This is a genomic window from [Clostridium] symbiosum (assembly GCA_036419695.1).
Lineage (GTDB): Bacteria > Bacillota > Clostridia > Lachnospirales > Lachnospiraceae > Otoolea > Otoolea symbiosa_A.
This window is the reverse complement of record CP143946.1, coordinates 288,357-346,027: the sequence shown is the minus strand read 5'-3', so window position 1 is coordinate 346,027 and position 57,671 is coordinate 288,357. Positions and strand designations below refer to the sequence as shown.

At 48.6% G+C, this 57,671-nt stretch carries 56 protein-coding genes, 2 tRNA genes, 1 other RNA gene and 3 pseudogenes (2 of these 62 cut by a window edge); 9 read left to right on the top strand and 53 right to left on the bottom strand.

From position 1 onward, the window contains the following. From V3C10_01620 to ffs, 11 genes are all read right to left on the bottom strand, one after another. On the bottom strand, positions 1-496 hold the beginning of the coding sequence (locus V3C10_01620; protein ID WVP62549.1) for a hypothetical protein. It extends 1,826 nt beyond the left edge of the window; 496 of the gene's 2,322 nt are visible here — the first part of the coding sequence; it begins with the start codon at positions 494-496; its stop codon lies off the left edge, out of view. A gap of 49 nt (positions 497-545) precedes the next feature. Further along, on the bottom strand, positions 546-1,145 hold the full coding sequence (recR, locus tag V3C10_01615) for a recombination mediator RecR (protein ID WVP62548.1): 600 nt from the start codon (positions 1,143-1,145) through the stop codon (positions 546-548). Between the two features lie 3 nt (positions 1,146-1,148). Further along, positions 1,149-1,502 (bottom strand): YbaB/EbfC family nucleoid-associated protein, encoded by a 354-nt coding sequence (locus tag V3C10_01610; protein WVP62547.1) that lies wholly within the window; start codon positions 1,500-1,502, stop codon positions 1,149-1,151. Between the two features lie 139 nt (positions 1,503-1,641). Further along, positions 1,642-3,252 (bottom strand): DNA polymerase III subunit gamma/tau, encoded by a 1,611-nt coding sequence (gene dnaX / locus V3C10_01605; protein ID WVP62546.1) that lies wholly within the window; start codon positions 3,250-3,252, stop codon positions 1,642-1,644. Positions 3,253-3,280: 28 nt separating this feature from the next. Beyond that, positions 3,281-4,360 carry an ATP-dependent 6-phosphofructokinase gene (locus V3C10_01600; GenBank protein WVP62545.1) on the bottom strand — a complete coding sequence of 360 codons (1,080 nt, stop codon included), beginning with the start codon at positions 4,358-4,360 and terminating at the stop codon, positions 3,281-3,283. A 273-nt stretch (positions 4,361-4,633) separates the two neighbouring features. Further along, a complete protein-coding gene (folK, locus tag V3C10_01595; protein WVP62544.1) occupies positions 4,634-5,464 on the bottom strand; it encodes a 2-amino-4-hydroxy-6-hydroxymethyldihydropteridine diphosphokinase in 831 nt (276 codons plus the stop codon). Between the two features lies 1 nt (position 5,465). Next, complete coding sequence (folP, locus tag V3C10_01590) at positions 5,466-6,281, bottom strand: dihydropteroate synthase (GenBank protein WVP64557.1); 816 nt, start codon at positions 6,279-6,281, stop codon at positions 5,466-5,468. A 21-nt stretch (positions 6,282-6,302) separates the two neighbouring features. Beyond that, positions 6,303-6,785 carry an HD domain-containing protein gene (locus V3C10_01585; protein WVP62543.1) on the bottom strand — a complete coding sequence of 161 codons (483 nt, stop codon included), beginning with the start codon at positions 6,783-6,785 and terminating at the stop codon, positions 6,303-6,305. Positions 6,786-6,795: 10 nt separating this feature from the next. Next, positions 6,796-7,353, bottom strand: a complete 558-nt coding sequence (gene folE / locus V3C10_01580; GenBank protein ID WVP62542.1) for a GTP cyclohydrolase I FolE — start codon at positions 7,351-7,353, stop codon at positions 6,796-6,798. Positions 7,354-7,400: 47 nt separating this feature from the next. After that, positions 7,401-7,871, bottom strand: a complete 471-nt coding sequence (locus tag V3C10_01575; protein ID WVP62541.1) for a dihydrofolate reductase — start codon at positions 7,869-7,871, stop codon at positions 7,401-7,403. 232 nt (positions 7,872-8,103) lie between these two features. Next, positions 8,104-8,367: signal recognition particle sRNA large type (gene ffs / locus V3C10_01570), an RNA gene on the bottom strand. Positions 8,368-8,694: 327 nt separating this feature from the next. Here ffs and V3C10_01565 point away from each other — a divergent pair. After that, positions 8,695-9,729, top strand: a pseudogene (locus tag V3C10_01565) (branched-chain amino acid aminotransferase). A gap of 123 nt (positions 9,730-9,852) precedes the next feature. On the opposite strand, the gene tadA reads toward V3C10_01565, so the two are convergent. Beyond that, positions 9,853-10,332 (bottom strand): tRNA adenosine(34) deaminase TadA, encoded by a 480-nt coding sequence (gene tadA, locus V3C10_01560; GenBank protein WVP64556.1) that lies wholly within the window; start codon positions 10,330-10,332, stop codon positions 9,853-9,855. Between the two features lie 194 nt (positions 10,333-10,526). On the opposite strand from tadA, the gene V3C10_01555 reads away from it, so the two are divergent. Then, on the top strand, positions 10,527-11,219 hold the full coding sequence (locus V3C10_01555) for an anaerobic ribonucleoside-triphosphate reductase activating protein (protein WVP62540.1): 693 nt from the start codon (positions 10,527-10,529) through the stop codon (positions 11,217-11,219). Positions 11,220-11,272: 53 nt separating this feature from the next. Here V3C10_01555 and V3C10_01550 read toward each other — a convergent pair whose 3' ends face one another. After that, positions 11,273-13,510, bottom strand: coding sequence for a DUF6128 domain-containing protein (locus V3C10_01550; protein ID WVP62539.1), 2,238 nt, complete (start codon positions 13,508-13,510; stop codon positions 11,273-11,275). A 109-nt stretch (positions 13,511-13,619) separates the two neighbouring features. On the opposite strand from V3C10_01550, the gene nagB reads away from it, so the two are divergent. Further along, on the top strand, positions 13,620-14,345 hold the full coding sequence (gene nagB, locus V3C10_01545; protein ID WVP62538.1) for a glucosamine-6-phosphate deaminase: 726 nt from the start codon (positions 13,620-13,622) through the stop codon (positions 14,343-14,345). Positions 14,346-14,641: 296 nt separating this feature from the next. On the opposite strand, the gene V3C10_01540 is transcribed toward nagB, so the two are convergent. The 3 genes from V3C10_01540 to V3C10_01530 all read right to left on the bottom strand — a co-directional run bounded on the left by V3C10_01540 (position 14,642) and on the right by V3C10_01530 (position 17,169). After that, positions 14,642-15,307 (bottom strand): phosphohydrolase, encoded by a 666-nt coding sequence (locus V3C10_01540; protein ID WVP62537.1) that lies wholly within the window; start codon positions 15,305-15,307, stop codon positions 14,642-14,644. A gap of 153 nt (positions 15,308-15,460) precedes the next feature. Continuing rightward, on the bottom strand, positions 15,461-16,084 hold the full coding sequence (locus tag V3C10_01535; GenBank protein WVP62536.1) for a DUF47 family protein: 624 nt from the start codon (positions 16,082-16,084) through the stop codon (positions 15,461-15,463). A gap of 32 nt (positions 16,085-16,116) precedes the next feature. After that, a complete protein-coding gene (locus tag V3C10_01530; protein ID WVP62535.1) occupies positions 16,117-17,169 on the bottom strand; it encodes an inorganic phosphate transporter in 1,053 nt (350 codons plus the stop codon). A 416-nt stretch (positions 17,170-17,585) separates the two neighbouring features. Between V3C10_01530 and V3C10_01525 the strand changes: the two genes are divergently transcribed. Beyond that, positions 17,586-18,725 (top strand): hypothetical protein, encoded by a 1,140-nt coding sequence (locus V3C10_01525; GenBank protein ID WVP62534.1) that lies wholly within the window; start codon positions 17,586-17,588, stop codon positions 18,723-18,725. Positions 18,726-19,170: 445 nt separating this feature from the next. Here the strand turns inward: V3C10_01525 and V3C10_01520 are convergent. The 36 genes and pseudogenes from V3C10_01520 to V3C10_01345 all read right to left on the bottom strand — a co-directional run bounded on the left by V3C10_01520 (position 19,171) and on the right by V3C10_01345 (position 52,352). Then, a tRNA-Leu gene (locus V3C10_01520) sits at positions 19,171-19,256 on the bottom strand. Between the two features lie 39 nt (positions 19,257-19,295). Next, positions 19,296-19,377 (bottom strand) — tRNA-Tyr (locus V3C10_01515). A 181-nt stretch (positions 19,378-19,558) separates the two neighbouring features. Further along, positions 19,559-21,637: a glycoside hydrolase family 13 protein gene (locus V3C10_01510; protein WVP62533.1), complete on the bottom strand. Its 2,079-nt coding sequence runs from the start codon at positions 21,635-21,637 to the stop codon at positions 19,559-19,561. 453 nt (positions 21,638-22,090) lie between these two features. Further along, on the bottom strand, positions 22,091-23,899 hold the full coding sequence (gene ftsH / locus V3C10_01505) for an ATP-dependent zinc metalloprotease FtsH (GenBank protein ID WVP62532.1): 1,809 nt from the start codon (positions 23,897-23,899) through the stop codon (positions 22,091-22,093). A 12-nt stretch (positions 23,900-23,911) separates the two neighbouring features. Continuing rightward, positions 23,912-24,436 (bottom strand): hypoxanthine phosphoribosyltransferase, encoded by a 525-nt coding sequence (gene hpt, locus V3C10_01500; GenBank protein ID WVP62531.1) that lies wholly within the window; start codon positions 24,434-24,436, stop codon positions 23,912-23,914. Continuing rightward, a complete protein-coding gene (gene tilS, locus V3C10_01495) occupies positions 24,426-25,838 on the bottom strand; it encodes a tRNA lysidine(34) synthetase TilS (GenBank protein WVP62530.1) in 1,413 nt (470 codons plus the stop codon). Before tilS ends, hpt begins: the two co-directional genes overlap by 11 nt. Positions 25,839-25,927: 89 nt before the next feature. Beyond that, positions 25,928-27,346, bottom strand: coding sequence for a SpoIIE family protein phosphatase (locus tag V3C10_01490; protein ID WVP64555.1), 1,419 nt, complete (start codon positions 27,344-27,346; stop codon positions 25,928-25,930). A 131-nt stretch (positions 27,347-27,477) separates the two neighbouring features. Continuing rightward, the gene (locus V3C10_01485) at positions 27,478-27,801 is read right to left on the bottom strand and encodes a septum formation initiator (protein WVP62529.1); all 324 of its coding nucleotides are present in this window, start codon (positions 27,799-27,801) and stop codon (positions 27,478-27,480) included. After that, a complete protein-coding gene (yabQ, locus tag V3C10_01480; protein WVP62528.1) occupies positions 27,752-28,408 on the bottom strand; it encodes a spore cortex biosynthesis protein YabQ in 657 nt (218 codons plus the stop codon). The genes V3C10_01485 and yabQ overlap by 50 nt, the downstream gene beginning before the upstream one ends. Before the next feature lie 24 nt (positions 28,409-28,432). Then, the gene (gene yabP, locus V3C10_01475) at positions 28,433-28,717 is read right to left on the bottom strand and encodes a sporulation protein YabP (protein WVP62527.1); all 285 of its coding nucleotides are present in this window, start codon (positions 28,715-28,717) and stop codon (positions 28,433-28,435) included. A 70-nt stretch (positions 28,718-28,787) separates the two neighbouring features. Continuing rightward, the gene (locus V3C10_01470) at positions 28,788-29,027 is read right to left on the bottom strand and encodes an RNA-binding S4 domain-containing protein (protein WVP62526.1); all 240 of its coding nucleotides are present in this window, start codon (positions 29,025-29,027) and stop codon (positions 28,788-28,790) included. A 4-nt stretch (positions 29,028-29,031) separates the two neighbouring features. Then, complete coding sequence (locus V3C10_01465) at positions 29,032-29,307, bottom strand: HU family DNA-binding protein (GenBank protein WVP62525.1); 276 nt, start codon at positions 29,305-29,307, stop codon at positions 29,032-29,034. Positions 29,308-29,391: 84 nt separating this feature from the next. Continuing rightward, positions 29,392-29,814: a MazG family protein gene (locus tag V3C10_01460; protein ID WVP62524.1), complete on the bottom strand. Its 423-nt coding sequence runs from the start codon at positions 29,812-29,814 to the stop codon at positions 29,392-29,394. A 136-nt stretch (positions 29,815-29,950) separates the two neighbouring features. Further along, positions 29,951-30,226, bottom strand: a complete 276-nt coding sequence (locus tag V3C10_01455; protein WVP62523.1) for a hypothetical protein — start codon at positions 30,224-30,226, stop codon at positions 29,951-29,953. Between the two features lie 4 nt (positions 30,227-30,230). After that, positions 30,231-31,346: an NADP-dependent phosphogluconate dehydrogenase gene (gndA, locus tag V3C10_01450; GenBank protein WVP62522.1), complete on the bottom strand. Its 1,116-nt coding sequence runs from the start codon at positions 31,344-31,346 to the stop codon at positions 30,231-30,233. Positions 31,347-31,455: 109 nt separating this feature from the next. Further along, positions 31,456-31,881, bottom strand: a complete 426-nt coding sequence (locus V3C10_01445) for an HIT family protein (GenBank protein ID WVP62521.1) — start codon at positions 31,879-31,881, stop codon at positions 31,456-31,458. A 47-nt stretch (positions 31,882-31,928) separates the two neighbouring features. Then, the gene (eda, locus tag V3C10_01440; GenBank protein WVP62520.1) at positions 31,929-32,555 is read right to left on the bottom strand and encodes a bifunctional 4-hydroxy-2-oxoglutarate aldolase/2-dehydro-3-deoxy-phosphogluconate aldolase; all 627 of its coding nucleotides are present in this window, start codon (positions 32,553-32,555) and stop codon (positions 31,929-31,931) included. Between the two features lie 39 nt (positions 32,556-32,594). Then, positions 32,595-33,365 (bottom strand): SDR family oxidoreductase, encoded by a 771-nt coding sequence (locus V3C10_01435; GenBank protein WVP62519.1) that lies wholly within the window; start codon positions 33,363-33,365, stop codon positions 32,595-32,597. Positions 33,366-33,395: 30 nt separating this feature from the next. Further along, the gene (locus tag V3C10_01430; protein ID WVP62518.1) at positions 33,396-34,355 is read right to left on the bottom strand and encodes a phosphoglycerate dehydrogenase; all 960 of its coding nucleotides are present in this window, start codon (positions 34,353-34,355) and stop codon (positions 33,396-33,398) included. Positions 34,356-34,396: 41 nt separating this feature from the next. Further along, a complete protein-coding gene (locus V3C10_01425; GenBank protein ID WVP62517.1) occupies positions 34,397-35,215 on the bottom strand; it encodes a 5-deoxy-glucuronate isomerase in 819 nt (272 codons plus the stop codon). Positions 35,216-35,278: 63 nt separating this feature from the next. Next, on the bottom strand, positions 35,279-36,556 hold the full coding sequence (locus V3C10_01420) for a TRAP transporter large permease (GenBank protein ID WVP62516.1): 1,278 nt from the start codon (positions 36,554-36,556) through the stop codon (positions 35,279-35,281). Next, complete coding sequence (locus tag V3C10_01415) at positions 36,553-37,137, bottom strand: TRAP transporter small permease (GenBank protein ID WVP62515.1); 585 nt, start codon at positions 37,135-37,137, stop codon at positions 36,553-36,555. The genes V3C10_01420 and V3C10_01415 overlap by 4 nt, the downstream gene beginning before the upstream one ends. Before the next feature lie 63 nt (positions 37,138-37,200). After that, complete coding sequence (gene dctP, locus V3C10_01410; protein WVP62514.1) at positions 37,201-38,280, bottom strand: TRAP transporter substrate-binding protein DctP; 1,080 nt, start codon at positions 38,278-38,280, stop codon at positions 37,201-37,203. Between the two features lie 50 nt (positions 38,281-38,330). Further along, positions 38,331-39,749 (bottom strand): FGGY family carbohydrate kinase, encoded by a 1,419-nt coding sequence (locus V3C10_01405; GenBank protein ID WVP62513.1) that lies wholly within the window; start codon positions 39,747-39,749, stop codon positions 38,331-38,333. Positions 39,750-39,991: 242 nt separating this feature from the next. Then, on the bottom strand, positions 39,992-40,741 hold the full coding sequence (locus V3C10_01400; protein ID WVP62512.1) for a GntR family transcriptional regulator: 750 nt from the start codon (positions 40,739-40,741) through the stop codon (positions 39,992-39,994). 285 nt (positions 40,742-41,026) lie between these two features. Beyond that, on the bottom strand, positions 41,027-41,575 hold the full coding sequence (gene spoVT, locus V3C10_01395; GenBank protein ID WVP62511.1) for a stage V sporulation protein T: 549 nt from the start codon (positions 41,573-41,575) through the stop codon (positions 41,027-41,029). 162 nt (positions 41,576-41,737) lie between these two features. After that, positions 41,738-43,234 (bottom strand): Na+/H+ antiporter NhaC family protein, encoded by a 1,497-nt coding sequence (locus V3C10_01390; GenBank protein WVP62510.1) that lies wholly within the window; start codon positions 43,232-43,234, stop codon positions 41,738-41,740. A 149-nt stretch (positions 43,235-43,383) separates the two neighbouring features. Beyond that, entirely contained in the window at positions 43,384-43,674 is a 291-nt protein-coding gene (gene spoVG / locus V3C10_01385; protein ID WVP62509.1) for a septation regulator SpoVG, read from the bottom strand. Between the two features lie 27 nt (positions 43,675-43,701). Beyond that, positions 43,702-44,823: a glucose-1-phosphate adenylyltransferase subunit GlgD gene (gene glgD, locus V3C10_01380; GenBank protein WVP62508.1), complete on the bottom strand. Its 1,122-nt coding sequence runs from the start codon at positions 44,821-44,823 to the stop codon at positions 43,702-43,704. Continuing rightward, positions 44,820-46,094, bottom strand: a complete 1,275-nt coding sequence (locus V3C10_01375) for a glucose-1-phosphate adenylyltransferase (protein ID WVP62507.1) — start codon at positions 46,092-46,094, stop codon at positions 44,820-44,822. The genes glgD and V3C10_01375 overlap by 4 nt, the downstream gene beginning before the upstream one ends. A gap of 393 nt (positions 46,095-46,487) precedes the next feature. Next, on the bottom strand, positions 46,488-47,366 hold the full coding sequence (locus tag V3C10_01370) for a CocE/NonD family hydrolase (GenBank protein WVP62506.1): 879 nt from the start codon (positions 47,364-47,366) through the stop codon (positions 46,488-46,490). After that, positions 47,363-49,087 (bottom strand): dihydroxy-acid dehydratase, encoded by a 1,725-nt coding sequence (gene ilvD / locus V3C10_01365; protein ID WVP62505.1) that lies wholly within the window; start codon positions 49,085-49,087, stop codon positions 47,363-47,365. Before ilvD ends, V3C10_01370 begins: the two co-directional genes overlap by 4 nt. 138 nt (positions 49,088-49,225) lie before the next feature. After that, positions 49,226-50,098 (bottom strand): DUF6282 family protein, encoded by an 873-nt coding sequence (locus V3C10_01360; protein ID WVP62504.1) that lies wholly within the window; start codon positions 50,096-50,098, stop codon positions 49,226-49,228. Between the two features lie 176 nt (positions 50,099-50,274). Next, positions 50,275-51,087 (bottom strand): carbon-nitrogen hydrolase family protein, encoded by an 813-nt coding sequence (locus V3C10_01355; GenBank protein WVP62503.1) that lies wholly within the window; start codon positions 51,085-51,087, stop codon positions 50,275-50,277. A 37-nt stretch (positions 51,088-51,124) separates the two neighbouring features. After that, positions 51,125-52,210 carry a hypothetical protein gene (locus tag V3C10_01350; GenBank protein WVP62502.1) on the bottom strand — a complete coding sequence of 362 codons (1,086 nt, stop codon included), beginning with the start codon at positions 52,208-52,210 and terminating at the stop codon, positions 51,125-51,127. Beyond that, positions 52,203-52,352: pseudogene (locus V3C10_01345) on the bottom strand (DUF6783 domain-containing protein). The gene V3C10_01350 and the pseudogene V3C10_01345 overlap by 8 nt, the downstream one beginning before the upstream one ends. Between V3C10_01345 and V3C10_01340 the strand changes: the two are divergent. Beyond that, positions 52,290-52,445, top strand: a pseudogene (locus V3C10_01340) (DUF6783 domain-containing protein). The pseudogenes V3C10_01345 and V3C10_01340 sit on opposite strands and share 63 nt — an antisense overlap. Before the next feature lie 326 nt (positions 52,446-52,771). Beyond that, the gene (locus V3C10_01335; protein ID WVP62501.1) at positions 52,772-53,728 is read left to right on the top strand and encodes a LysR family transcriptional regulator; all 957 of its coding nucleotides are present in this window, start codon (positions 52,772-52,774) and stop codon (positions 53,726-53,728) included. Positions 53,729-54,133: 405 nt separating this feature from the next. Here V3C10_01335 and V3C10_01330 read toward each other — a convergent pair whose 3' ends face one another. Further along, complete coding sequence (locus V3C10_01330; GenBank protein ID WVP62500.1) at positions 54,134-54,259, bottom strand: hypothetical protein; 126 nt, start codon at positions 54,257-54,259, stop codon at positions 54,134-54,136. A gap of 153 nt (positions 54,260-54,412) precedes the next feature. On the opposite strand from V3C10_01330, the gene asnS reads away from it, so the two are divergent. From asnS to V3C10_01315, 3 genes are all read left to right on the top strand, one after another. Then, a complete protein-coding gene (gene asnS / locus V3C10_01325) occupies positions 54,413-55,804 on the top strand; it encodes an asparagine--tRNA ligase (protein WVP62499.1) in 1,392 nt (463 codons plus the stop codon). Positions 55,805-55,902: 98 nt separating this feature from the next. After that, positions 55,903-56,973: a metallophosphoesterase gene (locus V3C10_01320; protein WVP62498.1), complete on the top strand. Its 1,071-nt coding sequence runs from the start codon at positions 55,903-55,905 to the stop codon at positions 56,971-56,973. Between the two features lie 4 nt (positions 56,974-56,977). Further along, positions 56,978-57,671: the start of an AAA family ATPase gene (locus V3C10_01315; GenBank protein WVP62497.1), read on the top strand. 1,181 nt of this gene lie beyond the right edge of the window; only the first 694 of its 1,875 coding nucleotides appear in the window; it begins with the start codon at positions 56,978-56,980; the stop codon falls past the right edge of the window.

Here is a 57,671-nt window from a genome sequence, read left to right as displayed (position 1 = left end):
CGCACATGCTGACACACTGGCTCTCCATACCGGCCTGCTGATACAACTCCGCCAAATGGTACATCCACTTTTCGTCCAGTTCTTCCTGGCAGTATTTTTCCAGGGAATGGATCAGCTGTTCCGTCGTCGCTCCCTTTGCTTCGAGAATCAGGAAACGGAGCAGGTTCTGCCTCGGATCATCTACAGCCAAATCACAGAACTCTCTGTAGTATGCCTCCGCTTCCGGCACATTGCCCTCTCTCAGGGCAAGATCCGTAAGTTTAAATAACAGCCCTTTGCCGATTGGCGCGCGCTCAAATGCAAGGAGTAAAATATCCTTGGCATCCTGGTACTCTGCATTCCTCTCATAAACCTGGGCGATTGTAGTAAGCAGACTTGTGCTGCGCACCCTTCTCCAGTCTATGGTGTCTGCAATTTTCATGGCGGTTTCATAATCACCTTTGTTTACCAGTTTTTTAATCTGTTCAACTTTGATGTTAAACTCGTACTTATCCATCTCTTTTGCATCTCCTAACCGTCCGCGCGGGGCGGACGACTTTTAATCCTTACAGTTCCGTCCGTCCGTCAAGAGCCCGGAGCAGCGTAACCTCGTCAATATATTCCAAATCTCCGCCCACGGGTACCCCGCTGGCGATTCTTGTAACCTTGATTCCGGTAGGCTTAATCAGTTTGCTGATGTACATAGCCGTCGTCTCGCCTTCCAGACTGGAGTTGGTCGCTATGATCACCTCATTGATCTCAGCCTTCTGAAGACGGGTCATCAGTTCCTTCAATTTGATATCATTCGGCCCTATTCCGAGCATGGGGGATATTGCCCCGTGGAGCACATGGTAAACTCCCTCATATTTGCCGGTCTTCTCATAGGCCGCCAAATCCCTTGTATTTTCCACCACCATAATAGTGGCGTGATCCCGCCTGTCACTGCTGCAAATAGGGCACAGTTCTTTATCCGTCAGTGTAAAGCACTCACTGCAGTAACGCACATTGTGCTTTGCGTCAATCATGGCCGTGGACAGGCGCTCCACCTGCTCCGACGGCATATTGATGATATGGAAGGCCAGGCGCTGAGCCGACTTGCTCCCGATACCGGGCAGCTTTGACAGCTCCTCTATTAATTTTGTAATCTGATTGCTGTAATAATCCATAATTTAGAACGGGAAACCGCCTCCCAGGCCGCCTAAACCGCCTGTCAGTTTTGACATCGCCGCGCTGCTCTCCTCTTCCGCCTGGCGGAATGCCTCATTGGTTGCAGCAACGATCAGATCCTGGAGCATCTCAATATCTTCCGGATCCACTACTTCTTCTGAAAGTTTCACAGACACAACTTCTTTCTTGCCGGAAACGGTAACCGCTACGGCTCCGCCGCCTGCGGAAGCAGTATACTGCTTTTCTTCCAGCTCTTTTGTCGTCTCTTCCATCTGCCGCTGCATCCTCTGCGCCTGCTTCATCAAATTATTCATATTGCCAGGCATTCCGCCTGGAAAACCGCCACGCTTAGCCATGGTGTTCATCCTCCTGATTATTGATCTTCTTTTATAATATCCTTGTTTTATGCTTTTTATCTCAAAATCCGGTCTGCCGGGAACCGGTACGCCCTGATGTTCCCCCTTCGCAAATCGAATTATCTGTGATCCTGTCCTGTCAGTCCTCCACTACAATATCATCATGAATGACTTTTAAGTCATCATCGCTCACATAGAGCGTTGTAGACTTTTTGCCGGAATCGTTCAGGATGGCCTTGAAATCTATACTCTTACCATAGTTTTTCTCTACCGCCTCTTTTAATTCCTGCATTACCGACTCGCGGTTTACGATGGAGAAATTTCCGGCGTCGCTGAATGCGATGCTAAGACAGCTGTCACCGGCCGGCTCCACCTCCGTATCCCTGAGAGCCACACGGACCGCGCCTCCCATCATCCTGGAAACCTTCTGCCACTCGCCGCGCATCAGCATCAAATCTTCATACTGGGCCTTGGGAAGTGAAACGGTTTTGGCCGGTTCTTCCGCTTTGCCCGGTTTCTGCTGTTCTGCCGCGCCTACCTGTCCGGCCCTTTCTCCCAATGCCGCAAGCGCGGCCAGATCGGGCAGACTGGACGGAATTTCATCCATTCTTTTCTCTATCATGGTAAGCCGCTGTAGAACGGAATCGAGATTCTGTTCCATTGACGGCCTTGTCAGCTTTATAAATGCAATCTCAGCCAGGACGCGCTTCTGACTGGCATAGCGCAGCTGCCCCGACAACTCCGAGAATATCCTGATGTACCTCATCAGTGTCTCGCCGTCCGTCATATCTGCCTCTTCCTTTAAAAGGGCGATATTCTCGGACGACATATCCAGCATATCTTCCGCATCATCTGTTGTCTTCACAATCAGAAGATTTCTCATATACCAGACGAAATCATTCACCATCTGTGTCAGATCGCGTCCCTGGATTATCATCTCTTCTATCTTATAGATACATCCCTTGGTGTCACCTGCCGTGACCGCCCTGAACAGACTGCTGAATACGCTGTTATCGACAGCTCCCAGCACTTCCAGCACGTTGTCATAGGTGAGCTTCTCCCCAAAATGGAATGCCGTGCACTGGTCCAGCAGACTCAGTGCGTCTCGCATGGAACCGTCCGCCGCTTTCGCCACGTACCGCAGCGCTTTCTCATCTACATCGATCTGCTCGGCCTGGGTCAGCTCATGGAGACGGGCTGCGATGGTATCAATCGTAATTCTCTTAAAATCGTATCTCTGGCACCGCGACAAAATCGTGATCGGAATCTTGTGGACCTCCGTTGTGGCCAGGATAAATATAACATAGGACGGCGGTTCCTCCAATGTCTTTAAAAGGGCATTGAATGCCCCGATGGACAGCATATGGACCTCATCGATGATGTAAACACGGTAGCGTCCCTCCGTCGGCGGATACTGTACCTGATCTCGGATGTCACGGATATTCTCCACGCCGTTGTTGGATGCCGCATCGATTTCCACCACGTTCAGTGAAGCGCCGGAGGATATCTGGCGGCACATCTCACATTCGCCGCAGGGGCTTCCATCGACCGGATTCTCACAGTTCACGGCCTTTGCAAATATCTTTGCAATACTGGTCTTACCTGTTCCCCGCGTTCCGCAGAACAGATAGGCGTGTCCGATTCGTCCCGACGTTATCTGGTTTTTTAATGTCTTTACAATGTGGTCCTGGCCTTTGACCTCATTAAATGAGGCCGGCCTCCATTTCCTGTATAACGCTGTATACGACATGACCCCTCTGCTCCTTCATTGTTCCTTATTATTCGTCGCCGAAACTGATTCCCACAGACTTGGCCTCCTTGATTATATCACTCTTCGGATCGACCGTCTTAAGCTTGCCTGCGATATCCTCCAGCGGCACCTTGGTAATCTGGCTGTCATTCAAAGCAACCATATAACCATACTCTTCATTCGCAATCATCTGAGCGGCCGCCGCTCCGAGGCGCGTGGAAATAACACGGTCAAACGGAGTGGGCTCTCCGCCCCTCTGCATATGGCCTGGAACCGTGACGCGTATCTCCTGTCCTGTTTTCTCCTGAATCTGAGCGCCCAGTGCGTATGCCACCGATGGATAAACCTGGCCGTTCTTCTTCTTTTCTTTCAGTTCTTTCTTGGTGAGCGCCGCATCATCCTTAGAAATAGCGCCTTCCGCCACCGCCAGGATGGTAAAGTTCTTACCGCTCCTCACCCTGCCCTTGATGGCCTCCACGACAATATCAATGTCATAGGGAATCTCGGGAATCAAAATAATGTCCGCGCCTCCTGCGATTCCCGCATAGAGGGTCAGCCATCCTACTTTATGTCCCATTATCTCTACAATGAAAACACGGCCATGGGAAGCCGCAGTTGTATGAATGCAGTCGATTGCATTGGTCGCTACTTCGACGGCGCTGTGGAAACCGAACGTCAGCTCGCTCCCCCACAGGTCATTGTCGATCGTCTTCGGAAGGGAAACGATGTTAAGCCCCTCCTCCCGAAGCAGGTTGGCCGTCTTCTGGCTCCCATTGCCGCCAAGCACCACGAGACATTCGAGTTTTAATTTATAATAAGTATGTTTCATCGCAGCCACTTTATCTAAACCGTTCTCATCCGGAGTCCTCATCAGTTTAAACGGCTGTCTGGATGTGCCTAGAATGGTGCCGCCTCTTGTCAGTATTCCCGAAAACTCCGACGGCTTCATTATCCGGTAGTCTGCATACATCAGTCCCTTGTAGCCATCCTCAAAACCTACTATCTCAACGTCGTCATACATTTTATACAGAGCCTTCGCCACGCCGCGCATTGTTGCATTCAGGCTCTGGCAGTCCCCACCGCTGGTCAGCATACCAATTCTCTTCATGAATGACACACCCTTTCTTAACACTGTATTTTCATCCTGTCACCGTTCGTAACAACAGGCTGATCTCAGGTTACAATATACCCATTTTGTAATTATAATACAATCATGTTCCGCGGGCAAGGAAAATTTCTTTACGATCTTCTTTACTCCGCCTTACTCTTTTACGGAAAAGAATGAGGTTTTACAGTACCTTCCGGGAAATTGCCCGCAGGCAAATACAGAGGACCGCACCGGAGGATAACCCTCCTGTGCGGTCCCGTCTGTATTGCCGTATCATTTCAGCCCATTCAGCAGTTGTGTCATTGTTTTCTGATAAACCGGGTGTCTTTTATTGGGTGCGATTTCCTGTAAAGGTTTTAAAACAAAATCGCGCAGATGCATCTCCACATGCGGAATAATGAGGTCGTCGGTTTCCAGGATCTCATCATCATACATTAAAATATCTAAGTCCAGCGTTCTGGGACCCCAATGGACAATGCGTTCACGATGGGCGTCCTGCTCAATCTCATGAAGGGATTCCAATAATTCCTGCGGTGATAAAAGTGTTTTTAAAATCAGGCAGGCATTCAGGAAGTCATCCTGCTCCACCCCGCCGTAAGGCTCCGTCACCAAGTAGGAGGACACTTTCTCCACATGGCAGCCGGAACGTTCATTCAATGATTTAACCGCCTGATCCAGATATCCTTTTTTGTCCCCCAGATTGGAACCAAGCCCGATATAAGCGGTGTGCCAGAAGCGGGTAATTTTTACGGAAACGGTCTTGAGGGGAAGCCCAATCGGCGCCCACGGTTTTTTAAGTTCCAGCGTAACGCCATGCAGAAGGGAATAATGCCTAAAAAGCGCTTCGGCCAGATTTTCGGCAGCCGCTTCAATCAGTTTATATGTGTTTTCTTTCATATAACGGGTTATAAAAGCACATACGTCACCATAATTGATGGAATGTTCCAGACAGTCCGTTCTTCCGGCATGCCTGGTATTGACATACATTGTAAGGGAAACCAGAAATCTCTGTCCGAGTTTTGTCTCCTCTGGAAAAACACCGTGATTCGCATATACTTCCAGATCTTCAATATGTATTTCGTCGCAAAAAGATGCTTTCGTCATTTTATTTCCTTCCCTCTCTCATGATAGCCTGCGTCATACGGATTGCCCTTAAATTTTCTTTAATATCGTGGACGCGGATAAATGCCGCTTTTTTCTGTACTCCCAGAACGGTTGTGACGATTGTCCCCTCGACCCTCTGATCCGTCGGCAAATCAAGCGCCGTGCCAATCACGGACTTTCTGGAGGTTGCAAGAAGGACCGGATAACCGAGCGCCGAAAGCTTTTCCAGTTGATTGATAGCCGTCAGGTTATTTTCATAGGTTTTCCCGAATCCCACTCCGGGATCTAAAATAATCTGGCTGTCGTCGATTCCAGCCTCTTTAGCAATGGCGAGCGAATCACGCATGTCCCTGCACATATCGTCCATGAAATTGCCGTAATCCGCCTTTTCCCGGTTATGCATCAGACAGCATGGGATCCGATACTGAGCAATCAGGTCCGCCACTTTCCGGTCGTATTTCAGCCCCCAGATATCGTTCACCATATCGGCTCCCGCTTTTAAGGCAGCTTCCACTACCTGTCCCTTGTAACTGTCGATGGACACCGGAATGTCAAAATTCTTCTTTATCATTTCAATCGCGGGCACAACCCGGTCAATTTCTTCCTGGATACTGATCTGCACATGCCCCGGACGTGTGGACTCTCCTCCGACATCAATAATCGCAGCGCCTTCTTCAATCATATCGGCCGTATGTTTCTTTGTTTTTTCAATGTCATTCCACATTCCTCCGTCGGAGAAAGAATCGGGTGTGACATTTAATATTCCCATAATAGAACAGTCGTTTTCTACATCAAATAATCGGTTTCCAATTTTCATCATGATAGCATTCCCCTGTATTTAGACCTTCAATGTAATATTTTTCTTCTCCATGCTCCAGTTGCATTCTTCAAACGCATTGCAGAACAGACAGCTTCTGGAACTCTTATCCGCCCGGTAAATCAACCCCTGAAGATTTTCTTTTCCTGCCGTTTCCGGTGTCCGGTGTTCCGAAATTGCGGAAATGATCTCTTTCTGCTCCATTTCCGTAAAGCCGCAGTCCCTCAGAATCGGATCCGCCAGCACGGCGCTGGCCTCTTCATGCGGTATCCCTTCCAGGTATTGACGGTGTCTTCCAATATCGTGGAGCAGCGCAGCCGCATAGATGACTTCTTTTGAGATACCGATATTCTTTTCCAGATTTTCAATATAGGCGATACGGGCTACATCCAGATAATGAGCCGGATTATGCCTGCAAAAAATCCGTTCTTCTTCCAGCCTCTGTATTTCTGCCACGCTTTCCTTCCATAGAGGATGGCGGCAGATTCGATTAATCCGTTCCATAGCTTCGCACTTATCTCCGTTCCAGCATTTGATAAAAACGGTTCTGCAGCATTTCGCTGTCATCAAACGCCCCTCTGGTAACGATAGTCACTGTTTTTGTTCCAGGCTTTTTGATTCCGCGCATCGTCATGCACATATGTTCCGCTTCAATGCGCACCATTACGCCCTTCGGGTTCAGTTCTTTCATAAAGGCGTCCGCAATCTGGGCAGTCAGGCGTTCCTGAAGCTGGAAACGTTTCGCATATACCTCCAGAGTCCTTGCTATTTTACTTAAACCGACTACTTCCCCGTCCGGAATGTAGGCAATGCTCGCCGTCCCGTAGAAAGGCAGCATATGGTGTTCGCAAAAAGAATAAAAATGAATATCCTTTTCCATGACAATATCATTGCTGTCCACATGGAATCTTTTCTTCAGATGCACCGCCGCGTCGTCGGTGTATCCGGCAGCCAGTTCTTCATACATCCTGGCAATCCGGTCCGGTGTTTCTAAAAGCCCTTCTCTGTTGATATCTTCCCCAATTCCTTCGAGAATGAGCCTGACCCCTTCTTTAATTTTTTCTTTATCCATTGTAATCCCCTCCCTACAATGCTGCCTGTCCGGCACTGTTCCTAAAATTATGATTTTCTTGTATAGGTCAGAAAGGTGTACGGAATATCACCGTCCACTCTCCGCTCTATCTCTTTGACAAATAAATCCTCTTCAAACTCGGGGAAAAATGTATCTCCCTCGATTTCTGCATCGATTTCCGTAATATACATTTTTTCAACGAGTGGTAAGGATTCTTCATAAATACCGGCTCCGCCGGAGATATAAGTATCTTCGTCAACGGCAAGTACGATAGCTTCCTGCAGTGATTTGGCTGTTTGACAGTTTTCAGCGGTAAAATCCTTCGTCTTTGAAATCACAATTGTTGTCCGGTTTGGCAGAGGCCTGCCGATTTCTTCATAGGTTTTCCTCCCCATGATAACAACATGATTTACCGTTAAATTCTTAAACCGCGTCTTTTCCCCGTCAATATTCCAGGGAATACGGCCGTCTTTTCCTATGACGCGGTTTTTCGCATACGCCACTACCAAAGCAATCATTATCTTCCTCCAATAGTTCCTCATACGGCATAAATTTCTATCTGCCGTCCATTGTCCGGTGATCCTCCAAAGATTATCATATTCAGGTAGAAATGACAATGGATTCTGTAAGGTCTAACCCCACGAATACAGTAAAAATTAACGTTAATTTTTCTATGAATTTAAAAAAAGCCGTTCCAACCGGAACAGCTTGTCATTGACACAAAAATTATAATATTAATATATATTAAATCCGCACATCCCGCTTCGAACGTATGTCACAAACGTTACCCTTGCAGTTAACTCCGTCCAGGCAGCCTCACGGCACACAAGAGCTTCTGCTTAGTGCTGCTGCATTCCTGCCCTGACACGGTTCACAGATTCCTGTTGCGTAAGACCCAGACTTCAACGCCACTTACAAGGGGCAGCTCTGCAACAAAACGCCCTCGGCGAGGACATCACCCCTGCTGTAGCGGATTGCAGGTACAGGGCACCGCTAACTCCCCGGCTAGTGCGGAAACTTTATAACTTGATTATGGCTGATAATGTGAAATCTTCAGCTAGTTAAGTATACATGGAGGCCGACTTTTTGTCAAGCCACAACCGCTTAAGCTTCGCAAAACCGAGGTATAACAAAATAACATGGCAAATATGCCCAGATAGCATTTTATATTTACGTTAAAACCCTTTATAATAAGAAAAAGATATCGCCCCGCCGGTTGGAAGCAGTTTTTCAGTTTTTTCAGCACATAATCTTGCAACGTGAGCCAGATGTTATTATAATAGGGGCAAACCATTATTTATTACTGTAACACGTTAACACCAGTTCAATAAACAAGAATGGAGTATCGCTATGGAAAAGAAAAATCTTGATTGGGCAAATATCGGCTTTAGCTATATTCAGACCGACTACCGCTATGTTTCACAGTTTAAGGACGGCGCCTGGGACGAGGGCGTCCTGACGACAGACGCAAATATTGTATTAAACGAATGTGCAGGCGTGCTCCAGTACGCTCAGACATGTTTTGAAGGTTTAAAGGCCTACACCACGGAAGACGGCCACATTGTAACATTCCGCCCCGACTTAAACGGAGAGCGTATGGAGAATTCTGCAAAAGGCCTTGAAATGCCTGTTTTCCCGAAGGAACGCTTTGTGGAAGCGGTTGCAAAAGTAGTGGAAGCCAACGCAGCTTTTGTCCCGCCGTACGGTTCCGGCGCAAGCCTGTACATCCGTCCGTATATGTTCGGTTTTGACTCCGTCATCGGCGTAAAACCGGCCAATGAATATCAGTTCCGCATCTTCACCACCCCGGTAGGGCCTTACTTTAAGGGCGGCGCAAAACCAATCACGATCCGCGTCAGCGATTTTGACCGCGCGGCTCCACACGGAACCGGCCATATCAAAGCAGGACTGAACTATGCGATGAGCCTCCATGCAATCGTGGACGCGCATAAGAACGGGTTCGACGAGAATGTCTACCTGGATCCACAGACAAGAACGAAGATCGAGGAGACAGGCGGTGCAAACCTGATCTTTGTCACAAAGGACAATAAACTGGTTACGCCGAAATCACCCAGCATCCTTCCATCCATCACACGCCGTTCCATCCTTTATGTAGCAAAGGAATATCTGGGCATGGAGACCGAGGAGAGGGAAGTATTCCTGGACGAGGTGAAAGATTTCGCCGAATGCGGCCTCTGTGGTACGGCAGCCGTTGTGTCTCCGGTCGGCAAGATCGTGGATCACGGCAAGGATATCTGTTTCCCAAGCGGTATGGAGAAGATGGGTCCGTCCATACAGAAGCTCTATGACACTCTGACCGGCATCCAGATGGGCCATATTAAGGCACCGGAAGGCTGGATTAAGGTAATTATGTAAGTGATCATGAAATCTATATAATTAAGAATCTGCATTTATCCGCAGTCAGGTTCTTCCATATAGAAAAAGAGTCCGGACCGTTACTGTTGACTATATGCCCAGTAACGGTTCAGACTCTCCTTTTTATTCACTTTTTGCCTTCTCTTTGCCCTTCTTCCGCAGTTCCCTGAAAAATTCCTTCAGCATCTGTGAGCATTCCTCCCCTAAAAGCCCCGTCTCTATCTCTACCTGGTGGTTAAAACCTTTTTCATCCAGCAGGTTCATCACCGAACCGGCACATCCGGCCTTGGGATTCATGGAGCCAATCTTCACTTTGGGAATGCGGGCCTGGACAATCGCCCCGGCACACATGGGGCACGGTTCCAGTGTCACATACATTGTACAGCCCTCCAGCCGCCAGTCCCCCATTTTTTTACACGCCTTTTTGACGGCGTTTATCTCGGCATGGGACAGGACGTTCTTGTCCACAATTCTTCTGTTATACCCCCTTCCAATTATTTTTCCCCCGTAAACAATAACGCAGCCTATCGGCACCTCTCCCAGTGCATATGCTTTTTTTGCCTCGCGGATCGCCGCTTTCATATATTTTTCATCGTCGGTCATTTTCATTTCTTCGCTCCATCTGACGTTCCGTCTGATTTTTTCCGTTATTACTCTAATAAGTATACAAACCATCCTCCGCTTTGGCAAGTTGCACATACAGGAATTTCGTACTATAATTGTCCATGTACCAATAAAATCCCGCCGACAGAACATCTTGTCCCGGGCTGTACGGCATTTTGAAAGGATATGGAATTATGATTATTTCCGGGCTTTTAAAGACAACTTTACTGGATTACCCGCAGCATGTGGCTGCCACCGTATTCCTGGGCGGGTGCAATTTCCGATGTCCGTTCTGCCATAACAGTGATCTCCTGGAGGGCGGAAGTGAATTGCATTCGGAAAAAGAGGTACTGGATTTTCTGAAAAAAAGAGCCGGTATCCTGGAAGGCGTCTGCATTACGGGCGGTGAGCCCACCCTGCACCGCGATTTGGAACCATTCATCAGGAAGATAAGGGAACTTGGGCTTCTTGTGAAGTTAGATACGAATGGTTACAGGCCGGATGTGCTGATCGATCTCTGTGAAAAAAGGCTGCTGGATTATGTGGCTATGGACATTAAGTCAGGCCGGGCCGGATACGGAAAGACTGCCGGTCTGCCCGGCCTCGACCTGTCTCTGATAGAAAAGAGTGTTGATTTTCTGCTGAAAAATACGGTTCCCTGTGAATTTCGCACCACGGTTGTGAAAGAACTTCACAGGGAAGAGGATTTTAAAGAGATTGGGGAATGGCTTTCCGGGGCCTCCGCCTATTTCCTGCAGAGCTATAAAGACTCCGAGAATGTGCTGATACCCGGGTTTTCAGCCTGCAGCAAAGAGGAACTGCTGCATTTTGCCGGAATTGTCGCCCCCTATGTGCCCTCCGTCTCATTGCGAGGCGTCGATTATTAATAACATACATACTATGTCTGCCGCCGGTTATCACGGCTGCAGTAATGTGTCTTTTAATCGCCTATCTTTATATCCGTATACCAGTATCCAAAACGGCCGTCCCTGGGCGGCTGTTTTTTTGCCAGGACAAAGTCGGAAAAACCGAACATGGACGCCATGTATTTCTCGTTGCTGAGATAGTGTCCCGGGACTCCCAGCAGATATCTGGCTTTTCCGCCCGGATTGTTCAGCCTCGCAAGGATCAGGTAGCGGTAATTATAATACCCGTGGAGCAGGAAACTGTTGCTGCCGTATACCCATTCCTCCCTGGGGAGAAGTCCGATATCCTGCGGTTTGATGGTAAGGACCTCACAGCCGTCGGCATAGTCGAACGCGAGTATTTTCGGATATTTTTTCCTCATGGTTTCCCAAACTTCCTGTTCGTTGCACGTATCGCTCAGATCTTTAAATGGAGCCGAAACGCCAGATGGCGGAGCAGCCTCTTTCACTACCGGCTGCGCCTCCTGGGCAATCGGATTCGTCTCTGTTGCGGGTTCCGGTGTTTCGGTTCTCAGTGCTTCAGGTCTTGGTGTTTCGGGTCTTGGCGCTTCAGGTCTTGGTGATTCAGGTCTCAGTGATTCAGGCCTCAGTGTTTCCTGTCTGAGAGCGCCCGTCTGCATTCCCCTGCGCTGTACGCCGTATCTCTGCTGTCCCCGGCCGCCTCTCTCCTGTCCGGGCTGCATCTGCCTGCCGGATTCCTGTATTGCCATACCGGATGAACGGACCGCCGTTCTTCCCGTTCCCTGCATCTGAATCCCCGGGGAACGGACGAAGTTTCTGCCGTTTTCCTGCGTCTGAGCAGGTTTGCCGTCCGGTTCCCTCATGACCGGCCTTTGTGGTTCGATGAATTCCTGGGCTGTTTCCAGTCCGTCAACCGCCGAAACGTATTCGGCCTCCATCATATCCGTCATGCTGCCGCCGGACACAGGCGCTGCGGCTTCCGTTCCAAACACTTTTGCAGCTCTTGTATTTGCAAATCTGATTTCCCCTGCTCCGGTTTCCACAGGCCCCGCTTTCGTTTGCCATACTCCTGCCGTCTCTGTTTCAATGGCTTCATTTTCTGCCATTTCTGTTTCTGCTGCTCTTGCTTCTGTCGCACTTGTTTCCGTCACCTCTGCATCTGCCCCGGCGGTTTCCACCTCTCCTGCTTCTGCCCTGGCGGTTTCCACCTCTCCTGCTTCCGCCCTGACGGTTTCCGCTACTCCCGCTTCTGCTCCGGCGGTTTCCACCTCTCCCACCTCTGTCCCGGCGGTTTCCACCTCTCCTGCTTCTGCTTCGGCGGTTTCCAATGCTCCTGCTTCTGTCCTGACGGTTTCCACCTCTCCTGCTTCTGTCCTGACGGTTTCCACCTCTCCTGCTTCTGTCCTGGCGGTTTCCACCTCTCCCGCTTCTGCTTCGGCGGTTTCCACCTCTCCTGCTTCTGCTTCGGCGGTTTCAACCTCTCCTGCTTCTATCCCGGCGGTTTCCGTCACTCTTTCGTCTGCCACTCTCATGTCCGCTGTTTCTTTCTCAGGGTTTTCCGCCATAGATTCTGTGTCTCTTTGCGGTGCCTGTGACATGATCATTTCCCGCAGGCCGGATACTGCCGCCCTGTTTTCTTCAGGCGGCGCTCCATCCGCATTTTTTTTCGGGATTTCCGTGCTCAGATAGACCACCTTTTCCCGGCCGTATCTGGCAGCATTATATTCTTCCGCCTTACGCATTGCCGCTTCATGTATTTCCGCCTCTTTTTTCGACGTTTCCCTGTCCATTTCCGCTTCTATTTCCCTGGAAATAGGCAGAAGATCCTGCTCTTTTTCCTTATGCTGCAAGATCGTCTGTTTTTTTACAGAGCTTTCCAGTTTTTCGGCCACTTTTTCCGATGTTACATCGGCCAGCTCCACTTCTGCGGCATGAGCTACCGCATCTTCCCAGATTGTCGTGTAGGATCTCCATGCACTTTCCACATCATGGACACTGAGTCCGTAAAATTCTTCCAGGCTGTGTCCTGAATTTTCCACATCCGCGGAATTTACCACTGCCCTGAATTCCCCTGCGCCGTTTCTGGCAAACAGGGTTCCTATCTTGACCTCATCCTGCCCTGCGAGCAGGTATACTCCTACCGGATTTCCCCCGACGAATATCTTTTTGACATTCACCGTGATTCTGCATTGGTTGCCTCTTGTTTCCAATTTTGCAAATCCGATGTTCTTTCCGCGTATCCCTCCTTCGTATGTATAGATATATGAGATTAGTCTCTGATAGTTAGACATGCTATCACTCCTTTGCTATCTATTTTATGCTGATATGCATTGAAACTATGACTTAAAAATGGTATTCTAATCTGGAAAGAGGCGACAATATTGTATGGAGGGTATTTTCATGAAAATTTACAAGGTTAAAAATTACGACGAAATGAGCAGGAAAGCAGCTAATATTATTGCTGCCCAGATCATCACAAAACCGGATTCTGTACTGGGGCTTGCCACCGGTTCCACCCCTGTCGGAACTTACAAATATCTGGTTGAGAAATACAATAATGGAGATCTGGATTTTTCTGAAGTAAAGACGGCGAATCTGGATGAATATAAGGGACTTACCAAAGACAGTGAGCAGAGCTACTATTATTTTATGTACAGCAACTTGTTTCAGCACGTAAATATTGATATGAATCAAACAAATATTCCAAACGGCATGGCAGACGACCCTGAAGCAGAATGCAGCCGCTATGAGGATGTAATCCGTTCACTGGGCGGAGTTGACCTTCAGGTTCTCGGCCTCGGACATGACGGCCATATCGGTTTTAACGAGCCGTCCGATATTTTCGAGGGCCGGACACACTGTGTTGATCTTACCGAGATGACAATTGAAGCTAATAAACGTTTCTTCTCCTCCATCGACGAGGTTCCACGCCAGGCATTCACAATGGGTATCGGAACGATTATGAGGAGTAAAAAGATTATTTTTGCAGTAAGCGGAAAAGATAAGGCTGCTATTTTAAAGGAAGCCCTCTACGGACCTGTGACACCGAAGGTTCCGGCATCCATTCTTCAGTTCCATCCGGATGTCATTGTAATCGCCGATGAGGACGCTCTTTCGGAGTGCTGATTTAAACGATCAGGTTACAGTCATGAAACAGAAATAAAAAAATGCATCGGTTACCGGTTTTACCGCCGTCTGCCGATGCATTTTTTTATTGTCCGGCAATGAAAAGTCCGTCCGGCGTACTTTTCGCTGCTTCTTATCCGTGGTCCAGTTTTGAAATCTTGAAAAGGAATTTCCGAATTTATGGATATCAGATTATATTAAGAAATCTGTTTCGATTGAGAAAGTAGATAAAAGCTTTCGTGCTTATAGAAATACGGACTGTATGATATTGGAGAACCGCAGCCAGGCTGCCCCGATCAGCAAATTTTATTCCCGTTTGCATTCAATTTGAAAGTCATGCCAAGGACGGAGGCCGCTCTCCTGCACATCAGCATCCTCTGAAGAAATATTTCAAAATAATCCATCATCGAGCAGATACTCTCATCCAGCTCCAGTTCCAGTTTAAGTGTTTTTTTATCTTTCTGAATATCCAGGGAAGATGAGATTACCGCATAGTTGACGCGGTCATGTTTATCAAATGCGGCCTTATTTCTGTTCCTGACCCTGTCCCTGCGGACGTCGGTTTTATCGGCCAGTATCAAAGCGGCGGACACCACATCTACAGCTCCTCCCGACTTCTCGTCGTGCATTCCGATGGCGTTAATGATTACCGCTATGTCTTCATAATCCATATCAAGCCCCCTCAGGATCTGATGAGACATCAGCGCGCCAGAATGAGGGTGATCCATACGGTTCACACAGTTTCCAATATCATACATATAACCCGCAATCTTTGCCAGTTCCACGGTGTGACTGTCATAATCCAGACGCTCCAGGATTTTTCCGGCCATCGCCGAAACCTTAACCGCATGCGCCGCCGAGTGGTCCGTATATCCAAGTACCCCCAGTGTTGTGTTACCCTTGTTGATATATGCGTTAATTTCTTTTGATTTCTTTATGTCCTTATACGTTATCTGTGCCAATTGATTCCTCCTTCTTAATTTCCGCCTTTTAAGCGGTACTTTACCTATCTTAACAGAAGGAGAAATAAACCGATATCAATAATATGCAAAAGTTTCGTCAGAACTGTGTAAAACCGGAATGCATCCCACAGCCTTTATGAAGAATCCCAAAAATCAGGTGTTTTTCATAATTGCCATCTCTACGGTATCCGCCACATGTTCGCAGCAGTCACAACATTCCTCCAGGCAGTCGTAGATGGTCGTCCAGACCAGAATCTGTACGGCATCCTTTTCCTCGGTATACAGTCTGTGGACAGCCCTGGTGTAAAGCTGATCTCCCTCTTCCTCCAGACGGTTAATTGTAATGATTTTTTCCTTTAATGTGGCCGAACGGCGGAAATTGCGGAAATCTTCCAGCATCTCTTTCATCGATGCACAGCATTTACGGATCAGCGCGGCAAATTCCACTGCCTCGGGCCGCAGCCCCCTCACATTGTACATATAAAGATTTCTCAAAACCTCGTCCAGCTCATCCGTCACGTCGTCTATGATGTTCGTCAGGGCCATGATGTCTTCCCTCTCAATGGGCGGCAGAAACTCTTTCATCAGTTTCTCCATCAGCCGGTGTTTTCCCTGATCTCCCCGGTGCTCAATCTCATGGATTACCCTGATTTTTTCCGGTAGACTTGTGTATTCATATTCGTTGAGGTTTTCCCAAAGCAGCTCCGCTGCCTCACAGGAACAATTTACGTTATCGACAAGCATTGCAAAATAATCATTTCCCTTTTTCTGTGCCATACTGCACTCCTTTCATTGACATACTCTTAATCTTAAAATACCCAGATGAACAGCTTCGCCGTCAGAAAACCAATCAGGCCGCAGCCCGGGAACGTGAGCACCCAGGTCATCACCATTTCCTTTACAACTCCCCAGTTTACCGATGACAGACGTCTGGCTGCCCCGACTCCCATGATGGCTGTGGTCTTCGTATGGGTCGTGGATACCGGGATTCCCGTGAGGGAGGATAGGAGCAGACAGCCCGCGCCCGCCAAATCGGCCGAAAAGCCCTGATATCGTTCCAGTTTCACCATATCCATACCGACCGCCTTGATAATCCTGTATCCGCCAATGGAAGTTCCAAGCCCCATCACGGCAGAGCAGAGTATCATCAGCCAAATTGGGATGCTGAACTCTCCGGCATTGGCGTTGCCTTTTGCCAGAAAAATCCCCAGCATGAAAACGCCCATAAATTTCTGGCCGTCCTGGGCGCCGTGCATGAATGCCATGGCTGCGCCTCCGGCTATCTGGGCATTATTAAAAAATCCACGGCTCTTGTTCCTGTCTACGCCCCTGCATAAAAACTGGACGATTTTGGCCGTCAGATAGCCCATTACAAAGCCGAGTATGGTAGACAGCACTAAACCGTAAAGTACTTTAATCCACTCGGACGAATTAATTCCCTCCAGGCCTCCGTGCAGCGCAATTGCGGCTCCGGAAACGCCTGCAATAAGGGCGTGGCTCTCGCTTGTCGGGATGCCGAACCACCAGGCGGCCGTTGCCCAGGCCACGATGGACAAAAGAGCCGCGCACAGCGCAATCAGCGCCTCCCTGGAATCGCCGCCGAAATCCACCATATTGTATATTGTCGATGCCACTCCGGCATTGAACATTGTCATAACGAGAACGCCCAGGAAGTTAAAGACCGCCGCCATAATAATTGCGGCTCTGGGATGAATGGCCTGCGTGGAAACACAGGTGGCGATCGCATTGGGCGCATCAGTCCAGCCATTGACCAGAATTACCCCCAGCGTCAGAATCACAGTTATGGCCAAAATAGGACTTGCCGTAAGCTGCGAAAGAAAATCTGCCAACGAAATTGTCATAGTTATCCTCACTTTTTGTGTATTATCAGGTGCTGATTATAGTATTGCGCAATACTTTGCCAGTTTATTATAATATTTTTATTCGTGCCGTACAGTGTTTACGGCAATCCTTTACTCTTTTTTTACGCCCGGTACTCCTGTCTTGCAAAGAGATTCCCCAGGGGGTTGATGATTGCATCTACAGGCTTAATAGTACTTTCCACGATACATAAAAGAGCACCGGTGACAAAATTATCGCGGTTAAATCCGGTTTCACGTATATAAACGCATATTATCGTTCATTTTGTATCTTCCACCGATATTTTCCCTCTTTTTTGTCGTTCGAATTCAAATTTTTCATAACTGTAGAAAACGGGACTGCCGCCACTGAAGATAATGTTCTCGTCTATACCGGTGAGAACCCGGCAGGGGCCCGTGTGCGGAACGCCTTTGGCGTATATTGCACCGGCGCCTGGTACCGTGATGAAAACGGTGCAATTCATTATGGCAGCAATGCCAATAATGGATATCTGCCAAATACCACAGGAATGGGCTATCAGGCCAGAGCCTGCCTGGAACTGAAACTGCGGCATGCGTGGGAGGAGCCTTCCGCGGCAGCCTGTCTGGCCAACGAAGCCGACGGCCGGTACAGGGAAGGCGGCCAATGGGCAGAAACGATCGACCTGCAATTCGGCGAAAAAGGATTCCGTTCCTTCGAGCAGGCGGGTATCAGGGTAAGCAGCACCGCTGGAAGGGCTACTGACGGCACGGGTGACGATTATGTCCGCGGCTATTTTTACGTGCCGGAACATTACGATCCTGCCGCCGGAATTGTTTTTACGCTGCAGGGCCAGGGAATTTCATACTGGAAACTTGCAGACGGCTGTGACAATGACGGTACCGGCATCATGTACGACTCTGCCACCACCTCCTGGATGAACAAAGGGGCTATTGTGGTCAATATCCATGACCGGTCAAGCGCCGGACCCGGAGAATATTTTAACATCTATGATTTTGTGGCGGACGACGTCAATGTAATGAAATATTTTATCGATGCCTATGGTGTCACCGGAAATGTCGTACTCCAGGGCAATTCACGGGGAACGATGGCTTCAGCCCTTATTATCAAGGCGCTGGCCGGACAGCCCTATCATCCGATGAATCAGAAAATGGGGAATACTCAGAACGAAACCCACAGGCTGCCCACGGGCGCTTATGACTTTAACATCGATGCTTATATTTGTCAGAACGGTACCTTTGGTTATGGTTACGACGACGCCGACTGGGCAGCCAGAAATATACGCCTTACCGGATACCCATCGGAGCTTTATGCCTACTGGGGCGAAAGCGATCACTCCACCACACGTCTCAACGGATGGTATTTCAGCAACTCCGCTTATTACGGCCCCGACTGCCGGATTGACTCCGATACTGGAAAGCTCATTTATCATACGAAACAGAGGGACGGCGCATCCTATGAGCTGAAGTGCCGCGGGAAAGCTGCCGGAAGCAGCAAAGCCGGCTACCGATATACCATCTATGATGAGCTTTATCAGGAGTGGGCGCTTAAACGCTAAGCCGTTCAGACAGGCGTAATCGCATTCAGTGACAACAACGGTGACGGAAAATGGGATTCCAGGGAATATCTATTATATCTTCCTGACGGCCCAATCTCCATTTTGGTTATGGTTTCCTGTGACAAATGCTTATAATGTGAAGCTGGCGTTTCATCCATAGAACGGGGCGGACGCCACCTCCAAACCATTTTTAATATCAAGCACCCGCCATTTGTATTTACTGAAATCTATTTTATCTCATGTCTGCATAATTAACTCCTGTATTACCGAAGTATAACTTCATTGGTGCCGCCGGCAAGCGCGGCTGCGTAGCGGCATATTACATTTTCGTGCGGGTGCGCTCTCTGCCCTGAGGGCTTTTTTATATCACAGGAACACTTTTCTACGATATAAAAAAAGATTGGGAAACCCTGATTTCTCAAAGTTTCCCAATCTTTCCAATTACTGCCGGCGACCGGAATCGAACCGGTACGAAGTTTAACCCTCGCAGGATTTTAAGTCCTGTGCGTCTGCCAGTTCCGCCACGCCGGCATTCATGAATGCTCATGACTGGCAATATTCAATTACCAATGGATGGAGGTGGATTCGAACCACCGAAGCGTGTCGCAACAGATTTACAGTCTGCCCCCTTTGGCCACTCGGGAACCCATCCAAAATTACTCTGACAGTTAAAAATCATATCATAATAAGGTGAAAAAATCAAGGGGATTTTGTTTGTTTTTGTATTTTTTTATATGCGGCGGCGCTGCCGTCCTTATTTCGTTCATCCTACGTCCGTGATGTGGACGGCGGCGCTCTGTTTTCCCCGTCTCTCCTGTCAAAAAAACAGGTTTTTACAATTCCGCCGCTACCAATACAGCAGAACTGACGGGCGGCAGTTCTATCTCCAGTATTCCTTTTTTCACTTCATATCGAACGCAGCCTGCGTTATATCCCTCCTCATAGGTGAGCATCCTGCGCTCCATCTGTTCGGAATCCGTCACTCCCACAGGCCAGACCGGCACCAAGTATGTTTTAGCCTCATGACAGGTATTGATGATGACAACTCCCCGGCTCTCTTTTCTTCCGTCTTCGCCGCGGTTAAAACGGCCGTATGCGATCATTCCCCAGTCTGCGGCAAGCTGTATCAGGGAACCGGTCCTGAATGCCGGATTTCTCTTTCTAATCCCCGTCATATAGCGGTGGAATTCAATCAGTTCCAGGTCTTCATTGCCCCAGGGATACGTCCGTCTGTTGTCCGGATCCGTCCAGCCGCAGACACCGGCCTCGTCGCCGTAATAGATGGTCGGCGCTCCCGGCCATGTCATCTGGATGACGACTCCCTGGCGGAATATGCCGTAGCTGATACCCTGGGAGGCGGCCGCCGCTCCCGCCGTAGCGAGTCGTCCCGTCCTCCTGTTGGTCCTGGTCAAAAACCGCGAGTGATCATGGTTGGACAGCTCGTTCATCGCTGTCATCAGCGAAGGCGTCTGCATCCGGCACATGTGATAACGCATTGTCTCAAAAAACGCCTTTCCGTCGCCGTACAGGGCTTCGTTCACCTCGTCGCTGTGTTTCTCAAGCCCCGTCAGGAACCAGGACACCGGCTCCATAAACGCGTCGTAATTCATCACCGTGTCCCACTCATCCCCCTGAAGCCAGCTGCTCGGATCCCCGTAATGCTCGGCAAGCACCACAGCCTCGGGATTGGCCTCCTTGACCGCTTTTCTGAAATCTTTCCAGAACTGGTGGTTGAATTCTCCGGTCCGGCCAAGGTCGGCGGCAACATCCAGTCTCCAGCCGTCTGCGTTAAATGGGGGAGAAACCCACTTCTTACCAACTTCCATAATATACTGATACAGTTCCGGCGATTCCTCATAATTGAGCTTGGGCAGCGTCGAATGCCCCCACCAGCCGTCATAACTGTCATTAAACGGCCAGTTTTCCGCATTATTAAACTTAAAGAAATTCCGGTATGGGCTTTTATCCGATACGTAAGCTCCCGGCGGATATCCTCCCTCATGCTGGTATATTAGTTCCGCATCCAGCCACTTGTTAAAGGAACCGCAGTGATTAAACACGCCGTCGATAATCACCCGGATTCCCTTTTCATGGGCCGCTTCCACAAACCTTGCAAAAAACAGGTCGCTGGCCAGCAGGTTTTCTTCATCCGCCGTTCTGGCCGTGTATTTACCTGCATTGTCATTGTCCAGCGCATTGGGTTCCACCAGCAAATCCATGTCGCGTTTTATCACACCGAAATGAGGATCGACGTGGTCATAGTCCTGGCAGTCATACTTATGGTTGGAAGGCGATACAAATATGGGGTTCAGGTAGATGGCCTCCACCTTCAGCCCTTTCAGATAGCTGAGCTTATCCCAGATTCCTTTAATATCACCGCCGTAAAACCGTCTCACATCCATTGTGGAAGGAAGTTCATTCCAGTCCCTGACCCGTTCCACCGGTTTCCCGATATAAATGTATTCATTCGTCTCCACATCATTGGAAGGATCTCCGTTGCAGAACCGGTCCACATAGATCTGGTACATGACGGCTCCCTTGCACCAATTGGGTACAAAAAAGCCAGGAGTCATACAAAAAGATGCCTCCCGGTCCGGCTCTGCCGCCGCTCCCATGCGTCCGTAAAAACAGATATCATCCTCGCGGTCCACTCTGAAACAGTATCGCAGAACCTCCTCGCTGAGTATATAATCACAGCTATAATAATCAAACAGGCTGTCACTGTGACTGTACCCCATGTCACGCTCTTTCATTCTGCCCTGTCTGTCAAATTCTATAAAATAAACAGAATCCGCACCATCCCGTTCTGTACGGAAATAGAAAATTACTCTCTGCCCGGCATCCGCCTCGCAGGGATGTCGGTAATCCTCTGTTTCGTCGCAAAACAGCGCTTCTCTGTTAATCCTCTCCATGCCATTCCCTCTTTCTGCTATCATCTCTATTCTATATGATTCCCGTCAAATACACAACATAAAACCTCGATTCCCCGACCGTTTCCGACAAAAAAGGCATTTTTTTACCGCATTACCGCCCAGCGCAGTAATATGCCGTTTCAGAGCAGTAAAAAGGCCAGCGGGGTAGCTGGCCTTTTTAGGAGAAGGTATTTCGTTCTTATGGGGTGTAGCAAAAACTATATAATGTATTGGGGGGGGTTACGAGTATTATAATAGCACAGGTGTCAAAATAAGTGTGCACAAACATCATAAAATTTGCAACTCTTTTTTGTGCATTTTGGGGACGGTATTTTCAGCCCGCTTAATCAGTTCTTATCAAAACGCACAAAGGCCGCTGCAATCAACGCATTTTGATTGTAGCGGCCTTACCTGGGCCGTTAAAAGGCCCATATAACGTCATTCTAAAGTGTATTAATCGAACAGAGCCTCAAACTCTCCCTGCCCTATCTTTTCTTTCTCAAGGAGCAGTTCACAGCACTTGTGCAGGACGTCCTCGTGTTCCAGAATCAGCTTTTTGGCCTTCTCATGACAGCTGTCAATAATATTCTTTACCTCGCTGTCAATCGTGCTGGCGACCACCTCGCCGTAGCTGCGGGCGTGCGCCAGGTCGCGGCCGATGAACACCTCATTGCTGTCCCCGCCGTAGTTGATCATTCCGACTTTATCGGACATACCGTACTCCGTAACCATCGCTCTCGCTATCGATGTGGCCTGTTTGATATCCTGGGAAGCACCGGTCGTGATATCGTCGAAGATAATCTCCTCGGCAATCCGTCCGCCCAGGGAAACCATGATGTTCTGAAGCATCTTCCCCCTGGTCATATGCATGTCGTCCGTCTCCGGCAGCGGCATCGTATATCCCGCCGCGCCCACGCCGGTCGGAATGATGGACACCGTATGCACCGGTCCGACATCAGGAAGCACATGGAAAAGAATAGCGTGCCCCGCTTCATGGTAGGCCGTGATTCTCTTATCCTTCTCGGAAATCACCTTGCTCCTCTTCTCAGCGCCGATTCCGACTTTGATAAACGCTTTTTCAATGTCAGTCTGCATCAGGAATTTCCTTCCCTCTTTTGCCGCATTGATGGCTGCTTCGTTCATCAGGTTCTCAAGATCCGCTCCGGTAAAGCCGGAGGTAGTCTGTGCAATACGATGAAGATCCACATCTTCTCCCAGCGGTTTATCCTTCGTGTGGACGCCCAGAATCTCCTCGCGCCCCTTCACATCCGGCCTTCCAACCGCCACTTTTCTGTCGAAACGGCCGGGCCGTAAAATCGCCGGGTCAAGGATATCCACCCTGTTGGTGGCAGCCATGACAATGATTCCCTCATTAACGCCAAAGCCGTCCATCTCTACAAGCAGCTGGTTCAGGGTCTGTTCTCTCTCATCGTGGCCTCCGCCCATGCCGGTTCCCCTCTGGCGGGCTACGGCATCAATCTCATCAATAAATACGATACACGGCGCGTTCTTCTTGGCGTCCTCAAATAAATCGCGGACACGGGAAGCTCCGACACCGACAAACATCTCCACAAAGTCGGAACCGGAAATAGAGAAGAACGGAACTCCCGCTTCTCCGGCCACCGCCTTGGCAAGAAGAGTCTTACCTGTTCCGGGAGGGCCTACCAGTAATACGCCCTTGGGGATTCTCGCCCCCACTCCCGTATACTTCTGCGGATTCTTAAGGAAATCCACAATCTCTTCCAGTTCTTCCTTCTCCTCCTGGAGCCCTGCGACCTTTGTAAAATTGATATTGCTGGTGTGGCTCATCTTGGCGCGGCTCTTGCCGAAGTTCATCATCTTGGCATTGGCTCCGCCGCCGGAACGGGAATTCATGAACACAAAGAAAAAAATAAGCACGCCGGCCGATAGTGCAATCGGAAGAATTACGGTCATGAAATAATTATCCTGCTGAACCTCTCCCACTTTGTACGTAATGCCCGCATCTCTCAGAGCCATCTCGATCTCTTTCGTATCGAGAACGTAAAAATCCTGTTTCTCACCGGATGACATATAAAGCTCAATCTCGCCCGTCGGAGTCTCCCGGTTAGGCTTAATAACCGCGCTGCTGATGCTTCCGTTCTCCAGGTTCACCATGAAGTCCGAATAGCTGATCTTTCCCGGTGTAAATATACTCTGGTTTCTTGTACTGAATAACATGATGAGGAGCATTACAAGGATCAGAAGTCCCATGCCTCCTCCAAATGACTGCCGCTGTTTCAACTGGCTTCCTCCTTATACTTCCACTACTCCTATATATGGTAAATTCCGGTATTTCTGATCATAATCAAGACCGTAACCCACTACAAATTCATCCGGGATTGTAAAACAGGTATACTTAACCTGTACCTGCTTCTTCACACGGCGCTCCGGTTTGTCAAGCAGAGTGCAGAGCTCAATGCTCTTCGGGTTTCTCTGTTTCAGAACTTCGATCAGGTAGGCGAGTGTCCTTCCGGAATCAATGATGTCCTCTACGATAATGACTTCTTTTCCCTCCAGTGGCTCATCCAGATCCTTTACGATCTTAACCACGCCGCTGGACTTCGTTCCGGCTCCATAGCTGGATACGGACATGAAATCAAGGGATACTGATAAATCCAGGCGTTTCGCCAGCTCGCAGGTGAAAAATACACCGCCTTTTAAGATACAGATTAAATGAACGTGTCTTCCTGCATAGTCTGCGTTGATCTGCGCCGCCACCTCGCTGATTCTTTTATTTACTTCCTCTTCTGTTAATAATACCCTGATTTTATCGGCCACTGTCTGTTCCTCCGTCTAACTGTACTTGTAATATGTTTTTCGTCTGTTCCGTTACCTTGTAATATTCACTGATTCGGTATCCCACAATCCACAAAACATGGCTTCCCTCGGCCAGAAGCAAAATCTTGCCACGCTTCTCCCGGGGGATTTTTTCGTCGATCATAAAGGATTTTACCGTCTTTCTGCCCCCCGGCGCCAGTGTGATATAATCACCGGTGCGGCGGTTCCTGACAGATAACGTATCTTTTATTTTATCATAATCAAACCATTTCGTATACTGGTTTTTGGGAATTTCCTCTTGATTTTGAAAGGGAAATACCTGAATATCCATCCGTGGAACCGCGTCCATGCGCTTATCCTGTCCCCCGTCCGACCCTTCCCGGATATCCGGCTTGTCCCCTCTTCGGCTGAATTCAATTCTGCCGTAAATTCGTTCCGCCTTCAGGCCGTGTGGCAGATCCACTTCTTTTCCCGTCCCCTTTTCCATCAGTTCCAGGACACTGTCGATATTCCCGGCCGTGACGTCTTTCAGAGGGCAGCCTATATTCCGAAGGATCCCCCTTACCACATAACCTCTTATCACTCTGTCTTCTTTCAGCAGTTCCTGCACAGAAAAACCGGGCTGTCCATCTACGCTATGCCGTCCGATCCAATTCCATGCAGCTTTTTCCAGATATTCGTCGGCTTCCCGTATTCGCTCTCCCGCCCTCAGGATGTTCCGTACCGCCTGGTCATTGACGGACGATGTAATAACGGGCAGAATTTCATTTCGGATTTTATTCCTGGTATAGTCATTCTCCCGGTTGGTGGAATCCTCCATATATTCAATCCCGCAGCCCCGGAGCCAGTCCACGATATCTTCCCGCCGCGCCCACAAAACAGGGCGGATAATCCTCCCCCTGACCGGCGCAATCCCGGACAGGCCCTTTAATCCCGTTCCGCGGAACAGGTTATGGAGAATGGTCTCGGCGCTGTCATTGCCATGGTGGGCCGTGGCAATCTTGATCTCACCGGCATTGCATGAGCCGGCCTTTCCCCTCTCCTGCTCCCACGAGAGAGCCTCTTCCTTCAGAATCCGGTATCTGGCCAGGCGCCCCGCTTCCTCCACAGAGATTCCCTGCTCCTTCGCTTCCTCGGACGCCATAATTTTTACAAGCTTAAAAGGGATGTCCCGCTCTCTGCAAAGTGTTTCCGAGAATGCGGCATCCCTGTCCGCCTCCTCTCCCCGGAGGCCATGATGCACGTGGACCGCCCGAAGTCCGATTCCAAGTTCTTCCTTCAGACACCACAAAACGTGCAGCAGACAGACGGAATCTGCTCCACCCGACAGGCCTACGATTACACCGTCTCCCCGTTCAATCATATGATTCTTTTTAATATAATCAAAGGTTTCTTTCTTCATTTCCTCATTTCCTGCCGCTGTTTGCCTACAGTATACAGGAATTCCGGCGGTTTCACAAGGCCTGCCGCCGCTTTTAATGATGTTTTGCGTTACCGCTCAAATATCCCGCCCACCAGGACGGTCATGTCATCGCACAGCTCCTCCTCAAAGGAGGCGGCAAATTCAAGGATACGCTCGGCCATCTCCTGCGGGTTGCCCGCGCCGGTTCCCTCCAGAAAATCTATCAGGGTCTCCTCCTTGCATTCTCCCGGCAGCGCTTCCAGAACGCCGTCGCTGACCATGATTATCCGGTCGTTGTCCCACATCTTTCTGGACAGCAGCACCGGCTCAACCGATTTTACAATTCCCATTGGGACGTCTCCCGCCTCAAGGACCTCCACGCCGTCGTGGCCCTGGATAAAGGTAGGCACGGCACCCAGCTTCATTGCCTCCAGGACTCCCGTGTAGAGATCGACGCAGCACAAATCGAGCGTTGCCGGATTCTGTTCCGCCCCCGCAAGGAGAAGCACCGTGTTGACCAGTTTCAGAGCAGACCTGGCGGAAAATCCGGTTTCCAGAAGCTGCTGTGTCAATTCCACCACCTTGCTGCTGTCCTCACAAGCCAGGGGGCCGCTTCCCATGCCGTCCGACAGGCTCATAATGACCTGCCTGGGAAGTCCTTCATAGATGGTAAAATTATCACCGGATACCATCTCCCCGCCCTTAGCCGCTTTGGCGACTCCGTGGAGCATCCTGTATTTCCCTTCCTCAATAAAGCGGAATGTGGCCGCATTCCTGGTGATAATGCTCTTGCTGTCTTTTGCCGCGCTCCATTTTCTTCCGGCCATAGCCCGTCCCACCAGTTCGGAGGCGTCGCGGGCGGTCATGCACTTGCCGTTGGCGCTGCGTATTGTAAGAAACGCTTCCTTCTGCTCATTTTCATACTCCAGCATCAGCATATTTTCCACCTTCATGTGATGGCGCCGGAATATGTATTTAATTTGTTCTTCCCAATCACCCGTGATGTCCGTCGCATTTTCCATCTGCCCCGAAAATTCTTCCAGAATCGAGGCCAGCTCACGAAATTGCACGATCACGGTATCCCTGCTCTCCAGGAACCTGTTTTTCCATGACAGGTTCATTGTGGCCCGGCCGAGGTTCCTGTTCAGATGCAGCACATAGTCGTCTTTTTTCCTGCATGCCTCATTGAACAGCCTGGGCATGTCCTCCATGTCGATCTTTCCCTTCTGCTCAAAGGCCCGGAGAAGGTAATAAAGGTAGTAGCTGTCATCCCTCCTGCTGCCGGAGTACAGGTTGCATTTCATGCACTCTCCGCAGACGGCCGCCGCCGCTGTCTGCATGGCCGCCAGGCCATCATCCTTTGTAAGCTGCCTTCCGCCCCCGATTTCATCCGCAAACGCCTGCGCCAGACCGCTAAGTGACATCGCCATATCTTTCAGGCGTCTGGCCGTATAGACATTGACATCTGCCATGTCTCTATGTAAACTCTTTTTTTTAAGCACAAAAATCCCTCCTAACCTGCGTGAAACCATTATATACAGGCCGGAGGGAAATATTTGTCAAATTCATTGGGAGAATACCTGAAATCGTACGACAGATACCGCACGTTTCGCCGGTTTCCCACTTCTTTTCCGGGCATTTACTTCTTTTCTGCCGGTTTAAGCAATATCTCGTCCTTATTGACAAGTCCCAGTTTTTCTTTGGCAACCTTCTCGATATACTGTTTTGTCTGGACATAAACGCGGTACTGTTCCAGCTCCGCCGCCCTCTCCTCCTCGGCCAAAACCTGGGCCTGAAGGTTTTCTTCCCGGATCTGATAATTCAGATCTTTCTTCTTCATATCAAGTCCTTTCAGGTGCACGGCTATCGCCAGGCTCAGAACGACCAGCGTAATGCCGACCAGCGCCATACGGTTATTCAGATTTTCTTTCTTTTTTCTTCTCGCCCTTCCGCTTTCCCGCATCTTTTTTCTCTTCCGCCTTTCTGCTCCTGCGTGATTCCGGCCCCTGATCTTCGGTCAGGCTGTGCTGTTTCTCTTTCTGCCGTTTTTTCTGCTTCTCTTCCTTCTTTTCACGGAGACGAAGCTGTTTCTGCTCCTTTTCTTCGCGGAGACGGCGCTTCTGCTCCTCTTTTTCTTCCCGGAGGCGGAGTTTCTGTTCTTTCTTTTCCTGCCGCTTCTGCTCTTCCAGGAGGCGTCTCTTTTCTTCCTCCTCAAGCCGTTTCTGCCGGATTTTTTGTCGTTTTATTTTTCTTATTGTAAGATATTTTTCTACTTTTTTCAAGAGCCTCAGCAAAATACGGCTGACCGTAAGATTGTAGACGAGCATTCCCATAAGCACGCCTAATATTGCATACCATCTCAGGATCCCATCATTTTGCCGGAACAGCAGGAGAAATGTCGTAATGCTCGACGCAGCCCAGTAGACCGCATCTTCTATGCCTGTCCAGAAATTCCCATGAGGGACCAGAGTCCTGAACACTCTCAGGCCGTCATATACCATCATCAGGCAAATACCTACTGTCAGGCTCGCAAATAGCAGCTGCAGTTCATAGCGAATTGTCATGCTCATCCCGTTTTGCCCCGCCTTTTCTTATTATTTAAACAGCCGGGTAAACAGGGATTCGCCTGATTTACGGTAATTCTCATTGGAGGAATAGGCAAAGCTGTCAAACGTCCCCTCGATATCGACCTCTCCCTTTTCCAGCGTCAGCCGGCTCACATGCAGATTCTTTCCCTTCACAGTCAGGAGACCCATATCCGTATCCAGGATAATCTGGTTCTCGTCAAAGGACACCACATCCTGTATACCGGTTACACTGCCCGTCCCCCGGCCTGTGACCTCCAGCTTATGAGGCCGCCGGTTTAACTTTTCTTCCATGCAAAAAACCTCCTGATATATCTAACTATTGTTAAATATATTAGGAGGTTATCCTCTTTATGTTTATGAATTATAAATAACGATAAAGATCTTTCGCTTCGTCCTTCTTCACGGTCTCCGTCACGTCCAGCACTTCTACTTTAACAGACTTCATTCCAAACTGAATTTCAATGATGTCCCCTGCCTTAACACTCAGGGACGCCTTGGCCGGCTTTTCATTAACCAGAACCCTGCCGGCATCGCATGCTTCATTGGCAATGGTTCTTCTCTTAATCAGGCGCGAAACCTTTAAAAATTTATCTAATCTCATAGAATTATGCGTTTACCATATCCTTTAATGCTTTACCAGCTTTGAATTTAGGGGATTTGGAAGCTGCGATCGGCATTGTCTCGCCAGTCTTAGGATTTCTTCCTTCTCTTGCTGCTCTCTCAGCTACTTCAAATGTACCAAAACCAACTAACTGGATTTTCTCACCTTTTACTAATTCATCAGAAATAACCTCAGTGAAAGCTTTGATTGCTTTCTCTGCGTCCTTCTTGGAAAGTTCTGCTTTTTCTGCTACGGCAGCAATTAACTCTGTCTTATTCATTTGATATATTCCTCCTGTCATCTTCTCATATGAGCTCATACTACTCAACTTTGTTGTAATTCTTTACTTTACATTTATATACATTTATCCTTGCTTTGTCAAGGTTTTTTGCGCTTTTTTACTCTTTTCCTCGGATTTTATCCTGTTCCACAAATCGAGCCCTTCCTCCGCAGAATTCACTTTCTCGTCACCGAATACATTCGGATGTCTCCTGATCATCTTGGCGCTGACTCCGTCGACAACATCGTCGATTGTAAAAAGTCCCTTCTCCTCCGCAATCTGGCTGTGGCTCATCACCTGGAACAGAAGATCGCCAAGCTCCTCACAGAGGTTTTCCGGGTCATTTTCCCGAATTGCGTCGATTACCTCACCCGCTTCCTCTTCCAGGCAGGGAATCAGGCTCTCGTGCGTCTGACGGCGGTCCCACGGGCAGCCATTCTCGGAACGCAGGGTACGCATGATGTCTTTCAGGTCATCGAAGGTATATTTTTTCCGCATCTCTTCCATAATTTTCATTCTCTCCTGACTTTGGCTTCTGCCGGAATTCCACGGCAGGTTTCGTAAACATGACTGTAACCATCGACAAAAGTATATCACAGAAAAAAATGCAAGGCAACTAAGAGCCGGAAGAAGAATCCCTATCTCAGCTATCCGCCTCCCAGTCCGTGTGGAAATGCCCTTCCCTGTCATTACGCATATAGGTATGGGCTCCAAAATAGTCGCGCAGCGCCTGGATAAAATTGACAGGCATCTGCCCGGAGCGGTAATAATCGTAATAGTTTAAGGACGCCTGGAGACAGGGCAGCGGAATCCCCGAGAGAACCGAAGCGGCTGCAGCCTTCCGAAGTGAACTTTCGAGCGTGCCGACATCTGCAAATTCCGGCGACAGAATCATTGGCCGGCGCGCAAGATCCCGCACTTTTTCAATCCGTTCTAAAAGGGCGCTTCTTAATAATGCAGCCGTCCTTCCATACGGAGGCCAGGCCTGCCAGATCGATATTCCAGCTTTCCTCCTCCGCCGCTTTGGCGATTAATTCAAATCCCTGGCTGTATGCCATAATGACAGCCATCAGAAGCGCCTGTTCCATCTCTTTGATTTCTGTCTGCGGCAGTTCGCAGGGATGAAATTTCAGGTGTCCGGAGCCGGACATCCGCTCTTCTTTTTTGGACGAAAATACCCGGGCCATCTGTGCCTCATAAATCGTGGGGATATAAACGCCTCTCTCCACCGACTCTTCCACGGTCCATTTACCGGTTCCCTTCTGTTCTGCCACATCCAGTATTTTGTCAATCATCCATGTGCCGTCTTCGGCCTTCTTTTTCAGGACTTTCGCGCTGATTTCGATCAAATAGGAGTTCAGTTCCCCCTTATTCCATTCCTCAAATACAGACTGGATCTCTTCAATCTCCATCTTCCTGACAAAACGCATAAACTGGTATGTCTCTGCAATCAATTGCAGAATGGCATACTCAATTCCGTTGTGTACCATTTTTACATAATGCCCCGCTCCGCCTTCCCCTATACAACCACAGCAAGGTTTTCCCTGATATTCGGCGGCGATTGTCTCCAAAATATTTCGGACTGCATCCCACGCCTCCTGTTTTCCGCCGGCCATAATGCTGGGACCGTAAAGCGCTCCCTTTTCGCCTCCTGAAACGCCGATTCCCATATACAAAATTCCATGCCGGCCGCATTCACCGCTCCGTCTTGCAGTATCCCTGTAATATGAGTTTCCTCCGTCCATGATGATATCGCCTTTATCCAGCAGCGGTAACAATGATTGAATCACCATATCTACCGGCCTGCCGGATGTAATCATGATAAATATTTTTCTCGGCTTTGCCAGGCTCATAACAAATTCTTCCATGCCGCTGCAAATCCTGTAATTATTTTTTTCGGCTGCAAATGACCTTCTCTCCTGTTCCGAGACAGAATAAAGCGCCACAGTAAATCCATGGTTAATCATATTTTTAGCCAGGGATGCTCCCATTACGCCAAGTCCCATCAGTCCTATTTCACAGTTCTTTTCCATTACCATCTTTCTCACCTCTCGTTCCAAAACCGGCGCTGCATCCGGCGTGAACAGTAACAATCCATACGAAAAGGCGCTGCACACCGGTATTCCCGGCCGTTCAGCACCTTTCTAATTACAGCTTCTCTCTGATCTGTTCTGCTAAAACTTCGTACTCCTCATCCGCGAGAAAAACCGGCGGCTGGGGCTGCATCTGGAACACGCCTCCAAAATCTGCTCCGTCCGTCTGTTTTGGTACAACATGCCAATGTACATGTTTACAGGTATCGCCATACATGCCAAGATTTATTTTTTCCGGCTGCACAGTTTCCGCCACCGCACGGCAGACCCGTTTCGTATCCTTCATAAAACCCTGAAGCTCTTCATCCGTCAATTCATAAAGCTCCTCTGCGTGGCGTTTTAAGGCAACCACGCATCTCCCTCTGTATGCCTGGTTCCGAAACAGATAGATTCTGGAAAAGGGCAGTTCACAGATTGGAACCATCAGTTTTTCGAGGTTCCCGTCTTCTTCACAGTACATACATCCTGAACATTTTTCCATAAGATTCCCCTATTTGTAACAGTTCGTCAGTTGCCCGGACCCTACCTTTATTTTGCTAATTCTACCGCCTCTTTGGTCAGCCTGGTTATCTCATCAAACCGTTTTTCTTTGATTAAGGAATCGGCAACCATCCAGCTTCCTCCGCAGGCATAGATTTTATCATTGTCGAGAAATTCTCTTAAATTGCCTGTATTAATGCCGCCTGTGGGCATAAACCGGATTCCCGGAAACGGAGCCGCAAGCGCCTTAATCGTATCCAGTCCCCCATACTGCTTGGCAGGGAAAAATTTAACTACTTTCAGGCCGTAATTCATTGCGTCGATAATTTCCGTCGGGGTACAGCACCCCGGCAGAACCGGGATATTCTTCCTGACAGCAAACTCAACCACTTCTTTTGTAAAACCGGGGCTTACAATAAATGCCGCACCGGCAGCCACCGCTCTCTCCGCCTGATCGATATTTACAACTGTTCCGGCGCCGCACAGCATCTCCGGATATGTATTTCGGATTACACGAATCGATTCTTCCGCAGCATCCGTACGGAATGTAATTTCCGCCACCGGGAGTCCGCCGTCTATCAGAGCTTTAGCCAGAGGCAGTGCATCCTCGACATGGTCTAATTTAACTACCGGTACAATCCGTTTTTCTTTGATTAACTCCATTACATTGCTCATACTTGAAATCCTTTCTGCATATCAATCTATAAAATCCGATTATTTTACAAGATACCCGCCGTCTACCGGAATTACCGCTCCGTTCAGATAATTGGATGCGTCGGAAGCCAGGAAAATAACAGGGCCCTTCATATCCTCGGGCGTTCCCCATGCGTTAGCCGGAATGCGGTCGGTAATTTCTTTGAACCTTGGATTTTCAGGATCCGTAAGGGCCACATTCATCTCCGTATCCATATAGCCGGGAGCCAGGCAGTTGCAGTTAATTCCCTTTGACGCCCACTCGTTGCAGAGAGCCTTTGTCAGCTGGGCAACGCCGCCCTTCGATGCCGCATAAGCCGGAACCGTATAGCCGCCGAAAAATGAGAGCATGGATGCAATGTTTATTATTTTACCTTTGCTGTTCTGTTTGATGAACTGCTGTCCCGCCAGCTGGCTCATGGAAAATACGGCATTCAGGTTAATATTGATGACAAATTCCCAATCTTCATAAGGGAATTCCTCGGATGGATGGCGTTTCTGCACACCGGCTCCGTTTACAATAATATCGAGATGATTACCCAGAGCGGCAACACACTCATCAAATGCTTTTTTTCTGTCTTCCACAACCGCAAGGTTTCCAATAACACCGTGGCATTTATATCCTTTTTCCGTATATTCCGCAGCCACATCCATAACCTTCGGATTTAAGTCGATGATCGCCACTTCCGCCCCCGCTTCCATCAGACCCTCTGCCATTCCTCTGCTGAGCCCCTGGGCTGCTCCTGTCACAATTGCTTTTCTGCCTGTTAAATCTGTAAAATTCTTAACCATGTCTGCTCCTCCTGATTCCTTACAAATTGTCTACTTTGCCACATTAAACCGGCATTCTTTTCCCTCCAGCACGCAAACCGCGTTTTGTGCTGCCATAAGACTCATTTTCGAAGACGCCTCCCTGGTTCCGGCTCCTGCATGGGGAGTCAGAATACAGTTTTCGCAGTTCATCAGCGGGCTGCCGTACGGTGGTTCATCAACCGTGGCATCCAGAGCCGCTCCCCTGATCTCTCCGGATTTCAGCGCCTCATAAAGCGCCTCCTCATCGATCACACCGCCTCTTGCCGTGTTGACAAGAATCGCGTCTTTTTTCATGATTTTAAACTGCTCTGATGAAATCATATTGTGGGTTTCCTCCGTCAAAGGAGAATGTACCGTAATAAAATCCGCTTCCCGAAGCAGCGTGTCCAAGTCTACGTATTCCGCGCCTGTCTCCTCTTTAAATGACGGATCCTCAAAGACATCGTACGCCAGAATCTTCATATTAAATCCGCGGCACCGTCTGCCTACTCCCTGGCCAATCCGGCCGGCTCCGATGATTCCTAATGTCTTCTCATACATTTCCAGTCCCTGGGGCCTTCTCTGGCTGCGTGACTTAATGGAGGAGTCCATAATTGTCACGTTTCTTGCCACATCCAACATCAGGGCCACCGCCAGGTCTGCCACCGAGTCACCGTTGGCTCCGGGTGTAATCGTGACCTGGATTCCCTTTTCTTTTGCAGCATTCAGATCCACCTTGTCGTATCCCACTCCGTAACGGGATATTACTTTCAGCCTCTTTGCCTGCCCTATGATATCTGCTCCGATATCTTCAAGCCCGGCTATCAAAGCGTCGGCATCCCTGATTGCATCCTTTAACTGGTCTTCCAAAGGACCGTCCGATTCTTCCAGTTTAATCCACTCGCATCCGGCCTCACGCAGACAGTCATAAGCCTTTTCATCCGCTTTGCCAAATGAGCGAGCCGTGATTACGACTTTATATTTTGCCATAGCAATTCTCCTCTTTCTGCCTTGCCCACCCCTGAACGCGCCTAAAACTCCGGTGCATTTAATTCGAGTTTTTCTCTCGCGGGATCGAGAACCGCCAGATCATACCTTCTCTGTTCATGAGAAAATCCGGCCAGAACCCAAAGATAGGTATTGCGTGTTCCCGGACTGGCAACGGTAGGATGATAACCGCAGGGAGCCTGCACACAAGTTCCTGTATATACCGGATGTGCCATGATTTCCTCCACATCTCCGCTCTTTAAATAGGATACATGGAAACCAAAGTGAGGTTTAGGCATATCAAAATAGCAGTAAACCTCTTCCAGATCTTCTTCATGCTGATGCGGCGGCCAGCTGGTCCAGGTTCCCTCACCGCCCCATGTAAATCCACAGAGCAGGCGGGACGCCTCATCCTGGGGAGCCAGCGTAAACATGACCTCTCTCCGACCGGTTCCCTCGCCATGAATCTGATGGATATCGCCGATTGGCAGAGACGGATCAAATTTGCGGCAGAAAGTTTTTCCATATCCTTCGCAGACTGCGGCGGCCACATAGAAGAAGCAGTCCTTTGATGCGGTAATTACCACAGTCGTTCCTCCCGGAATGTAAAAACTGTCATATTTTTTAAGCTCAGTTCCTTCCAGGTCCTTATTTCCGCTCAATACGGCTGCTCCCTCGCATAATACCGGATGCATCTCCAGTTTTCCCGAGTCCAGGGTATAGGAAGTTCCTTCCTTTAAATTCAGCCTGTAAATCTGGGCTTCCCTGCAGCTAGATTTTTCCGGCGTTACAACAGGATGAAATCCAGGTTCTTCCGATGACTGCACCGGCCAGTTTTTCATATCATCACATAAATTCGACATAATTCACTTACCTCCTTCTATCAACAAATCCGGTTATTCCGACTTATCGTGTTTCCGTTAAAATCAACCGGCAAAGAGCGCCGTGATTTGTGGGAAGAGTACTACTAAGAAAAATACGGCTACATATCCGATGAAAAACGGCATCTGGCCTTTGGCAATCGCGCCCATTTTAAGCTTTGAAACGGATGATGCCGAGAATATATTTACGGCTACAGGCGGTGTCATTGTTCCGATTACGTTGGAAATTGAAACAATCATGCCAAAATGGATTACATCGATTCCAAAACTCTGGGCAATCGGCCACAGTACAGGCACCATCAGAACCGCTGTTGCAATACCCTCCAGGAACGTACCGAAAATCAGAAGAATGATTGCAGTAATCAGGCAGAAAGTGGTTGCGCTTAAGTTCAGCCCGTTTACAAATGCGACAAGCTGAGCCGAGATTCCTGCAAATGCAAACAGCCATGCAAATGCGGTAGACGTCGCAATGATAAAGAGAACCATCGCCGATGACTTTGCAGATTCCAGGAAAATCTGGTATAAATCTTTTAATTTTACTTCTTTATATATAAACATACCGGCTATTAAAGCCCAGATAACTGCAACAGCAGCCGACTCCGTAGGAGTTAAAATTCCCGAATAAATTCCTCCCAAGATGATAATCGGCAGAATCAGTGCGGGAATTGCATTAATAAAGCTTCTCAGGAATTCCCCGGCTGTCAGTTTTTTCGAAGTTTTAGGCCATTTTTCTCTATGTGCATAGAATATGATTGTTGCCATTAATACCGCTACTATCATAAATCCGATTCCCATACCGGCGCTGAACATCTTTCCTACGGATGCTCCCGTAATGGTACAGTAAACCACCATGATAATAGATGGCGGGATAATCGGCCCCAAGCCTCCTGCGACCACCAGAAGACCTGCCGTTCTTTCTTTCGAGTAACCAAGACGGACCATATCAGGATAAAGCATAACTCCGATCGCCACGACCGTTGCCGGCGCCGAACCCGACAGGGCTGCAAAGAAAGCGCAGGCCAGTACCATGGCCAGAGACATTCCTCCGCGGAACCCGCCCACAATACAGTTGGCAAATTCTACAAGACGTCTGGAAATACCGCCTTTCGTCATGATATTTCCTGCCAGTACGAAAAACGCAATGGCCATAATGGATGTGGAGTCAAGTCCGCCGAAGATTCTCTGTGTGACCACACTCAGAGTAAGGGTAATATCCGGTGAGAATACGATGGCCGACATTGTAGCCACTGCAAGGGAAACTGCAATCGGCACACCGAGTATCAGCAGAACGATAAACGTTCCAAACAATAAAAATCCTGTCATGCCTTTCCGCCTCCCTTCATATCACTCTTTAACTTCTCTTCTTCCTCTTTCACAAGCTTTTCCGCATTGTCCATAGAAAGGTCTACAAATTCATATTTTGCCGTATTTCCCTTTACAAATGCAATCAGCATCTGAATCACTCCGACAGTCTGCACAATGGTAATAATTCCAAAGGACAACAGCAAGGCAAAATAGGGAACCACCATAGGAACGCCAAGTCCCGGTGAAGTCTGGCCCGATCGTAACTGTATCTCACACAGGGCGATGGACTGATAAAACATAACTGCTGCAAAGAGAATTAACACAGCTTTAATGAGTATTAATATTATAAGTCTTGCTCTTCCTTTTAGTTTATCCTGCAGCGCCGTCACTGCAATCTGGGTCCCATCCCTAAGCCCCATCTCGGTTCCCAGCAGAACCATGTAAATCATGCAGTATTTTGATAATTCTTCAAATCCTGTAACGGGTATCTTTGTGATATTCCTGTTACAAACCTGGAGAAAAGCTGATAATGTCATGACAATAAATGTTATAACAATTATCACGTCTTCCATTTTCTGCAAATAGTTTGTTTTTTTCATTGTCATCACCTCTGACTTTAAAGGCCGGCCGATTAAAAGATCCGCCGGCCTTACAAATATGTCTTATTTTACGGAAGCAATTGCCTCATCAACAGCTGCCTGCCATTCCGGATCAAACGTAAATCCTTCCTTTTCAGCCTGAACCTTGTATGCAGCCTGAAGTTCTTCTACATTAATATCATGCATGGTAACGCCTGCTTCAATTAATTTCTTCTCAGCTTCTGCATTCTCTTCGACTAAGTACTGTCTCTCAGCCTCAACGCCTCTCTGAACCGCATCAAGGAATGGCTGGCGTAAGTCTTCCGGAATCTGCTGCCAAGCTTTGTCGGACATGCAGAGAACAATGTATACGAATGCATGCTGTGTCTTTGTAATGTCTTTTGTCACTTCATAGTATCCGGAGTTCCAGCAGTTGCAGAGTGCATTCTCAGCCGCATCGATGGTTCCCTGCTGAAGAGCTGTGAATACGTCATTGTAGTTCATTGCGATTGGCATAGCGCCGAATGCTTTAAATGCTGCCTGATGATATTTGTTCTCCATGGTACGGATGGTAATGCCCTTAAAATCGTCAATGCTCTCAATTGGTTTCGTTGAGAACGTATCCCTGAAGCCGGACTCCATAAATCCGATTACATGAAGGCCCAGTTTCTCGGCATCTCTCTTGATAAGGTCACCTAAAGCTCCGTCTACCGCTGCGTGTGCCTGTTCAACATCTGTCCAGAGATAAGCCTGATCCAGAATGTTCATATTCGGGATGAAGTTGGTCAGTACGGAGTTGGCTGCCGTTGCGATATCCAGGTTATTGGACATTGCCAGCTCAATTGTATCTCTTTCTCCGCCGAGCGCTCCTCCTGCGTTTACCGTGATCTTAATTCTTCCGTTTGTCGCCTTGTCTACTTCCTCAGCAATCTTTTTTGCACCTTTTCCGTAAGGGGATGTCTCCGGGTCAACTAAAGACAACTGGAAATTAATTACGTCACCGGATGTACCTGCTTCTTCTGAAGCCGTATCGCCTGCCGGTGCCGCCGTATCGCCCGCCGGTGCTGCTGTTTCACCTGCCGGTGCTTCCTTCTTACCGCACCCTGTCATTCCCATCACCATAGATGCTGCCAATGTTAATGCTAATACTTTTTTCAACTTCATATCTTCTCTCTCCTTTTTTATTTTTTTCTGCTTTCAGGCAGAAATTGTTTTTATTTGATAAATGTTCGGTAACATTCCAAATAATTCTGATATCGCTTTCTGTAGATTTCCCCACGGTGCGGATTCGGTTTAATCACCGAAACCGGCTCCACCCTGAAATCTTCAACACTGTTTATCTCTCCGGCCAATTCCATGGCAAGAACCACGCCTCCCATCAGAGAGCTTTGAGCCAGCTTATCCACTTCCATATCTTTTTCAAAAATATCGGCGCACATCTGTGTCCAGCGCGGCGAATTGAGTATTCCTCCGGACAGTTTAATATGTTCCGGCACACCGTTGACCGCCGTCAGTGTCTCATAGCATTGAAATAGATTGAATAAAACTCCTTCCTGCACCGCCCTGTATAAATCCTGAACCGTGCTGGAAGCACTGAGATTCTCAAACACACCATGCCTGTCATCATTCCATCCCGGACACCGTTCCCCAAACACAAACGGCAGAAATACGGGTGATTCGCTGTCTGTATTAAATCCCGTCTCCAGGTTCGCATATGACTCCGCTTTTGCAAATTTCTCTTTGAACCAGTCGATACAATTGCAGGCCCCCGAGGTAGCTGCACCCGACATCCATGACTTTGGTGATAAGTAACACCATGTAGAAGGCTCGTCCGGAATAATCGGCTTTGATGTAGTCAGGCGGATAGCTCCGCTGGTTCCCACTGAGAATGTCATAACACCCTTTTTCAGGGCGCCGACCCCAATCTGGTTTAACCCGCCGTCCGAATTGGATGGAATCACGGGCGTCCCTTCCTTCAGTCCCAGATAAGATGCGGCTTCTTTCGTCAGGGGATATATTCTGTCATAAGGTACAATCTCCGGCAGGGAATCTTCGGTAATTCCCAGCTCCCGCAATAAATCCGGTTCATATTGCTTCGTATAAATGTTCATCAGGCCTGTTCCCGAAGCCACACATTCCGTCGCAGCTTTCCTGCCCGTCATTCTGTATGTATTGTATACATTCTGTCCCGCCGCTATATATTGGCTTAAGTCAAATCCCATGTTCTTAAACATCCGAAGTTTAAAAAACGGATAAATTGCATTTACCATGCATCCCGTCTTATGGTAATAACTGCGGACATAATCCTGCTCCTGCCTGATTTCCCTGCATAGACCGGAAGCTCCAGTATAGCACCATGGAAGCACCGGTGTCATGGGATTCATCTCCGAATCCATCAGGCAAAGAGAATGCCATGTTCCCCCAAGTGATATCATGTCAACGTCCGTACGGCCATCCAGCAGTTCTCTGGCAACTGACAGAGTCTCTTCAAAAACAGTCTGAGCATTGTGAACGGTTGCATTATCAAACATTCCCGGATACGGTCTCGTCCTTACAAAAGACTGCTTTTTATCTGTATCATAAAGCATTGCTTTTGCCGACGATGTCGATGATTCCAAAACCAGTATTTTCATATCACCGTCTATCCTTCCGTCTGTTATTTTCCTCAAAAAAATTTTTTATAACAAAAATAAAATTTTATTTTGTATATTAAAAATTCTATCCTATTTTCAATCAAAAAAATAGCGTTAAAACTCCTAAAAATAATTAATATTTTTGTCTATATTTCACAGTTTCTTCACAAACATGCAAAAAATGCAGCGGATGATCCTCTTTTGAGAATCAATCGCTGCACTTCTTCATCCGGTCCGTGACTTTATTTAATTCTTTCGCACTTCATAATTACCGTAATTGACTTTATTGCATTTTGCATATGTATTCTGATACACTCTCTCAGGCGTTCCTCATCCCCATCCACAATTGCATTGAAAATCGCCTTGTGTTCCTCCAGGCCCGCCATATCCTTCTCCTTCGACTGACGGCGGAAAATGTAATTGGAATAGATAAACGGATTGATCCGCTTATACATCCCCACCAGCTTTTGATTGCCGGAACACTTCAGATATATTCTGTGAAATTCATAGTCATGGTTGTAATCCTGGAGAAACAGTTCCACGTCGTTTGTGTCGATAAACTTTTTCATTATCTCTTCATGTTCCTCAATATTCTGCTCCAGTTCCCTGCGCAGTGTCTTATTGACCTTCACCGCCTCAATAATCTGTTTTGTATAATAGAGATCCATCATTAAGCGCAGATCGAATATCTCTTCCGCATCAGAGATTGTAATGGGCTTGATTACCATTCCCTGCCTGGGGAAATTTTCTACAACTTCCTCTGAAATCATGCGGTTCAGCGCCAGCTTTACCGGTGTTTCCGATGTACCGTACCTCTCAGCCAGTTCCTTCGCCATTACCTTTTCTCCGGGGGTAAGCTCGCCTACTATAATATCCCTGCGGATGTTCCTGCAGATAATATCCACCAGTGTCTCTTTCTTCCCTTCCTCCGGTTCCCTGATTTCCATAAGGTCATCATCCTGATCTTTCTTTAACTCCTTTTTTCTTCCCATACGTATCCTTCCTCAATATGTATAAGCAGATTTCCTCTGCCCGATATAATAGCCTGTAATATACCACGTATCAATTTAAAAATATAAAAAAAGGATTTTCCCCAAATCTTGTCCTATTGATAAGTTTATCCCATCTTTTTGGGAAAATCAAGGAGAAGCAGGCGGAATCGGAAAAAGGGCCACGGAATGCGGCCCCCCGTCATCACCGTTCACATCACAGCCGCCCTCTGGCTGCAGTGTGAACAATAATGTACCAACTCATATGGATTTTTCACCTGGTTCAATTTACCCTTCCATCTGTCTACCCAGGAATCCTGCTGCCGTAGCCGCAAGCTTCACTTCCGTATCACCAAATCTGGTTCTCGGTTCTCTTCCAAGGATTACAACCGCTCCGATTGCGTCTCCCTCACAGATAATCGGAACTACAACCTGAGCCGTAGTTCCTTCCGGTTCTTCTGTTACAACAGTGATAAAATTCTTGTCCTCTTTCACTGCTGTGATTGTCATACGCTCCGTGATTGCATTCTCAAGCTGTCTGCTGACCGGCTTCTGAAGGTAATCCTTTTTGGGGCCTCCCGATACTGCGATCACCTGATCACGGTCTGTGATGCATACCATAAGTCCGGTGGACTGAGCCATTGCCTCCGCGTACTGAACGGCAAATGCGGCCAGCTCTACCATCGGCGAATATTTCTTAAGGATTATTTCTCCTTCTCTGTCCGTAAATATTTCAAGCGGAGTACCTTCCCTGAGTCTGAGAGTCCGGCGGATTTCCTTAGGAATTACCACCCTGCCCAAATCATCAATTCTTCTGACTATACCTGTAGCTTTCATACAAAAATTCCTCCATCTTACATTTTCCACATTTATCTGTATCGTTTTGCATAAATGTAGTATCTGTAAAACAGAGGAATTTATACCAGCAAATTAAATTATAATTCGAATACAGCGGGTTCTTTTTTTCAGTGTTTACATTTAATCAGCGTAACCGCCATGTCACCGCGCGAACTTCGGATTATTTCTGCGGTCCAGGATAATCAGGACGATGGTAAGGGCGGCGAGGCCTGTCAGGGTGCCAATCCAGCCGTTCTGGGTAATGCCGGCCGCCAGATATCCGATGACACAGCATCCGGCTACGCAGAGAACATAAGGAATCTGCGTGGAAACGTGGTTAATATGGTCACACTGCGCTCCGGCCGATGCCAGAATCGTCGTATCGGAGATCGGTGAAACGTGATCGCCGCAGACCGCTCCGGCCAGGATAGCCGATGTGGAGATGGTCAGTGAGTTCATATTTTCCGGACCTACCACTGCAAAAGCGATAGGAATCAGAATGCCGAATGTTCCCCAGGAAGTTCCTGTGGAGAATGCCAGTCCGCAAGCTACCAGGAACATGATGGCGGGCATCAGAGCTCCCACCAGGGCGCTTCCGCCGACAACGGAACCGACATAACCGCCAATATTCAGATAATCGGCGCTGCAGATACCGGACAGGGTCCATGCCAGGCACAGAATCATAATGGCCGGAATCATTGCTTTGATACCGATGGTAAAGCTCTCGCAGAATTCACTGAAATGGATGACTTTTCTCACCAGGTAGAAGATAAAGATAAACACCAGTGTAAAGAAGGAGCCAAGCACCAGGCTCAGTGCGGAATCACAGTTGGCAAACGCCTCGACGATTCCGACGCCGTCCATAATTCCTCCCGTATACAGCATACCGCTGACACAGAATGCAATCAGTATCAGGATCGGAGCAACCAGATCGATTACCTTGCCGTTGCCTGCAATGGTGACCGCATCCGCATCGATGGTCTTTTCTTTACCTTCCCGCTCCACCCGTTCGTTATACTTTCTCATAGCGGAGAAATCAAATCCCCCGATGATAATGAACAGCATAAAGATAATTGTCAGGATAGCATACAGGTTAAACGGAATCGTCCTCAGAAACAGTCCGAACCCGTCCACGCCGCTGTCCTCCGGAAGAGAGGAACCTACTGCCGCAGCCCAGCTTGATATCGGCGCAATAATACAGATAGGAGCGGCCGTGGCATCGATAATGTAAGCCAGCTTCGCCCTCGTTATCTTATGTTTGTCCGTAACCGGACGCATAACGGTTCCAACGGTCAGACAGTTAAAGTAGTCATCCACGAAAATCAGGGAACCCAGAAACATGGTGGCAAGGAGCGCGCCTTTTCTGCTTTTGATGGAGTGGGCCGCCCACTCTCCGTATGCCCTGGATGCTCCTGATTTGGTAATCAGGGCCACAACAATTCCGAGAAATGACAGGAACAGAAGAATGTTGACGTTGCCTCCAATCTTGTCCCCCATAATAGCAATCACGGTTTCAACCGCGTGAATCGGGTTCAGTCCGGTAAAGAGAAATGCGCCCGACAGGATTCCAATCAACAGTGACAGATAAACCTCTTTCGTAATCAACGCCAGCGCGATTGCTACGATTGGCGGAATCAGTGCAAATATAGTACCGCTCATATTATAGTCCCCCTGGTTTTATTTTCGCATACGCGAATTTTTTTATATAAATAATATAATAAAACGCCCCGGCTGCTTTGTCCAGCACCCCGGGGCAATTTCTTTCATATTTATGCAATTTTCACGTATTTCTCGTATCTATGCACCTGTCAAGCCTGCTCGTGTGCCTCTTCGTCAGCCATTTCCAGGGCAGTTGCTTCATATTTGGCAAGAATAATACTCTGAATCATGTCGCGCGTACAGGAATTAATCGGATGCGCGATATCACGGTATTCACCGTCCGCAGCTTTGCGGCTAGGCATTGCGATGAACAGTCCCTTCTCCCCCTCTATCACTTTGATATCGTGGACTACAAATTCATTGTCCAGCGTAATGGATACGATGGCCTTCATCTTGCCTTCTTTTTCAATTCTTCTTACTCTTACGTCCGTAATCTGCATAAATCTAACCCCTCTCCCGTCTGTTCATTATAATGTAAATCGCTCGTTCTTCTCGATGACAATCTTTAAGTTGTCCGGTGTACCGATGTGCGTTGTGTTGGCGCGGATGGTATCGCGGCTCTCCACAACACAGTTTTCGATTACAGTGTTATCCCCAATATATACGTCGTTTAAAATGATTGAATTCTTGATTACGCAGTTGTTGCCAACATAAACCTTCTTAAAAAGAACTGAATTCTCCACCGTTCCGTTCAGGATACATCCGCTGGATACGAGGCTGTTCCTGACTACCGCGCCCGGATTGTATTTTGCCGGAGGCAGATCGTCTACTTTGGAATAAATCTCCGGATACTCTTTAAAGAAATAATGTCTTACTTCCGGTTTCAAGAAATCCATGTTCGTCTTGTAGTATGCGTCTACAGAAGCGATATTGTTCCAGTAAGTCCCCAGCTTATATGCATAAATACGCTTCAGATTCTTATAACGCACCAGAATGTCCGTGACAAAGTCATATCTGTCTTCCGCTGCGCAACGCTCGATCAGCTCAATGAGCTGCCGTCTGCGTATTACATAAATACCGCAGGAAATCGTGTTGGAGGTGGCAACCATCGGTTTCTCTTCAAAATCGGTGATACGGCCGTCGTCGTTGGTCTTCACAAGACCGAATCTTGTGACATCGGCCTCCGGCCCCATCTCTTTGCATACTACCGTGATGTCTGCTTTCTTCTCAATATGATATTCAAGTACTTTATTATAATCAAGTTTATAGACTCCGTCGCCGCTGGCAAGAACTACATAAGGCTCGTGGCTTTTCTTCAGAAAATCCAGGTTCTGGAAGAGGGCGTCTGCCGTTCCTCTGTACCAGTCGCTGCTCTCCGCCGTGATTGTAGGCGTGAACACATACATGCCGCCCTGTTTTCTTCCGAAATCCCACCATTTGGAAGAGCTGAGGTGTTCATTCAGGGATCGGGAATTATACTGTGTAAGCACTGCAACACTCTGGATATGGGAGTTGCTCATGTTACTCAGAGCAAAATCGACACTGCGGTAGCTGCCTGCGATAGGCATTGCAGCGATCGCTCTCTTATTGGATAACTCTCTCATTCTCTTGCTGTTGCCGCCTGCTAAAACAATACCAATTGCTCTCATTGTACTCCACCTGCCTTTATTATGTAATCGCCGCTTTCAAGTACTCCGCCATGGTAATCATCCGGTGTGGTCTCTCCGGAAATCGCCGTATTCCTTCCGATTCTGACCTTGCCGGGAATCGTGGAACGCTCTCCTACCACCACCAGTTCAAACTGATATACCTTCGGATCATATTTACTCGGTGCCATCTCGCCTTCTCCGAGCACTGCGCCTTCTCCAACCGTAACATCCTCCGCAATGATGGCTTTATCCACTACGGCTCCCGCTCCGATTACACTTCCCTTCATAATAATGGAATCTTTGATTACGGCGCCTTCTCCGATTGTTACGCCTGCTCCAATCACAGAATTGCTGACTTCTCCATAGATTTCCGTTCCCTCGCCTATGATACTTCTCTCAATCTTTGAATTTTCAGATATGTATTGAGGAGGGATAATGTCACTCTTGGTATAAATCTTCCAGTATTCTTCATATAAGTTAAACTCGGGGATAATATCGATTAATTCCATATTGGCTTCCCAGTAGGATCCCAAAGTCCCAACATCTTTCCAATATCCGTTGTACTCATATGCAAAAATCCTCTTACCTGCTGAATGGCAGAACGGAATAATATGTTTTCCAAAATCACATCCAGGTTCTTCCGACAGCTTAATCAGCGCATCTTTGAGCACCTGCCAGCTGAAGATATAAATACCCATCGATGCCAGGTTGCTTCTCGGGTTCTCCGGTTTCTCCTCAAACTCCGAAATCCGGTTATTGTCATCTGTAATAACAATACCGAACCGGCTGGCTTCCTCGATCGGAACCTGCATGGCAGCAATTGTAACATCTGCATTATTCGCTTTGTGATATTCAAGCATTACCTCATAATCCATCTTGTAGATGTGGTCGCCGGAAAGAATCAGGACATACTCCGGATTGTAATTCTCCATGTACTCAAGATTCTGATAGATCGCATTCGCTGTTCCGGTGTACCAGTCACTTCCAATACTTTTCTCATAAGGAGGAAGGACGGTTACACCGCCTACGTTACGGTCAAGATCCCACGGGATACCAATGCCAATATGCGCATTCAGGCGCAGCGGCTGGTATTGTGTTAAAACTCCGACTGTATCTACTCCGGAATTGATGCAGTTACTGAGCGGAAAATCAATAATACGGTATTTACCGCCAAATGAAACTGCGGGTTTCGCAACCTTCTGAGTCAAAACGCCAAGCCGGCTGCCTTGTCCTCCTGCTAAGAGCATAGCAATCATTTCTTTTTTAATCACGATATCACCCCTCGATGTGTAGATTTGTGTAGCTGTTTGTGTGTATTCTATTATACCATACTTTTTCGAAATAGTGAACAAATCTTTACTAGAATTTGAACTTTTTTTGTGCATTTTCCGACATTTCTCTACTTTCATTCGTTATATTTTTTCAAATCCACCTCTCTCTTTCCTCTATTTATGCCTTTTTTCGTTTAAATCCGCGCATTCAGCCGGGCGGCTCTTCGGATTTACCCCACCGGACGGCAGATGCTTAGTTATTTCTAACTTGAGTATTATCGCAGGAAAACAGGGGTTTTGTCTCTGGTAATATGTGGAACACAGTTGAAGCACGAAAAAAAGGGAGTCTCCAAAGCCAATATCTGGCAATGGGGACTCCCCGAAACAGTGATATCAAATTTTCTGAAAGAAGCGATCCAGCTCCCCGATCAGTTTTTCAAATACTTCATGATCGTCAAACATGAAGTCGTTGTGCTTTCCTTCGATTGCATAGAAGGTTTTTTCGCACTGCAGCTTATCGTAAAACAGTTCGGATTCGCTGATTGGGTGGAGCAGATTGTATTTGCCGTGTCCGATAAAAGCCGGGACTTTCACGTCCTCAATATTTTTCTCGGAGTTGAAGTCCATCAGGGAACGGCCCAGTTCCAGGGAAATCTCCTGACCGTAGCCATCCACCGTATAGAGATTATCATGGACAACTTCCTCGGTGTCGGGATCCAGCGGATAAAAGTGGAACGGGTTATCAAACCGCCTCGTGCCTTCCTTTACAATCCGGATTTCCTCCTCCCCGATCTCTTTCTGCATCTTGACAAAGTCTACATGGGAGAAGACCTGGTGGAGCCATCTCTCGCCGCAGTAGAAGCCGTTTAAGCCTGCGACGGCCCTGACGCGCTTATCAAGCTGCGCCTCCCTGAAGGAAAGGCCTGCCGCCATGGCCCAGCCAAGCAGTCCAATCCGGTCTGCGTCGACCTCGGGAAGCGTCCCGGCAAACGTAACGGCGTTTCTGATATCTTCCACCTGCTCATCCAGCTTACATACGCCGGCAGGCCCCTCATTCTGAAGGAAACCGCGGTAATCAAAGCCAAAACAGGCGTAGCCCCTCTTTGTCAGGGCGCGGGCAAATAATGCCGGATAAATTGCGTTTAATCCAATATAACCGGAATTCGGGATAATACAGGGAAGTTTCTCCCCCTCTTTATAGTCGTCCGGAAGGTAAAGTGCGGCCGCCAGACGGTAACAGTTACTGTAAAAGTACATCGGTTTTGTTATCATTTCGTTCCCCCGTTTATTTCATTCTTTAATATGTCAGGCACTCTCAGCACCGCTCCCTGATCGGCTGATGTAACCAGGGCGGCGTATTTCTCCAGGGCGGGCGTTCTGGGCTTTACAAGCGGTTTCACCTTTTTCAGGCGCTCTTTAATCACTTCATCCGGCACCTCCAAATCCAGTCTGCGGTTTGGTATGTCGATGATAATCCTGTCCCCATCCTCCACTGCGGCAATTGGTCCGCCCGCGGCCGCCTCCGGGGAGATATGGCCGATGCACGGTCCTCTCGTGGAACCGGAGAAGCGTCCGTCGGTAACCAGGGCACAGCTCTCGTCCATTCCTCTTCCCACCAGAAGCGAGGTTGTCATATGCATCTCCCTCATTCCAGGTCCGCCTTTCGGGCCTTCGTAGCGTATAACTATCACATCGCCCTCTTTAATCTGGTCCGTTGAAACAGCATGGCTTGCATCCTCCATGGAATGGAATACCCTGGCGCGGCCCGTAAACTGGTACATGGACGGCTTCACGCCGGACTTTTTAACAACGGCTCCGTCCGGAGCCAGGCTGCCGTATAAGACGGCGATTCCGCCTTCTTCATTCTTAGGCTTGTCAAATGGGTAAATCACGTCGTTTTCCACAAGAGGCACGTCCTTCAGATTTTCTATCATCGTCTTTCCGGTCACCGTCATGTGGTTTGGTTCCAGCCTGCTCTCAATTGCCTTCAGTACGGACGGAACCCCGCCGTTCTCATGCAGGACGGAAAGAGGATACTTTCCGGACGGCTTGAGGTTGCAGAGATAGGGAACCTTCCGGCTGATGCGGTCGAAATCTTTCAGATCCAGCTTCACCTTTGCCTCATTTGCGATGGACATCAGATGAAGAACCGTATTGGTGGATGCTCCCATCGCCATGGCGGCGCTGATACCGTTTAACAGGGCGTCCCTGGACAGGATTTTCCTGGCCGTCAAATCTTCCTTAATCATCTCCACGGCGCGTTTGCCCGACTGCTTTGCAAATCTGCGCTTATCGGCCGACACGGCGAGAGCCGTACAGCTGTGCGGAAGCGCCAGTCCCAGTATTTCCGCCATACAGCTCATGGAGTTTGCCGTTCCGAGCATAGCGCATGTTCCGTAAGTCGGAAGCGCTCTCTTTTCAATCTCCAGCAAATCGTCCACCGACATTTTCCCGGTCTGGACCTGGCCGATAAATTCCCTCATGTCGGTCAGTGTTATGACTTCCTTATCTTTATAGCTTCCTGCCATCATCGGACCACCCGGCAGGATGATTGCGGGAATGTTCACTCTGGCCGCTGCCATAATCATGCCGGGAACAATCTTGTCACATCCCGGCAGCATGACCATTGCGTCAAAATGATGCGCCTCTATCATCATTTCTACGGCATCGGCAATATTTTCCCTGCTGGGGAGGGGGTAACTCATTCCCCGGTGTCCCTGGCAGATACCATCGCAAAGGGCTATGGTGCTGAATTCACGGGGAATTCCCCCGGCCTCCCAAATCCCCGCTTTTACATGCTCCGCTATCTCTCTCAGATGAATGTGGCCGGGAACCATCTCGGTAAAGGAATTCACCACAGCAATCAACGGTTTATGTAAGTCGTCCGTATCAAGGCCTGTGCTGTACAGCAGGGCGCGGTGGGCGGAACGTTCGATGCCGTTAATCAGCTCGCCGCTTTTATATTCGCTGTATTGGAATCTTGATTCATCCATTCGAAATCCTCCTTATTTTAATTTGTTAACCAGCGCCTGTCTGTTTGGCGCTTCATTTCTTATCTTTAATATACAACGTTCCATATCCAATATCAAACAAGTATTTTTTGGATATAAACAAGTTAGTACTTGTGCATTTTAAAACGCTGCCTGACGGTCTGCAATACATGACGGTACGGTATGGGACATCGTAATGATTTCTTTTTCGCTGAATCCGTTTTCAAGAAGCGTCTCCATAAAAAGCGCCATTCCACGGGCCGGATGTTCGAATCCCTTTTGCCCTCTGTCTGTTGCCATATAGGTGTGTTCCACACCGGACAGCCGGATATTGGCAGCCATTTCCTCCGCTGTTACGGTGCCTTCCGCCAGATTGACCCAGTTTTTTTCAATCACAACTCCCAGGGATGCCAGCTCCGCCTGCATGGCGCCGTCAATTCTGGTTCTGCTCCACTCGGGATGGGTCAGTATCATATTTACCCCGCGCCCTCTCCCCAAACGGCAGAGCCGTACCGATTCCTCCCGGCTTAAGTGCCCGGTTCCAAGATATGCTCCGTATTTTTTGACAATGTCCATAATCTCATAGACCTCCGGAAGAATCTTTCCCTCCCCGTCCAGGATCGTAATGCCCGGCCGGCTGAAGAAATCTCCCGGCATCGGCCCGAATTCCAGGCAGTGCCCGGCGTCCCGGGTGGGCATCCATATGAGAATCCCTCCCTCATGGAGGCAGTTTTCCACCGCATAGGGGTTCAGCCCGCCCGTGGGCCAATTGAGGGCCAGACCGCCGTACGCTTTTGCCCGGCAGCCGCTCTTTCGGTTGACCGTCGCGGCCCTGGCGGCCGTGCAGCCATAGTGTGATTTAATCAGGACACCGGCCATCCCCGCCCCGTCCGCCTCCTGCATCAGCTCCCAGTCGTCCAGCGCCCGGCTGAATGCCGACGGCGCCGGGTGTACGTGGAGATCATAGGCTCCTCTCAGCAATTCCTTTACCTGTTCTCTCCTGTCATGTTCCATAATATCTCCCTTCCGCCTTACGAAAAACACCTGGAAGCATGCTCCAGGTTTATCATTGACAATGAGCCGCAGCCGTCAATGATAAGTTGATAAAAGCCGGCGTCCATGAACACATGGAATCACCGGCTTTTCAATGTCTCTTTTTTACCGGCCTCCCGACGTTTCACAGGAGTCCGCTATTCGGTAATACGTGAATATAATTCCGGATGACGGTCGATCATCACCGTATTTCCCATCCGCTCTTTGTGCACCATGCTCATATCAATATCCTGATAGAGAATCTCCTCACGATCCGGTGAACATCTTCCCAGCACCTTTCCAATCGGGCTGACCACCTGGCTGCAGCCGCAGAACGGCGAATCAGGCAGTTCTCCCGTGAAATTTATCAGCGCCACAAAGACATTGTTGTCCAGTGCACGCACCTCCGTCACCTGGTTCAGCCAGTCCCTGAAATAAGACCCGTCCCTCCATGCCGCCGGACACAGGATCAAATCCGCCCCCTCAAGTGCAAGGATACGGGTTGTCTCCGGGAAACAGATATCGTAACAGATGACAATGCCGATGGTTCCATATTTTGTCCGAAATACCGGGAATTTCCTTCCCCTGTTCAAATGAAGCTGTTCCGCCCCTACCAGGTGGGATTTGGAATAATGGCCGAGCACAACGCCCTCATCGTCAATCAGAACCGCCGTGTTTTCGACAATTCCGGTGCCGGCCGTCATCATAATCGGCGCCAGGAGGTGGATTCCCAGCTCCTTTGCCAGACTCCTCATCTTAGTAATTGTTTCTCCGTCCAGGGGTTCGGCCGCATTTTTCATTGTCACATAATCGAAACAGTAATATCCCGTATTAAATCCTTCGGGCAGGCAGACGAAATTGGCTCCATTGCCGCACGCCTCGCGGATCTTTTCTTCCGCTTTACGGACATTGGCCTTCACGTCCCCCAATGCCCACGATGACTGAATCAGTGCTATTTTAAATTGATCCATCTTACCTCCTGTAAACTTATCACTTTGTGCTGAACCGTTATGCTGCTCTTTTCTCCTGAATCTGTTTTACTATCATAAATAACACGAAGATACCGCCGAGCACGCCGTATACGCCGTATACCAGTCCCAGAAGCTTGTCAAACGGAAGAAGCATGGAGCAGAGAACGGATGCAATGACCAGAATAACCGCAAATTTGTTGTAAGCCGGTGTTTTCTCTTCGCAGAATGATGCGCAGAGCGTAAACATGGACGGCACGCAGGATGAGAAAATCGCCATAAATATAACAATGATAAAGATAAATCCAAGGATCGGGGAGATCGTATTTGCCAGGTAGAGGTTCGGAATCATCATTGTGCTGAATTCCTCAATGTTGGCAAAAAGTGCGGATGCCATAACAATATCAGCCGCTGCATAGAAAATCACTCCCACGATTGCACCGTAAATCAGTTCTTTCCTTACCTTGAAGCTCTTAGCCGTCGCCGAGAAAAATGGAGCCGACTGTAACGGCGTACAGGTGGTGTAATATAAACCGGCCAGCCACCACGTCGGTGCGATTCTCGAAAGATTCAGGGTGGGCGCCATCTCGATGCCTGCGGCAACTCCGCCCATATGCTGTGTCAGATAATAAATACCGGTCCCGATTGTCAGGACAATCATGAACGGTCCGATACTGCCGATAATGTCGACAAGTTTTTTAAGTCCAAGAAGAATTGTAACCAGGCATAAGATTCCAAGAAGAACGGAACCCAGACGTGACGGCATACCGAAATGCTGGTTGAGCGCCGCGCCGAAGCCGGAAATCATTACAACGGGAGCCGAATATAAAAGTCCCATTGCCAGAAGCTGGAATACTTTACCAATCTTATCTCCGCAGTAGTACGTAAAAATATCCAGCGGGCTCTTAAACTGCTTTTTGTGGCCCAGTTTAAAGAAGGAAATCAACAGGAACAGATGCAGCAGCGCCTCCACTGCGATTCCCGCATATCCCCATATGCCGTAACCGCAGAAATACTGCAGTGATGCCTGACCGGTAACAGAACCCGATCCGATTGCCCACGACACAAAAACGCCGGCAATTTTGATAACATTAACCCAACTCATTTTTTCATTTGTATCAACCATAACTTCCCCTCCATTTTGTAATCGACCTCTCGATGTACACCCATATCCCAGAGCGTGTTTGAAAATTGCTTTCCGCCAGCTGTGCGTCACACTTTGTGGGAGATTTGGGTCCAATGAAGGAGGCGTAGTGGGCTACGCTGACTGAATTGAACCCAAATATACCGCGAAGTGGGGCGTGCAGATGACGGGAATGAATTTTCAAACACGCTCTAGCTGTTACAATTATCATATATAATTCAAACGCCAAAATCAAACAAGTTATTTTTACAGTATCACAATATTTTTCTTGTATTTTTTATTTCTGCATGGTACACTGCAATTAATCTTAATCCATACTGCAATTATTCTTATTTAATATAGAAGAACTGCCAATCTAGAAGAACTGTACCTTGCAGTGTCCGTATTTGTGAACGGACGTCTGCCGTATCCCTGACACAAAGAAACAGTACGGGGGCAGAGTACCGTAAGCTTCAGGGCATACAGCGCCCTTATCCACCGGAACTTGCGTTACACGCTCCGGACACCTTAAACAATGGGCATAATTGTAGAAAGGAGAACGCCTTGCAGTCAAATCAGGAGATCTTTTTATTAGTTGCCGAAGAAATGAGTATCAGCCGCGCAGCGCAGCGCGCCTTTGTCTCACAGCAGTGCGTCAGCGATCACATCAAGCGGATGGAACAGAATTACGGAGTGAAGCTGTTTACGAGGAAACCCCGCTTCCAGCTCACCGAAGCCGGACTGTCGATGCTCCACTCCCTTCAGAAAATCCAGGCCATCGAGAGCAGCCTGCAGGAGAGCCTGGCCAAGCGTGCCAGCGGGATGAAGGGCAGCTTTACCATGGGAATCAGCGCGTCCCGCGCCCAAATCTTCCTGCCCTGGGTCATGCCGGAATACTCCCGTGCTTTTCCGGACGTGGAGATCCGTTTTTTCATGAATGACACCGTAGTCCTGGCTGAAAATCTCAGGAAGGGCAATGTGGATTTGTTTATGGGCGTCAATACCCCCTACGCCGAAGATTTTGCCATTACCCCGCTGTGTGAAGATGAGCTTTGCTTTATGATTTCAGACGGACTGCTGAAACGCCGTTTCGGCGATCAGTCCGGGAGCTTTCTGTCATCCGAGATCGATCTGCACCAGTTTACCGATATCCCGTTTATCAAGAGCTATTCCACTGGCGTCATCAACTCCGCCCTGCAGGAATACCTGGATCAGTGCCATATTGATCTCTATTCCCCTTACCAGATCAGTGACACGGACACCCAGATTTCCCTGTGCGCCAAAGGCGTGGGCGCCGGAATCGCTCCCTACATGTTATTGTCCCGGATTAACAGCCATAATATAAACTGCAGTAAAGAGGAATATATCCACATTCTTCCTGTTAAAAATTTCAAGAAATTCCTCCGAATTGATTTGATTTCACTGAACTATATTGAAAAACCGCTTTATATCCGGGCTTTTGAGGAGATGTCCGTACGGGCGGTGCGGGAAAATTATTTAAGGGGAACTCTAGATGAGTAATGAGAACGCGCCGGGACAGCCGGGGGGCGGGATGGTGAGAGGTTGTATATGAGTCTTCAGTCCCGGTGTAAAGGTTGTCGCTGGTGGGGAATCCGGGGTTATCGCCATTCCGCCCCGGCCTGCGGCCGCTGATTTGTTCTATTCCTTCAAGTGGGAAGGGTATTGTCGCAGCCACTACGTTCCTTTGAATTCCGGATGACTGGCTCCTGTGAGGTTTTAGAGTGTTTTGCTGGAATTAAGTATTAGTTTTGATGAATAGCGCCTCCGCATTTGACTAAAGAGACAATCAGCTTCTGAAGCCGGCGGACGGGGCAATACCTTCCCTGAGTCTTCAGTCCCGCCGACCACCTGCCCGGGGAAGGAAGGAGAAAACTTTCCGAAGGGGGCCTTGGAATCCGCCGGTGCTTAGACGGCGTTCTTTGACGTCTTAGCATCCGCTGCGCATTCCACAAGCGGGAGCGAGTCCCCGTAGGAATTTTTTCTCCTGGATTCCCCCTCACGACAATCTAAAAACCGGGACTGAAGACTCATATACACCTCCCACCACCCCGTCCGCCATCCTACAGAGGCGTCCTCACATCTCAACTAAAGACAGTACCCCCTTGAAACCACTGCAGAAATAAAGTATAATGACAACATTGATACGAAAATGCCAAAAAGCTATATAAATGAAGGAGTAACATTATGAATTTAGTAACCGTAAGAGAAATCTACCGTTCAAGCGAGTCTTATCTGGACAAGGAAATCCAGATCGGAGGCTGGGTCAGAAGTGTCAGGGGATCCAAGGCCTTTGGTTTCATCGTAGTAAGTGACGGAAGCTACTTTGAGACGCTTCAGGTCGTTTATCATGATACAATGGAGAATTTTGTTGAGATCTCCAAACTGAATGTCGGCGCTGCCATCATTGTAAAAGGTACTCTGGTTGCCACACCGGAGGCCAAACAGCCATTTGAAATCCAGGCAACGGAAATCCTTGTGGAAGGCCAGTCTGCATCGGACTATCCGCTTCAGAAGAAACGCCATACGCTTGAATATTTAAGAAGTATCTCCCATCTGCGCCCCAGAACCAATACCTTCCAGGCCGTGTTCCGCGTGCGCTCGCTGGCTGCCTATGCGATCCATCAGTACTTCCAGGACCGCGACTTCGTCTATGTCCACACTCCACTTATCACGGGAAGCGACTGTGAGGGAGCCGGTGAGATGTTCCAGGTAACCACCCTTGATCTGAACGATATCCCGAAGACACCGGAGGGAGCCGTTGATTTCTCCCAGGACTTCTTCAATAAACCGACCAACCTGACTGTAAGCGGTCAGTTGAATGCCGAGACATATGCAATGGCATTCCGCAACGTATACACCTTCGGCCCTACTTTCCGTGCCGAGAACTCCAACACGACCCGCCATGCTGCGGAATTCTGGATGATCGAGCCGGAGATGGCATTTGCCGACCTGAATGACAATATGGCCCTGGCCGAGAGCATGTTAAAATATGTGATCCGCTACGTGCTGGAACATGCGCCGGAGGAGATGAACTTCTTCAACCAGTTCATCGATAAGGGGCTGCTTGACAGACTGAACCATGTGCTGAATTCTGAATTCGGACATGTAACCTATACCGAGGCAGTAAAGATTCTGGAAGAGCACAATGATGAATTTGACTACAAGGTGTTCTGGGGCTGCGATTTACAGACCGAGCACGAGCGTTACCTGACAGAGAAGATTTACCAGAAACCGGTATTCGTCACAGATTATCCGAAGGAGATCAAGGCCTTCTATATGAAGATGAACGAGGACAACAAGACGGTAGCCGCCATGGACTGCCTCGTACCGGGAATCGGCGAGATCATCGGCGGAAGCCAGAGGGAAGACGATTACGATAAACTGGTAGCCAGAATGGAAGAACTGGGCCTCAAGAAAGAAGATTACGGATTCTATCTGGATCTGAGAAAATACGGCTCCACAAGACATTCCGGTTTCGGCCTCGGATTTGAGCGCTGCGTTATGTACCTGACCGGCATCTCCAACATCCGTGACATTATTCCATTCCCAAGAACGGTTAACAACTGCGATCTTTAACGATGGAGCTGCCGCAAATAACCTTTGCGGCAGCTCTCTCTGGTATTGGGTTACCATAAGCGTTACATGCAAAGTACTTGAAAGGAAAGGGGAATAACGTGAAATTCATTCATACCGGCGATGTACACTGGGGCATGTCCCCGGACAGTGACAAATCCTGGAGCAGGGAGCGTGCCCGCGATATCAGGGACACCTTTTCTGCGATTATCGAAAAGACGAGAAAAGTGGGGGCCGATTTCCTGTTCATTGCAGGAGATTTGTTTCACCGACAGCCGCTGCAGAAGGATCTGAAGGAGGTCAATTACCTCTTCTCCACCATCCCCGGCGTCCGGGTCATTATTATCGCAGGAAATCATGACAGGATTCGAAACAGCTCCGCCGTACTGAGCTTTTCCTGGTGCCCCAATGTAACATTTATCGACAGTGAGGAACTGACAAGCTATTATTTCCGCGACATTAACACCGAGGTGACCGGTTTCAGCTACCACACCGCCGAGATTACGGAGGCTAAGCTGAATCAGGCCTACGCCCCCCATGACGGAAGGATCCATATCCTGGTCGGACATGGCGGCGATTTAAACCATACTCCGATAGACAGGGCCGCCCTGGCCGATTCCGGTTTTTCCTATATCGCCCTGGGCCATATCCATAAACCGGAAGTCCTGATCGACCGGAAGATGGCCTACTGCGGGTCTCCCGAACCATTAGACAAGACGGAGACGGGAGTCCACGGCATTTATTACGGAGAAATCAATCCTTCCAGTCTCCAGGTTACGAAACTGGAATTCATCCCGATGGCCAAGCTGCGCTACATCCCTCTGATTGTCAATGTAACCCCGGCCACCACCAACACCGAACTCTGTCTTAAAATGTCCCACGAGATCGACAAGCGCGGCACGGACAATATTTACCGTTTCCGCGTGCGCGGCATGAGGGATCCCGACATTACCTTTGATCTGGATTCCCTGCTGCTGCGCTACAAAATATCTGACATTCTGGACGAGTCGGAACCCGAATATGATTTCAGTGCGCTGTTTGCAGAGCATCCCAGCGATATGATAGGTTTTTACATCCGTGCGCTTCAGAAGCCGGATATGAGCCCGGTAGAAAAAAAGGCGCTGTTTTACGGAATCCATGCCCTTCTTCTCACCACCGATGAAAGGAGTTGACAACGTGCGTTTTCTGGATTTATACATAAGCGGATTTGGTAAATTTCATAATACGTCTGTCTCCTTTGAGGATGGCCTCAATATCGTCTATGGCAAAAATGAAGCCGGCAAGTCCACGATACACACCTTTATCCGCGGAATGCTCTTCGGCATTGAGCGCCAGAGAGGCAGAGCCGCAAGGACGGACATTTACAGCAAATATGAACCATGGGAGAACAGCGGCACCTATGAGGGCCAGCTCCGCCTGGAATCCGACGGCATCATTTACCGCATTGAACGGAGTTTTCAGAAGAATAAAAAAGAGTTTATCATTATCAACGAAACCCTGGGCAAAGAGGTGGAACCGACCAGGGCCTTTATGGACGAGCTGCTGGGAGGCTTAAGCGAGACGGCCTACAATAACACCATCAGCATCAGCCAGCTCAAAAGCGCCACCGAGGACGGAATGATTTCCGAACTTAAAAACTATATTGCCAACATGAACACCTCCGGCAATATGGCTCTGAATATCACAAAGGCAACCTCCTATTTAAAGGGGCAGAAGAAACAGCTGGAAACCCAGTTGAGCCCGGAGGCCGCCAGAACCTACACGATGCTCTTAAGCGAGATAAGGAACATTGAAAAAGAAATTTCCTCCCCCGAATACGAAAATCAGATGCAGGAATATGTGAAAAAGCGTGATTCCGTCAAGGAGGAGA

Excerpts from the sequence above, each read along its gene's own strand:
- recR (WVP62548.1), bottom strand. The coding sequence starts at position 1,145 with ATGGATTATTACAGCAATCAGATTACAAAATTAATAGAGGAGCTGTCA.
- V3C10_01610 (WVP62547.1), bottom strand. The coding sequence starts at position 1,502 with ATGGCTAAGCGTGGCGGTTTTCCAGGCGGAATGCCTGGCAATATGAAT.
- dnaX (WVP62546.1), bottom strand. The coding sequence starts at position 3,252 with ATGTCGTATACAGCGTTATACAGGAAATGGAGGCCGGCCTCATTTAAT.
- V3C10_01600 (WVP62545.1), bottom strand. The coding sequence starts at position 4,360 with ATGAAGAGAATTGGTATGCTGACCAGCGGTGGGGACTGCCAGAGCCTG.
- folK (WVP62544.1), bottom strand. The coding sequence starts at position 5,464 with ATGACGAAAGCATCTTTTTGCGACGAAATACATATTGAAGATCTGGAA.
- folP (WVP64557.1), bottom strand. The coding sequence starts at position 6,281 with ATGAAAATTGGAAACCGATTATTTGATGTAGAAAACGACTGTTCTATT.
- V3C10_01585 (WVP62543.1), bottom strand. The coding sequence starts at position 6,785 with ATGGAACGGATTAATCGAATCTGCCGCCATCCTCTATGGAAGGAAAGC.
- folE (WVP62542.1), bottom strand. The coding sequence starts at position 7,353 with ATGGATAAAGAAAAAATTAAAGAAGGGGTCAGGCTCATTCTCGAAGGA.
- V3C10_01575 (WVP62541.1), bottom strand. The coding sequence starts at position 7,871 with ATGATTGCTTTGGTAGTGGCGTATGCGAAAAACCGCGTCATAGGAAAA.
- tadA (WVP64556.1), bottom strand. The coding sequence starts at position 10,332 with ATGACCGACGATGAAAAATATATGAAAGCGGCGATCCGCGAGGCAAAA.
- V3C10_01555 (WVP62540.1), top strand. The coding sequence starts at position 10,527 with ATGATTATTTCCGGGCTTTTAAAGACAACTTTACTGGATTACCCGCAG.
- V3C10_01550 (WVP62539.1), bottom strand. The coding sequence starts at position 13,510 with ATGTCTAACTATCAGAGACTAATCTCATATATCTATACATACGAAGGA.
- nagB (WVP62538.1), top strand. The coding sequence starts at position 13,620 with ATGAAAATTTACAAGGTTAAAAATTACGACGAAATGAGCAGGAAAGCA.
- V3C10_01535 (WVP62536.1), bottom strand. The coding sequence starts at position 16,084 with ATGGCACAGAAAAAGGGAAATGATTATTTTGCAATGCTTGTCGATAAC.
- V3C10_01530 (WVP62535.1), bottom strand. The coding sequence starts at position 17,169 with ATGACAATTTCGTTGGCAGATTTTCTTTCGCAGCTTACGGCAAGTCCT.
- V3C10_01510 (WVP62533.1), bottom strand. The coding sequence starts at position 21,637 with ATGGAGAGGATTAACAGAGAAGCGCTGTTTTGCGACGAAACAGAGGAT.
- tilS (WVP62530.1), bottom strand. The coding sequence starts at position 25,838 with ATGAAGAAAGAAACCTTTGATTATATTAAAAAGAATCATATGATTGAA.
- V3C10_01485 (WVP62529.1), bottom strand. The coding sequence starts at position 27,801 with ATGCGGGAAAGCGGAAGGGCGAGAAGAAAAAAGAAAGAAAATCTGAAT.
- yabQ (WVP62528.1), bottom strand. The coding sequence starts at position 28,408 with ATGAGCATGACAATTCGCTATGAACTGCAGCTGCTATTTGCGAGCCTG.
- yabP (WVP62527.1), bottom strand. The coding sequence starts at position 28,717 with ATGGAAGAAAAGTTAAACCGGCGGCCTCATAAGCTGGAGGTCACAGGC.
- V3C10_01470 (WVP62526.1), bottom strand. The coding sequence starts at position 29,027 with ATGAGATTAGATAAATTTTTAAAGGTTTCGCGCCTGATTAAGAGAAGA.
- V3C10_01465 (WVP62525.1), bottom strand. The coding sequence starts at position 29,307 with ATGAATAAGACAGAGTTAATTGCTGCCGTAGCAGAAAAAGCAGAACTT.
- V3C10_01460 (WVP62524.1), bottom strand. The coding sequence starts at position 29,814 with ATGGAAGAGATGCGGAAAAAATATACCTTCGATGACCTGAAAGACATC.
- gndA (WVP62522.1), bottom strand. The coding sequence starts at position 31,346 with ATGGTAATGGAAAAGAACTGTGAAATAGGACTGATGGGACTTGGCGTA.
- V3C10_01445 (WVP62521.1), bottom strand. The coding sequence starts at position 31,881 with ATGGAAAAATGTTCAGGATGTATGTACTGTGAAGAAGACGGGAACCTC.
- eda (WVP62520.1), bottom strand. The coding sequence starts at position 32,555 with ATGAGCAATGTAATGGAGTTAATCAAAGAAAAACGGATTGTACCGGTA.
- V3C10_01435 (WVP62519.1), bottom strand. The coding sequence starts at position 33,365 with ATGGTTAAGAATTTTACAGATTTAACAGGCAGAAAAGCAATTGTGACA.
- V3C10_01430 (WVP62518.1), bottom strand. The coding sequence starts at position 34,355 with ATGGCAAAATATAAAGTCGTAATCACGGCTCGCTCATTTGGCAAAGCG.
- V3C10_01425 (WVP62517.1), bottom strand. The coding sequence starts at position 35,215 with ATGTCGAATTTATGTGATGATATGAAAAACTGGCCGGTGCAGTCATCG.
- V3C10_01420 (WVP62516.1), bottom strand. The coding sequence starts at position 36,556 with ATGACAGGATTTTTATTGTTTGGAACGTTTATCGTTCTGCTGATACTC.
- V3C10_01415 (WVP62515.1), bottom strand. The coding sequence starts at position 37,137 with ATGAAAAAAACAAACTATTTGCAGAAAATGGAAGACGTGATAATTGTT.
- dctP (WVP62514.1), bottom strand. The coding sequence starts at position 38,280 with ATGAAGTTGAAAAAAGTATTAGCATTAACATTGGCAGCATCTATGGTG.
- V3C10_01405 (WVP62513.1), bottom strand. The coding sequence starts at position 39,749 with ATGAAAATACTGGTTTTGGAATCATCGACATCGTCGGCAAAAGCAATG.
- V3C10_01400 (WVP62512.1), bottom strand. The coding sequence starts at position 40,741 with ATGGGAAGAAAAAAGGAGTTAAAGAAAGATCAGGATGATGACCTTATG.
- spoVT (WVP62511.1), bottom strand. The coding sequence starts at position 41,575 with ATGAAAGCTACAGGTATAGTCAGAAGAATTGATGATTTGGGCAGGGTG.
- V3C10_01390 (WVP62510.1), bottom strand. The coding sequence starts at position 43,234 with ATGAGCGGTACTATATTTGCACTGATTCCGCCAATCGTAGCAATCGCG.
- spoVG (WVP62509.1), bottom strand. The coding sequence starts at position 43,674 with ATGCAGATTACGGACGTAAGAGTAAGAAGAATTGAAAAAGAAGGCAAG.
- glgD (WVP62508.1), bottom strand. The coding sequence starts at position 44,823 with ATGAGAGCAATTGGTATTGTTTTAGCAGGCGGCAACAGCAAGAGAATG.
- V3C10_01370 (WVP62506.1), bottom strand. The coding sequence starts at position 47,366 with ATGATAACAAAACCGATGTACTTTTACAGTAACTGTTACCGTCTGGCG.
- ilvD (WVP62505.1), bottom strand. The coding sequence starts at position 49,087 with ATGGATGAATCAAGATTCCAATACAGCGAATATAAAAGCGGCGAGCTG.
- V3C10_01360 (WVP62504.1), bottom strand. The coding sequence starts at position 50,098 with ATGGAACATGACAGGAGAGAACAGGTAAAGGAATTGCTGAGAGGAGCC.
- V3C10_01355 (WVP62503.1), bottom strand. The coding sequence starts at position 51,087 with ATGGATCAATTTAAAATAGCACTGATTCAGTCATCGTGGGCATTGGGG.
- V3C10_01350 (WVP62502.1), bottom strand. The coding sequence starts at position 52,210 with ATGGTTGATACAAATGAAAAAATGAGTTGGGTTAATGTTATCAAAATT.
- V3C10_01330 (WVP62500.1), bottom strand. The coding sequence starts at position 54,259 with ATGAGTCTTCAGTCCCGGTTTTTAGATTGTCGTGAGGGGGAATCCAGG.
- asnS (WVP62499.1), top strand. The coding sequence starts at position 54,413 with ATGAATTTAGTAACCGTAAGAGAAATCTACCGTTCAAGCGAGTCTTAT.